The sequence below is a fragment of the Microcystis sp. M109S1 genome (assembly GCF_020247025.1).
Taxonomy (GTDB): domain Bacteria; phylum Cyanobacteriota; class Cyanobacteriia; order Cyanobacteriales; family Microcystaceae; genus Microcystis.
Map to the genome: position 1 here is coordinate 1 of NZ_JADBRW010000050.1, position 57,671 is coordinate 57,671.

Below are 57,671 nucleotides of genomic sequence, written 5' to 3' on the forward strand. Positions count from 1 at the left end.
AGCTATTAGTTTTCCCGTATCTAAATTTACTAAAACTGCACAGTAATTTTTTTGTCCTTTGACTAGAGCGATTTCATCAATTCCTAGTCTTTTTAATTTCGATAAATCTGGCTCTGTAATTTCTTCGGCGATGTCCTCTAGCATTCTTTGAATCTCTTCTTCCGTTACGTCATTTCTTCGGCTAACATTTAAAATATCCCCTTCTTTTAATTGTTCGAGTATATTCTCGGCTAGTCTTTTCGTATAGGTTCGTTTCTTGGCGACAAAATCTAACTCTTCGCTAAAGGGTTTCTGACAATTACCGCACTTAAATTGACGACGATTAACTTGTAGGTACACTGGTTGACCTGAGAGCGGTAAATCTTTGACTAAATATCGATGATTTTGGTGGAGTTTATCGCTCTCTAACCGACAACGAGGACAGGTTGCTTTTTTATTTTTCGATTCGATTCGTCAAACTATACCGATATTTTCTAGGTGTCGATAGCCTTGAATACAGGTTCCTTCTAGGTTCAAAAATTTGTCAAGTATCATAAGTAAAATAATCTCGTTTTTGGCTATTATATCAAATCTTAACTCGATTGTCTATCTTTTGGTATTAACCCGTTTGTGCCTCAAGTCTCTCCCTGTATAGATTTCAGCTACTTTTGAGCGTAGGCGCTCTCATCGAATTTTATTTTAAGTTAATTATTTGCATGGCAATTACCGAAGAGCCAAAATAATTAAACCAGAGCGTGGTTCTATTCTATGAAAATCCAAGCAGATCAAAGATGTATTCTTCTTAAAATTATCTTGTATCTTCTCGACTTTGTGTGATAATTTTTGCCGATGAAATTCTTAAATGTTTACTGGAAAAGACTTTTGGGGCTATTTTGGTGAATAAATAAACTATCAGTATAGGCCTCGTTTCCACACAGAAACCAGAAAAGCCAAATCCTTGCCTAATCGAGATTTGCATGATATTATAAATAAATAATTAAAGCAGAAAATTTCAAGTAAGTTTGGGTAGATTTGAGTATATTTTAGGGGAGGCTAAGTATATTGGCAATCTCTGCTTTTAGTAAGTATAAATAAAATCAACCGGAAAAAGGGGATGGCCGAATGAAGAATAAGAAAGCGGAATTCAGAGAAGGAGGAAGGGAGTGAATTCAATGCCAAGGAGCGGCTCTAATAATCGAAAAGCCAAAATTATCCAATCATCGCCCAACCCGGCGAAACTGGTCAAAAAATATGGATAAAGTGCGGGTTATCGTTGTAGAAGATCACGATTTAACGCGCATGGGCTTAGTGGTGGCTCTCCAGCATCGGGAAGGTATTCAAGTGGTAGGGGAAGCGATCAGTGGATTACAGGGACTGAAACTGCTAGAGGAGACTAAACCCGATGTAGCGATCATCGATATAGGTTTACCCACGATCGATGGGATCGAGTTAGTGCGACGCTTCAAACAAAATCGGGGCGAAGACCCCCTGGCCACGAAAATCCTCATGCTAACCATGCACAAAAACCAAGAACAGGTTTTAGCGGCTTTTAGTGCTGGGGCTGATTCCTACTGTATGAAGGATATTAGCATTGATAAGTTAATCGAGGCGATTTATTCCACCCACGAAGGCAATCATTGGCTTGACCCTGCGATCGCCAATATTGTTCTGCAACAAGTACGCCAAAATGTTCCCGTCGGTCCGGCTGCCGAGACCAAAACAGTGATAATTCAAGGCGTTGACCGAGAATATCACCAATTGCTGGAAAATGCCCCCCTAACGGCACGAGAGCGAGAAATTCTCGCTCTGATTGTTGCGGGTTGTAGTAATGCTCAGATTGCCGAGCGACTCTATATCACCATCGGCACGGTGAAAACCCATGTCCGCAATGTCTTAAATAAACTCTCTGTGGATGATCGGACTCAAGCGGCAGTGCGGGCCCTGCGATCGGGATTAGTGGATTAAAAAAAACGGCATCCTACCCTGGTAGGATGCCGGCTCGGTCAAAACTAGAAACTAGACTTGGGCTGCCACTTTTGATTCAGCGGCCATTAGTTTTTCGTAGGTTTCACGCATTTTGAGACCGACTAACACTTGGAATAAACCCGTACCATTGGTAGAACCGGGATAATCCTTGTGTTTGAGCAGTAATTCCGTCATTTCACCGTAGTATTTAGTGCCGGTTTTGCTCAAATGGCTTTCGATGTAGATCATTTCTTCGAGGTTATCGAATTGACCATCTAGTTCCAGAATCGACACTTCATTCCCCAAGAAGCCATCTGGACCATAGTAGAGTTTAATGCCGGGATAAGCGCAGGTCAATTTACGACCACAGGGCCGCCAATCGATGGTGGAACCTTCATCAAACAGATAAGCGGGTTCAAAGTTTTCTACCCCTTCTTTCTGGATTAAACGGACCCGTAGTAACTTACTTTCGTGATCTTCAAGTAATTGGGTGGGCAGCACTTGAATCACCACGTCAGCGTACTGTCTTTGGGGATCGATATAGGCACTGAAATCCGGTTTTCTAGAATTAATAGCCGCCATCACATCATCATAGGTGTGACCGCGCTCGGCCATATCCCGTTGAATTTTCCAGTTAACTTTGACTTCATCGCTAATATCGAGATAAACGCTGAAATCTAATAGGGACCGGACTCGTTCATCATATAAGGGGTGCAGTCCCTCGATCACGATTACCTTATTCGGTTCGATGATTTCGGGGGGATCGATCATCCCCGTTTCATGATTATAAATAGGTTTATTAATGGCTTGACCTTCCTTGAGAGCTTTAATCTGCTCGTACATCAGGTCAAAGTTATTCGCTTTCGGATTGAGTGCGGTGACACCCACCTCTTTTCTCTGTTTGCGATCGAGACAATGGTAGTCATCTAAACAGATCACTGTCATAAACTCGGCCCCGAATAAATCCGTCAAACGACGTAAAAAAGTAGACTTCCCACAACCGGAGTCCCCAGCTACACCGATTAGAACCACGCGCTCTGGCTTATTGGCCATAGTTTCCCTCTAAATACACAACTAATTGTTAACCGATAGTATGTAATTAAACCAGACTCTGGATCCAGCAGTACCCCGCCGCCACAAATTTCTGCTGCTGACAGGTTCGGCAAGAGCCTCACGCTAGAATGAGTAGGTATTTGATACTAGATATTCTGTTCAGATCATACCGGAATCAGTGACCAAAATCAGTTATCAGTAATCAGTAATCAGTAATCAGTAAACAGTGAAAAGACAGCACTGTTAATGCTATTTCATCCTCCTCACTTAATACCCCTGACTAAAAACCCAGAGCTGATAACTGGTAACTGATCACTGATCACTGATTACTGACAGGCTGCGGTGGATGTGGAGAAATTTAGTCATTTCCTCCACTGCTAAAGGGCCACTGATGCGATTGCCTTGCATTCTCTCGCAACCTAATTCTTGCAGGATTTCTAATTGTTGTTGGGTTTCTACTCCCTTGGCGATCACTATTAAGTTAAAACTTTTCGCTATCGCCAACAATGACGAGATAAAACGGGTATCTTGGGGATTATTACTCAGGTTTTTCGTTAAAGATTGCTCTATTTTCAGTTTTTTCACGGAAAATTGACCTAGATAGGCGATCGACGCGTAACCGCTGCCAAAATCATCAAGGGTGATACTAATACCCAATTCCTGCAAATCCCCAAGAATTCGACCGGTTTCGCGGCTATTTTCTAGTAAACTTGTCTCGGTTATTTCCATCTCCAGAAAGAAAGGCCCGATTTTGCTTTCAGTCAAGACTTCTTTGAGGATGGTGAGCAACTGCGGATCCCGCAATTGGTGCGGGGACAGATTGATCGAGATGGGAGTGTATAATAATCCTCGCTGCTGCCATATTTGTGCTTGTTGACAGGCATTTTTCAGCACCCAACGATTAAGCTCAAGGATTAACTCGCTTTCTTGGATTAAGGGTAAGAAACGATTAGGAGCGATTAATCCGAATTGAGGGTGTAACCAGCGCAATAATACCTCTAACCCTTCCACTTGCCACTGAGTCATATTAACTTGCGGTTGATAGTAAAGAGCTAATTCATTATTTCTGATTGCCTGATAGAGAAAATATTCAACTTTAGAACTACGAGTATTTTTAGGGTGAACATTAACTGACTCTATCCTGGAGTTATTATTGATATTATTCTTGACCGCTACTAAATTTTCCTCCAGTTTCTGTAAAATTATTTTTCTGTCTGTGCCGACGGGGGGACAGATAACTGAACCTAAATTGAATCGCACGGCTAGGGAGTGATTTTCGATTTCGTAATTATTTTCTAGGGTTTCAATAATTCTTTGACTAACTTTTTCCAGATCATTAGCCTTATTAATTTCTGGCAGCAGGATAATAAATTCGTCCCCTCCCCAACGAGCGACTATATCCCCCGATCTCAAATTTTTTCTTAACCGTTCACTGACGATTTTTAATAGCTTATCTTCCAGTCGATAACCTAGTCGATTGTTGACATTTCTTAGCGGCTCTACATCCACTAATAACAGACCGAGCATTTGATTACTTTTCTGGGCATTATTAATAGCATTTGACAGATATTCATTAAAGATAGAACGGTTAGGCAAATTCGTGAGAGGATCTAGGAAAGATTCCTCTTGAGTCCCGTTATCAAAACTAATGGCCTGGGATGGGGAATTATGGAGAATTAGGGTACTTTTTGTGTGGAGGGTATCCCGGCTATAATTTGCTTCATTTTCCGTCAGATCCACTCGTAGCTGTCCTGAACTTTTAACCGGTGCTTGCTCTATTTTTTCTTGACTGGCTATTAAATGAAAACTGGCATTTATATCACAGCCAAAGTTAATTAAATCACCATCTTTTAATTCATGAACCAAGCATTTAGACCCATTGACATAAATACCATTATGACTTTTATTCCCCTCTAAATCACCATCAAGAATCCAATAGGAAAATTTTTGGCGATCAATACTCTTTTTAATTAAAGTCGCATGATAGCGAGACGCGTATTTGGAGCGAAGAACAATTTGATTATCGGACTTACGGCCGAGAGAATATTTCATGTCTTCTAGGGTAATTGTTCTTCTCCCTTGAGGATCTTCCACAATGAGGAGATAACGGGAATTGGATGAACCATTAATCATTTTTTCGGTACCTCGACAAAATATAAGTTGATATGCTCCCTCAAAAAGTCATGGCTTATTCGTCTTTGACTTAATTTATTTTCTCAATAAAGTGTTGGGTGTGATTCGGAACAGTTACTTAACGGCAATTGCGTCACATCTTCTGGTTTCAAGGCCTGAGTCAACCAAAATCCTTGTACTTCTTCAAATTCTGTTCTAGGCCGATTATAGTCGATAACATGGCTAAATGCTCGGTTTTTGATGGTAAAGATGGGATAAAGGTTCGATCTTCAAGCTGTCGAGGGGATATTTATCAATATAACTTAAGAAGGAATAGCCAGCATCAAAATTATCTAAAACTAACTGTACCCCTAATTCCTTGGCTTAAAGCTGACCCCGCTCCCACGCAGTTTTAACGAGTAATTCAGATAGTCAACAGCTTACCGACAATCAGCAATTATCAGTCATCCTTAAACTGGTACAAATGTATAAACAACCCCCTGTAAGCATCCCACTTGCAAAGCTAATGCTTTCCAGCGGTTGGGGGAGACAGTTCCTCCACGGACATCTGATAGCAAATCGGTTTTTAGTGGTACGATTAACTGCCAATCAAACTTTAAAAACCCGCTCCCTTCTCCCCACCTCCCACTTCCCACTCCCCAACGGAGGGTTTGGGGGGTAGAATCCCCCAAGAGTCAAAGATTAAGTGATAAAATCGGAAATAACAGCCAATTCTAGCCGAGAGTTTCCCTTTAAAAATCCCAACCTAGTAAATTGACAAAAATGAGATGCAACCGACAGGAGTTCTCCCTATGGATAGCAACCGATTAATCGAAGAATTAAAAAATCCCGACTTTTATCCTCATTCTGTCAAAATTCCCGTTGAAACTATCCAAACCCATGCTTCAATTATCTTCTTGACAGGAGATTATGCCTATAAAGTCAAAAAACCAGTTAATTATAATTTTTTAGATTTCTCCACTTTAGAAAAGAGAAAGTATTATCTAGAACAGGAACTAGAGTTAAATAAAAGAGTTGCGGCGAATATCTATCTGGAAGTTTTGTCAATTAATGAGGAACGGGGTAGCATAAGTTTAAATGGAGAAGGGAAAGCGATCGAATACATTTTAAAAATGAATCAGTTTCCCCAAGAATGTTTACTGAGTAAGGTTTTTGAACGGGGAGAACTAACGGAAAAAGCTATAAAATCTTTGGCTGAAAAAGTGGCAGGATTTCATCGACAAGCTGTGACTAATTCCTATATTACCCAATTTGGCAATTTAGAAGTTATTAAACAAGCTTTTGATGAAAACTACCAACAAACCGAGAAATATATTAATTTTGTCCAAACCCAAAAACAATACGATGAAACGAAAGCTTATACAGATAAATTCTTCGCAGAACACGGAGATTGGTTAGAAGAAAGACAAATAAAAGGGATGATTCGCGAATGTCACGGAGACTTACATTTAAATAATATCTGTCAGTGGCAGGGAGAAATACAATTATTTGATCGCATAGAATTTAATGAATCTTTTCGCTTTGTTGATGTCATGTATGATCTTGCTTTTACAGCCATGGATTTAACCGCTAGGGGGAGAGAAGATTTCGCTAATTTATTTGTGAATACTTATTTAGAACAAACCGCCGACTGGGAGGGTTTAAAAGTCTTGCCTCTCTACCTGACTAGACAAGCATATGTGAGGGCAAAAGTCAATAGTTTTTTGCTTGATGGTGACAGTTTTTCCGAGAAAATTAAAGCCAATGCACAGGATTATTATCAATTAGCTTGGCAGTACACACAACCGCAGAAACCGAGATTAATTCTGATGTCGGGATTTTCTGGCTCGGGTAAGAGTACCATAGCGAAAGTAATTGCTAAAAATCTTAATGCTATTCAGATTCGTTCCGATGCAGTTCGCAAACATTTGGCTGGAATTGACTTAAATCAAACAGGAAGTCTAGACATATATAGTCTGGAAATGAGTCAAAAAACCTTCGCTAGACTGGCCGAATTAGCCGAAATTTTAATAGCTTTAGGTTATCCGGTTATTCTCGATGCACGCTACGATAAATATGCTTGGAGAGAACCTTTATTAACCTATGCCCAAAATTTACAGATTCCTTTTCATATTGTCCATTGTTACGCACCTATAGAAGTTTTAAAACAACGGATTGCCGCTAGAAAAGGCGATATTTCTGACGCTACTATCGAGGTTTTAAATGCCCAAATTGAGAAAACAGAACCTTTTAATGAAAAAGAACAACCCTATCTAATTTCCCTAGACACTACTAATCCCGATTGGCCAGAATTTTTCGAGAGTCAATTAGATAAATAGGTTGAGATGAATCACCGATATAGCCATTCTTATAATTAAGTTATCTTGTATAAAGCAGCAAGAAGGAGAAGCGATGGAAACTGTAGTGTTAAATCTAGAGACAGTTAATCTGACCGATGAACAATTTTATCATCTCTGTCAGGCTAATCAAACATGGAATTTAGAACGTAATCAAAAAGGAGAATTATTAATTATGGCTCCCGTGGGTGGAAATAGTGGGGCTCTTCTCGACTTTGTGTGATAATTTTTGCTTATGGAATCGTGAAATGCTTATCGGGCAAGACTTTTAGGGCTATTTTGCGGATATTCTATCAGTATAGACCTCGTTTCCACACATAAACCAGAAGAGCCATAGTGGTAAACAGGAAGCTAATTTGATTGTTAAAGTTGGGGTATGGAACGAGCAAACTCAACTTGGTGAGGTGTTTAGTTCTTCGACAATTTTTCGTTTACAAAATGGAGGAGATCGTTCTCCTGATGTTGCTTGGATAAAACGGGAAAGATGGGAAGCTTTGAGCGCAGAAGAGCGAGAAAAGTTCCCACCTTTGTGTCCCGATTTTGTGATTGAATTACGTTATCGTACCGATTCTTTAACCTCTTTACAGGACAAGATGAGTGAATATTTAGCCAGTGGTTTACGTTTGGGTTGGTTGATTAATCCGCAACAGCAGCAGGTGGAAATCTATCGACTAAATAGCGATGTGGAAATTATTAATTTACCTGCTATTTTATCCGGGGAAGATGTGTTACCCGGGTTTGTTTTGAATTTAACTTAGGAAGGATTACAGGGAATAACAAAGGGAATGACACCGAATCAGGCTATCTCTATTTTGTCAAAACATTTCCAGAAAAGCGATCGATTGTCAGCTTGGCGGTGTATAATCTCTCAAAATCGCCCAAAAAAAAGAATCAGGATTTCAGGAACAGATTCTCTGGCTACTGCTTCAAAGAAAGAGGAAACTCTCAGTCACAACATTGATATTTGTCAATAATGTCACCTAAAATTTTCAATCATCACTTTACTCCCCTCAAATCCCTCTCTTTGGGGTTATTTCTCCTGCAAGCTTTCACTCCCCTCACCCTAGCAGCCCCCCCGCGAGAACCGGATCAAACCGTCGGCTGTGATATTCTGGTGGTGGGTGGTGGTTTAGCCGGTGCCGGTGCGGCCTACGAAGCTTTATTATTAGGAAAAACCGTCTGTTTAACCGAGATTACCGACTGGGTGGGGGGACAGATATCTTCTCAGGGAACCTCCGCATTAGATGAAAGACGAACACAAAGAGAAAAATTATTTTTCCCGAAAGGTTATCTAGAATTTAGGGAAAGAATTAGAAAGCATTACGGGAAACGCAACCCCGGAGAATGTTGGGTAAGCGGGTCTTGTTTTTTGCCTTTTGATGGACATAAATTATTATTTCAACAGTTAGAAGACGCTGCCAAAAAAGGCAAAGGAACCCTGAAATGGTTTCCCACCACGGTAGTCAAAGAATTAAATATTGAAACTTTACCCAATCGCGGTACTGGTCAACAGATTACCGGTGTAATTGCTATTCAACATAGTCCCGCAAAAGGTACTCCTCCCCTAAATACCGAGTTTTTATCGCAAAAAATGGAGGATATCTATCGCTACGAAAATTCTCCCCGTTTTGATAAGAAAATCCTCCGTTTTGTCCCCAAATCCTCCCAACCGAATCAATTAGCAGATTGGTATGTGATTGAAGCGACCGAAACCGGGGAAATAATCGGATTATCAGATATTCCCTACCGTTTAGGTGTCGATAAGCGCAGTTATCTCGAACCTTCTTCCTCTAGCGTCACTGGCGACCCCTACTGTACCCAAGGCTTTACCTATACCTTCGCCATGGAGGAAACAGAAAAACCACAAACCCACGAGAAACCCGTTTATTATGAACGCTATGCCCCCTATTTTAGCTATGAATTGCCCCGATTAGCCGATTTTGACCTCGTTTTCACCTATCGTCGTATTTGGAGTCCGCAACTGGGTAAAGAGAAAACCTTTGGGGGAATTACTTTCACTGAACCCGTACCGGGGGATATTTCCATGCAGAATTGGACCTGGGGAAATGATTATCGTCCGGGGACTGCTAAGGATAACTTTATCTACACCCGTGAACAGTTGCAACAGTTAGGACAGTTATCTCCGGGGGGATGGATGGGAGGATTACGCACAGAAACCCTCGCGAGGGGCGAAGAACACGCCATTTCCTACTATTATTGGTTAGTAGAAGGAACCACCGATTCCCAGTTAGGGGACGGGGTAAAAGTTCCCCATTTGAATAACCGTTATCTCTCCGGTTTTGATTCTCCCATGGGTACTGCCCACGGTTTGTCAAAATATCCCTATATTCGGGAAGCAAGACGGATTATCGGTCGTCCTTCCCTGACTTACCCCGATGGTTTTACCGTCACAGAAATCGATATTTCCCGACAAAATTTTCAAAGCGATTTCTATCGTCAAAATCTTTCTCCAGCAGAATATCGGCGCTTAATTGCCACCTTGGCAGGATTAGAGGGATTTTCCGTACTTGATGGCACATTATCCCCCGATCAGGCCGTTAAACGCAAGCGATCGACTATTTACCCCGATTCCGTCGGTATCGGTCACTATGCGATTGATTTTCATCCCTGCATGACGGAACATCCCCCCGAAAAACCGGGTAATACAGAAAAAGCAGGAGAAAGACAGGGACAAGGGCAAGCTTACCCCTTCGAGATCCCTTTAAGGGCTATAATTCCCCAAAAAATCGATAATTTACTGATAGCGGGCAAAAGTATCGCCCTCAGCCATATTGCCGCGGCCGCCTATCGTGTCCATTCCTTCGAGTGGTCCTCTGGGGTAGCTGCTGGCATCACGGCCGTGTATGCTTTAGATAATAATGTACTGCCCTATCAATTAGTAGAAAGTGACTTTCTCATTGGCAATAAACAACTGCGAGAATTACGACAAAAAATCGCTGCTAGTGGTAATCCAACTGTGTTCCCCGATGCCTCAATTTTCCGGTCGATGGATGATTGGTATTAATTAACCAAAATTGCAGGAGTCAGGAGTCTTTAAGCAGTCAGCAGTCAGCAACTCGGACTGTGATAATAACTAGAAAACGGTTACGACTGTTTTGGGTTGAGAATACTATTAATAATCAGAGCGTTTTTGGGAAGATAAGGAGGATCAATCATTTCACGATGAATACCAGTGGCATAATGATTGATTCTTTCTCCTTTTGTTGCTTGTATCCAATCATCTTGAGCTTCATAGTTTCCCTCAGCACGAATCAAATGAATAGTCCCTTGAATTTGTACATTTTTTAAGTCAGAATTCCAAAGAAAATTAAAGTATTCCCACACTTGATTATAAGTGCGATTGCGGAGTTTTTGATTCTCTAAAAAGTAACCTCTTAATTGCTGACGTTTGGGATTTAATAAGAAAGCATCAACCCCTTCTTGAATCTCTGACATATCAGCTTTTTTAGCCTCACGTCCTCCTCTGTAAGTATCCAGTAAAATGACATCAGAAACAACTCTCCCTCGACTTTCTAATTGTTGAGCCATTAACATCGCTAAAAATCCGCCGGCGGAATGTCCCATTAATTTTATATCTTGATTCTGAGCCAAATCCTCAATTAATTCAGCGTATTTTTCTAACATTAATTCATCGCTAATATACCGGAAAGTATAGAGAGCATAATCCGTTATATACTCTGCTAAATTGGCATAAGCAGCAGCGAAACCAAGAGCGGGAGGAAATAAAAAGACGGCTTTTTTTTGCTCCTTATTAAACACCACATACGGGCGTTCTTTCGGCTGAATATTCATCTCTTGAGCATAAATAATATAATCGCTTAATTCGGCGACTGTTGGCTTTTCATAAATCATTGATAAAGGAATTTCTATGGCCATTTTCTCATAAATTAAAGCCATAAGATTCATCGCTTGTAATGAATGACCCCCCAACTCAAAGAAGTTATCATTAACCCCTATCTTGCCAGCTTGTAGAAGTTGTTGCCAAAGACTTACTAAGATAGTTTCCGTTGAATTGCGGGGTGCTAAATAGGGTGATTCAACTAGAGAAGTCTCATCCGGTATAGGCAATTTATGAACGTCTATTTTTCCGTTAGGATTTAAGGGAAAATCCGACAACAGGACAAAAGCAGAAGGGATCATGTAAACGGGTAATTTCTGTTGTAAGAAACGGTGCAGCTCCTGAGAAGTTAATAAAGTATCTTTTCTCATTACATAAGCAACTAACCGTTGATTATGTAATGTGTCTTCCCGCATAATCACAACAGCTTGTTCGACGTTGGGATGAGTTTCTAAAACTGTCTGAATTTCTCCTAATTCAATACGGAAACCTCTCAGCTTGAGTTGATTATCAATTCGCCCTAAATATTCAATATTGCCATCGGGAAGATAGCGAGCTAAATCCCCCGTTTTATATAATTTCCCCTGAGCAAAAGGATGAGGAATAAATTTTTCAGCCGTTAATTCAGGTTGGTTGAGGTATCCACGCGCTAAACCCATTCCACCAATATGTAATTCTCCAGCAACACCAATAGGAACCGGTTGAAGATAGCTGTCGAGGATATAAACTTGAACATTAGCAAGGGGACATCCAATAGAAATTTGGGAATTTGGCTGACAGCACCAGCCAGTGGTATAAACGGCTGCTTCTGTCGGTCCATAAAAGTTATATAATTCACAGTTTAACTGCTGAAAAAATCGTTGATTGAGTTCATAAGATAAGGCTTCTCCCCCGACAATTACTCGTTTTAAACAGTGGCAATCTTTGCTCTTGGGATGTTGCAGAAAAACTCGCAATATTGAGGGAACACAAGTGAAATAAGTTACTTGTTCTTGCACAATTAAATCTATTAAATAATCTATATCTTTATACCCGTCAGGTTTCGTCACGACTAGGGTAGCACCAGATGTTAAAGATGAGAAAACTTCCCAAACTGAAACATCAAAACTAAAGGGAGTAATTTGGAGAATGCAATCTTCAGAGGTAAGATTATAATAATCAATAGTGTATTTCAGAGTATTAGAAATTCCTTGATGAATATTCATCACACCTTTAGGTTTTCCTGTTGAACCAGAAGTGTATATAACATAAGCTAAATTTTCTGGTTTAACTGGAGAGTTCAAATTCTCTTGACTATAATTAGCTATCTTTAACCAATCTGTATCTAAACACAGTATTTCGGGGCAATTTTCTGGTAGAGATTGAACTAAAGATTGCTGAGTTAACAACAGAGAGATAGCTGAATCAGATATCATATAATCCAAGCGCTCAGGGGGATAATTAGGATCCAAAGGAACATAAGCTCCCCCGGCTTTAATAATTCCCAATATTCCGATGATCATCTCAAAGGAACGCTCAATAAAAATCCCCACTAATACTTCTGAAGTTACGCCTTTTTCTTGTAAATAGTGACCGACTTGATTAGCTCGATTATTTAACTCTCGATAGGTCAATTTTTTGCCCTCAAAAATAAGAGCTATTGCCTCGGGATTATCTCTAACTTTTTCTTCAAATAACTGGTGCAGACACTTTTGAGAATAAGCGACTTCGGTTTGATTCCACTCTATTAGTAATTGATGCCGTTCTTCAGGGGTTAATAAATTAATCTCAGATAATTGACAATCTGGATTCTGAATTACACTTTCAATAATTTGTAAAAAGTGACCGCTCATTCTGGCGATAGTTTCAGGCAAAAATAAATCTGGCTCATATTCAATAGCTAATATAAGATTATGACTATCTTCAAAGAAGCTCCAAGTCATATCAAATTGAGCCATGCGTGGTTTTAAGGGATAAGGTTGATGTTCCAAACCTGGAATTTTTAAGACAGTTTTGCTTTCTTTACCCAGTAGAGAAAACATGACATCAAATAAGGGATTTCGGGACAGATCTCGTTCTAAATTGAGAGCAGATACTAATTTATCAAAAGGATAATCACGATATTCATAAGCATCAAGACAGGTGTTAGTTACTTCCCCTAAGACTTGCTTAAACGTTACTCCCTCTGGTAATAAAGATCTCAAAGCCAAGGTGTTAACATAAAACCCGATCTGGTTTTCTAAATCAGGATGATTTCGTGCTGAAATAGGGATACCAACTACTAAATCCCGTTGGCCGGTGTGGCGGTAGAGTAATATTTTAAAGAAAGTCAGTAGGGTAATAAATAGAGTCGTATTATTTTGAGTTGCAAAGGTTTGTAATTGTTGGCTAAGACTCTCACTAAATTCATAAGTGTAGGAAGCCGCTTGAGAAGATTTTACTTGAGGTCGAGGGAAGTCTATCGGTAAGTTTAAGATAGGGGGATGTTCGAAAAAAACCTCACACCAATACTCATGTTGTTCTCTAACTTCTTCACTTTCTAACCACTGATTTTGCCATGCCGCATAATCTTTATACTGTAGGGTAAGAGGGGGTAATTCAGCTTTTTTTTGTTGAGTATAAGCAGAGTATAATGTCAAGAACTCTTGAAAGATGACATCAAGTGATTGTGCATCTCCAATAATATGATGGACAGTCAAACCAAAGATAAATTCTTCTGACTTAATCTGCACCAATAAGACTCGAACAAGGGGCAACTTTTCTAGACTAAAAGGTAAATTTGCCGAATCTTGAATCAAATCATCTGCCAAGAGTTCAGCATCTTTTTCTTCTCTTAAATCTTTAAAAATGATTAACTGTTCTGTGGAGATTTGCTCATGAATAACTTGCTTAATATTGCCCCCAACACTGGTAAAAGTGGTTCTGAGAATTTCATGACGGTTCACCAGTTCTTGAAAAGCTGCTGTTAATATAGAAACATCTAACTTGCCATTAATTCTCATGGCAAGCCTAATATTATAAGCACTAGAAGATTCGCTGATATGCTGCAAAATCCAAAGCCTTCTTTGACCGTGAGAGACTTCGTAATATTTTTGTTTTTCCAGTGGGTTAATTGAGTCAGATTGTGGTAAGTTGATCATCGTTTTTGTCGGGATTGAATTAATACAGCTTGTTCTTTTAAAGTATTATGGGTAAAAATTTCCCGTAATCGGAGGGAAACCCCAAATTGATTACGGATTTGTGACACTAAGCGCATCGCCTTTAGACTGTTTCCTCCTAGTTCAAAAAATGACTGATTACTGTTACTCACTTCTGCTTCTAATAACTCACCCCAAAGGGAAGCTAATAAAGCTTCTTGTGGATTAAAATCTGGGACTTGGTTAGTTGAGTCAGTAATATTTTCTTCGGGTTTTGGCAAAGCTAGACGATGAATTTTTCCATTGGGTAACAAGGGAAAAGCTTCTAACCGCATTAAAAAGCTAGGCTGCATATAAATCGGTAAGAGTTGCTTTAATTTACCTCGAATATATTCCTGATGAACTGTATCCTCTGCTTGATAATAAGCAATTACGGTTACTAATTCCTCCTTTTTATTAGCTATAACTAAGGCTTTTTCTACTCCCTCAATCCCACTGAGGACATCTTCAATCTCTCCTAATTCAATCCGTACCCCATTTAATTTAATTTGGTTGTCACTGCGTCCTATTACTTCTAAAGTTAGATCAGGAAGCAGTCTGCCTAAGTCTCCAGTACGATAAACTATATCCCTCCCCCCATTCAAAGGATTAGGCACAAAAACTGAATGAGTTAAGCTTTCATCTTGATAATAACCTTTTGTTAAATAGGGGGATTTAACGAATACTTCTCCTACTTCTCCTATTGCCCTGGCGCGATTTCTATCAACCACTGCATAAGCGGCATCTGGCAAAGTTTGACCACCCGGAACCCGTTCATAGGGAATATTATTAGGGTTAGGAATTCGATAAAAATGCTTAACAAATGTAGTTTCACTTGCTCCATAAATATTCACAAATTCTGTCTGAGAGCCAAAAATTTGATGCCATTCAGCCAGTTCTTTCACAAATAAAGGCTCTCCTCCTAAGACAAAAATTCGCAAATTTTTCAGGAGATTATGAGCATTAATTAAACCACGCCCCATCTTTAAAAATAGACGCATTACCGAGGGGACAGTGTGTAGTAAGTTAATTTTCCATTCTCCTATTCGCAGTAATAAAAGCTCTAAGTCTTCTCGCTCTGTACTCTCTGGAATATACAGAGTTCCCCCTGAGCATAAAGTCACACAGGTTTCCCTCAAATAAGCATCAAAATTAATTTGAGCAATTTGTAAACAGCGCCAACTTTCATTAATGCCAAATTCCCGTTTTTCCCAATCAATGAAATGACGTAAGCTGCCGTGACTGCCTAAAATTGCTTTAGGTTCACCGGTTGAGCCAGAAGTAAACATAATATAATTAGAATCATCAGCATCCGGCATAGCTAGAACGGGTTGCAGTTTGCTTAATTGGCAAGGAAACTCTTGATAATCCATGCCATTCCACTGATGATATTGCTGAATTTTATGAGCCTTAACCACTAAGATATGAGGCAGTTTTTCTAATGCGGATAGTTGGGGTTTAATCCCCTCTAAATTCTCCGCCGCAACTAAGATAATTTCAGGGCTAGTTTTAATCATCATGCGTTGCCGACGCTCCTCTGGTTCATCTAAACGTAGAGGTAAATAGATTCCTCCGGCTTTAAATACTGCCAGCATGGCGATTAACTGACGATAATCTCCTTCTAGGAGAACACCACAAACCTTGTCTTTTTCCACGCCTAATTCTTTTAAGGCATAAGCCCAAAAGTTAGTTAGTTCATGTAATTCTTGATAGCTAAATTTACCCCCTGGATAAATAATCGATGTTTTCTCCGGTTTGGCTTCAACTTGGTCAATAAAATCATGGATAATGGTACGGGTTTCTAAGCGAGGAATAGGATTGATAAAATTGGCGATGAAAGCGGTTTCTGCTGCCGATAACAAAGAAATGTCTTTGACGGGTTGGGCAGGGTTAGATAGCATTTCATTCAAGAGTTTATCGAAGTGAATGAGACATTTTTTCATCCTCTCCTCTTGGAATAAGTCGGTGTTATAAATTAGCTCTAATCTGAGTTTTTCCTGAGCTTCACTAAACACAAAAGATAGATCAAACTTACTGGTCGGGGTCAGGGAATCTAGAGATTTTATTTGTATATTTTCTAAGCCTACAGGTTGATCAAAATTTTGCAGAAGGACTAATATATCAAACAAGGGAGTGCGGTTAATTTCTCTAGAAACAGCTAATTTTTCTACTAAAATATCAAAGGGATAATCGGAATGTTCTAAGGCTTCGGTAACGGTTTGACGAACCTTTGCGAGTAGATTTTTGTAGCCTTTTTCGGGTTCAATTTGGTCACGAATAACTAAGGTATTGAGAAATAAACCGATTAGAGATTGCAGTTGAGGATGGTTTCTAGTGGCGATTTCTGTACCAATAGTAATATCATGTTGACCACTGTAGCGATACAGTAATATTTTGACAGCCGCTACCAATGCCATGAATAGGGTTATTTCGTTTTCCTGACAAATTTTTCTTAATTTAGAAATCGTTTCTCGGTCAAATGTCCAGCTTAAATGAGAACCCTTAAACGTCTTTATTTGGGGACGTTTAAAGTCTGTCGGTAAGTGAACTCTGGTCAGTTGTCCATTGTCCAGTTTTTGCCGCCAGTAATCTAGGTTTTTTGAATTATTTTCGCTCCTTAAAAGATTATTTTGCCACCCTGCATAATCTTTATATTGTATCGGCAATGGCTCTATATTAGGCTGTAATCCTTTGGCTAAATCAGAGTAGTATTCTAAGCATTCTTTAGCTAACAAACTCATTGACCAACCATCACAGATAATATGATGAATTTCTAACTCCAAAATATATTCATTCGGAGACAGTTTATAAACCTTAGAGCGCACCAGGGGACTTTTTTCTAAGTCAAACGCTTTTCTCTCTTTTGCAATCGTTTCTAAGATTTCTTCATCAGGTTTATTTGTCCAGTCTTTAAATTCCCAATCAAAAGGACGATTTTGCAGGATTTTCTGTTGTGGTTCACCGTTAATTAAAATGAAAGATGTCCGCAGGGATTCATGACGGGAAATCAATAATTGTATGGCTTTTTCAAAGACATCTGGGCTAAAATTTCCTGCTATTTTGAGGGTGGAAACAATATGATAAGCTACATTATTGAGCTCCATCTGTTGCAAGACATAGAAACGTCTCTGAGCATGGGATGTTTCGTAGGTTTCTTGTGCAGATACAAGGGGAATAGTGGCTACCGTCAGAGGGGGAACAGTGCTTAATAATTCTGCTTGTTCAGCAATGGTAGGATGAGCAAATACTTGTTTGATGGGCAAAGATTGCCCTAACTTTTCTTGAATTTTACTCACTAGAGAAATAGCTTTTAAGCTATGTCCTCCTAACTCAAAGAAGTTGTCATTAACCCCTATTTGTGATAGCTGAAGAACATCTTGCCAAATCTGAGCTAAGAGGCTTTCTTTTTCATTTCTTGGAGCTATATAAGCAGATTCAATAATTGATGTCTCATCGGGGACAGGTAATTTTTTCCTGTCTATCTTGCCATTGTTATTTAAGGGAAAATCTGACAACATGACAAAGGCAGAAGGAACCATATAAGCGGGGAGTTGCTGCTGCAAGAAACGGCGCAATTCTCCGATACCTAATGAGGGGAATTTCCTGACTATATAAGCGACTAAGCGTTGATTTTCTGACGTATCTTCTCGCAAAATAACTACGGCTTTTTCCACTTGAGAATGGGTCTCTAAAACTGCTTCTATTTCCCCTAATTCAATCCGTAATCCCCTCAGCTTAACCTGATTATCAATGCGCCCTAAAAATTCAATATTGCCCTCTGGAAGATAGCGAACTAAATCCCCCGTTTTATATAATATACCCGAATTAAAAGGGTTAGAAATAAATTTTTCTTTAGTTAATTCCAGACGATTGAGATAACCCCGCGCTAACCCCACACTGCTAATATGTAACTCTCCAGGAACCCCAATCGGAAGCGGTTGTAAATTCTGATCTAAAATATAAACTTTTGTGTTAGAAATTGGCTTGCCAATAGACGGGGATGAGGAGTTTCCTTCCTCATAATCGGGAACTATTCCTGAAGTGGTTACTACTGTATTCTCTGTGGGACCATAATTATTAATAAGCTTAAAAGGCCTTGATACTGAAGGATAATGATGGAGTTTATCCCCACCCGTTAAGATAATTCTGAGGGCTATATTTTCATCCCATTCTAAAGATAAAATCTTCTCAACTAGGGGAGTTGGTAAAAAGCTGACGGTGATTTCTTGGGCAATTAACCAGTCTCGCAACTCCGGGGGAGATTGCATGATTTCAGGTTTAACTAAGACAAGACTCGCACCGGCTGTTAAACAGGGCCATAACTCCCAAACCGCAGCATCAAAAGCGCTTCTTGCTAGTTGAGTAGTTTTGTCTAAAGGCGTAATTTCAAAAGCGTCTTGATGCCAACAAATTAAATTCATTAACCCCCGATGGCTAATTAATACTCCTTTGGGTTTTCCCGTTGAACCTGATGTATAAATAACATAGGCTAAATTCTCAGGAGTCGTTAGATTGAAGGGATTTTCTGGGCTATAGGTAGCTATCTTTTCCCAATCCCTATCTAAACACAGTAATTCGGCACCAGTTTGGGGAAGAAAATCCCCTAAAGATTCCTGAGTTAACACCAAAGAAACACCCGAATCTGAGAGGATATCCCCCAAGCGCTCGGTAGGATAATCTGGCTCTAAAGGTACATAAGCTCCCCCAGCTTTTAATATCCCTAATAAACCGATGACCATCTCTAGGGAACGCTCCATAAAAATACCGACCAAACTTTCTGGATTCACCCCCTTATCTCGTAAACAGTGAGCTAACTGATTTCCCCGGTTATTTAACTGTTGATAGGTCAATTTTTGGTCTTCAAAAATAACCGCTATTCCCTCGGGATTCTGGGCAACTTGTTCCTCAAATAATTGATGTAAAGACTTATCTAAAGGATAATCAGCCTCAGTATTGTTCCACTCTACTAATAACTGATGTTGCTCTTCTGTTGTCAATATAGGTAATTGTGTTACTCGTTGCAGAGGTTCAGTAACAATTCCTGTTAAAATAGTCTGTAAATGTCCTGCCATCCGTTCAATCGTATCCTGAGTAAAACGGCCAGTATCATAGATTAACTGAATCAGTAACTCCTGTTTAGGAATAGCAACCACCGTCAAAGGATAATTAGTTTCCTCAAAATTCTCCACATCCTTAACCCTTAAGGATTGACGAGAATCTCTCGATAACGCTTCTCTGGGATAATTCTCAAAAACGACCAAACTCTCAAACAGGGGAACCCCCGGTGGAATATCACTTAATCTCTGTATTTCAGCCAGAGAAACATAAGCATAATCCTGAATTTCTGCTTGCTTTTGCTGTAATTCCTGTAACCAAGATAGCAATAAATCTGATTCTCTGATGGAGACTCGCAGCGGCAATGTATTAATAAATAATCCTACCCTATGTTCTACCCCTGATAAATCATGGGGGCGACCAGAAACCGTAACCCCAAATAAAACTTCTGACTCCCCACTATAGCGACTGAGAAGAATCGCCCAAGCGGCCTGTACTAGAGTAGATAAGGTCAGATTATGCTTTTGTGCCAAAGATTGCAGGTCTTTCGAGTGAGAAGCCGATAAATGACAGTTATACTCTTTATAAGTCGGCTTACCTTCAGATTTCATTAACTGGAGTCTGTCCACCCTCAGGGGGGTGGGAGTCATAAACCCTTCAAGAGTTCGCTGCCAAAAACTCTCAGCAACAGATGGGTTTTGCTGCTGTAACCAAACAATATAATCTTGATAAGGACGGGGCAAAGGAAGATGATAACTTTCCCCTTGAATACCCGCCTCATAAAACCCTAAAACTTCTTGATAAATAATAGGCATACTCCAACCATCTAGAATAATATGATGATGATTGCAGAGGAATTTATAAGTTTGGTCTGATAGTTGAATCATCAAGCAGCGCATTAAAGGAGCAACTTTGAGTTCAAACCCTTGTTGACGCTCTGTTTGTAACAATAAATCTAAACGTTGTTGTTGTTCTCTGGGGGAAAGATTGCGCCAATCTTGATAATCCCAAGGCAAATCAACCTTTTTTCGCACAATTTGCAGAGGTTTTTCCCGTTTTTCCCAAAGAAATAGAGTCCTTAATACCGAGTGACGCTCGACAACTTTTTCCCACGCTTGCCTAAAAACTGTAAGGTTAATTTCTCCCTCCAGAGTAATTAGAGTTTGGCTACAATAAATCCCTGAATCAGGAGTATAAAGACTATGAAAGAGCATCCCTTCCTGCATGGGGGAAAGAGGATAAATAGACTCCACATTTTTGGCGGGTTGATTTTTTGTGTCTGCCATGAAAGATTCTCCTTATTAGTCAATTTCTGCCAGAATATCGTCTAATTCCTGTTGATTCAATTGCGCTACCGGAAAATCCGAGGGAGTGTAACCCCCAGCATCAGGAGATAAACAATGCTCAATCAATTTCAGCAAAGCTTCTTTATAGCCGCGCCCTAAATATTCTACCGTCGAACGTTCATAGATGAGATCGCTATACGTCCAGTTTACTTGTAACTGTCCCTCTATAACTCTGGCCGTAATCTCTAATAAATGACTACGATGTCCCTTAAGACTGTGATTAGGCCCCTTAGACTCATCCGCTAATTTCCAATCCCCTTTTTGCAATTGTCCTTGCTCAAATTGACCTAAATAATTAAACAAAACTTCTCTGGCAGGAATTTCAGCTAATTGAGACTTAATATCAGCCTCATCACTCAAATATCGCAAAATTCCATAGTCAATTCCCTTGTGAGGAATAGCTCGTAACTGTTCCTTAATAGATTTGAGTCGCTCACCGGGGTGATTTTCGGGGGGGAGTCGCAAAACAACCGGAAAAAGACTGGTAAACCAACCTACCGTCCTCGATAAGTCAACCTCACTGAACAAATCTTCTCGTCCGTGTCCTTCTAAATCAAGAGATATGGTCAAATTTTCTGTCCATTGTGTCAAAGTTTCTGCTAAAGCGGTTAACAGAACCTCGTTAATTTGAGTGTTATAGGCAGCGGGAACCTTTTGCAAGAGGGTGCGGGTTTGTTCTTCATCTAGAGTCACCGTGACATCATTTGCCGTCGCTACTGTATTGTATGGTTTTCCACTCTCGTTATCTACAGGTAAATTTCTCGCTTCTAACCAAGGTTGAGTTAACCAATAGTCTAATAGCGCTTTCGCTTTTTCCCCTTGTCCATAATCCCTCAAGAGAAGCGCCCAATCCTGAAAAGCTATGGTTTTTGGAGGAAGTTCTACATTCTCCCCCCTTTCCAACTGTTGATAGGTCATCAATAAATCTTCTAGCAAAATTCGCCAAGATACACCATCAACTCCCAAGTGATGAATAATAATCAGTAACCGACTGGGTTGATAGGGGGCCAATTCAAATAGTACGGCCTTGATTAATAGTCCAGTAGAGAGGTTTAAACTTGCTTGTTGAACTGTTGCCATTGCTAAGAGAGTTTCCCCTTGCTGAGATTGAGGAATAGAAGACAAATCAATCACCTCAAAAGGTACTTCATCCGACATTCCTTCATTGACTTGTTGCCATTGTCCTTCCTCCACAGTAAACTGTAACCGCAAAGCGTCATGATGTTCAATTAATTTTCTCAGAGATTGAGCTAACAAATCAGCTTTCAGGTGATGGGGAACTTCTAAGAGGACAGACTGATTAAAGTGGTGCATTTCAGCGCGATTTTGCTCAAAAAACCACAGTTGAATGGGAGTGAGAGGCACAATACCCGTCACTAAACCCTGTTTAGCTAATTCGGCTGTGGAATAATCGGCAACTGTAGCCAGTTCAGCAAGAGTAGGATATTCAAATATCTGTTTAGGAGTAATTTTCAACCCGGCTTGACGAGCGCGAGCGACAACCTGAATACTGACAATAGAATCGCCCCCAACTTCAAAAAAGCGGTCATAACGACTCACTTGTTTAATGCTGAGAACATCTTGCCAAATACTAGCCAAAATCTTTTCTTTCTGAGTATGAGGGGGAACAAAATCCTGCTCAGATGTGCAAGGTATCTCAGGGATGGGTAATCTTGAACGGTCAATTTTTCCATTAGGAGTCAGAGGGAGAGCTTCTAAGGAGACAAAAAGAGCCGGAATCATATACTCTGGCAACTTCTGTCCCAAGAAACGACGCAAATCCTCAGTATTTATCGGGCCATTTTCTCCTACTAGATAAGCGACTAACCTCTTATTCCGATAGGAGTCCTCCCAAACCTTCACCACCGTTTGCTTAACTTGGGGATAAGTCCCTAGAGTTGCCTCAATTTCTCCTAATTCAATGCGGAAACCCCGCAATTTTACCTGATTATCACCCCGCCCCAAAAAATCAATATTTCCCTCGGGTAAATATCGGGCTAAATCTCCTGTTTTATAGAGTTTTGCATTGGGTTCATTGCTAAACGGATTGGAGATAAATTTCTCGGCGGTTAATTCAGGTTGATTAAGATAACATCGAGCTAACCCTTCACCCCCGATATATAAATCACCAATAGTTCCTAGAGGAACCGGTTGCTTAAAAGAGTCCAGAATATAAACTTCAGTATTGGCAATAGGCCGGCCGATACTCGGTTGTCCATGGTGTCCTTTAGGCACTAAGCTAAAAGTGGAATAAGTGGTATCTTCTGAAGGACCATAGAGATTATAAACTTTCTTAATGTTTTCCTGCTGGTAAAGCTTCTGGACTAATTGATTAGACAAAGCTTCTCCTGCGAGGTTTACCGTTCGCACAGTCTCAGGTATCGCCTCAATTTCCAGAAGTTGGGCGATCGCTGTAGGTACGGTATTAATTAATGTTACCTCTTTGGCTGCACTTAAACTAGGCAAATCTAGAACATTCTGGGCCAGAATAATCTTACCCCCCACAGCCAAGGGCAAAAATAGTTCAAATACTGACAAATCAAAACAAATAGACGTAGAACCCAAAACCCCCGCTAATTCCTCACTGCTAAAGACTTCCTTGGACCAATTCAGTAAGGTTGTGGTGCTTTGATGCTCAATGACAACCCCTTTCGGTTTCCCCGTTGAACCGGAGGTATAAATCACATAAGCGGTATTACTGGAACTTACGGGTAAAGAGAGGTTTTCGGGACTTTCTAGGGCTATATTTCTTTGTTCTGCCTCTAATATCACCAGATTCCCTGGATAATTCCCTAATTTCTCGACTAATTTTTCTTGTGTTAGCAACAAGGAAACTTGGGCATCCCCTAAAATGACATTGAGGCGTTCAGTTGGATAAGCTGCATCTAAAGGTACATAAGCTCCCCCTGCTTTGAGAATGGCTAATAACCCTATAACCATCTCAGTTGTCCGTTCTAGGCAAATTCCCACCAAAGACTCCTGTTTCACCCCTTTTTTGCCTAAATAATGCCCTAATTGATTCGCTTTTTCGTTTAATTGACGGTAGGTTAATTGTTCATTTTCTGCAATAATAGCGATCGCATCAGGACTGCGCTTAACTTGCTCCTCAAACAATTGATGAATACAGTCATCTGGATAGTGAACCTCAGTATCATTCCATTCTTTCAATAATTGATGTTGTTCTTGCTCAGAAAGTAAACAACAAGTCTCATAACGTTCTAACCCTTCCGTTGCCATAGCGATGAGAGTTTTCTCGTAGTATCCTCCGATTAACTCCATCTGCTTTTCCCCTAGATAATTCCCATCATATTTAAGGGTAAGTTCTACTTCAGATGAAAGGGGATGAAGACTAAAATTAGCTAACAATGTAAAATTAGTTTGATTAAAAAACTTCCCTCCCAAGACCTCTAAATCTTGCACCCCGATGATACCTTGATAAACATGAAAATGAATAAAATTAAAAGCCGTATCAAACAAAGGTTGACCCGCAAAAGTTTTTTGTAACTCAGCCAGGGGATATCTTCGCCAAGATAAGCATTCTCTTTCAACATCAAAAGCTTGCTTAACTAAATCGCTCCAAGAACCTCCAGATAACTCTAAACGTAGGGGCAAAGTATTCAAAAATAAACCTAATATCTTTTCTCCATCGGCTACTTCTAACCGTCCATTAGAGACTAAACCTGTAACAATATCCCTCTGATTATTCAGTAAACTTAATACCCGAAAATGAGCCGCCAATAAAACACTTTTTAGGGGGACTCCAACTTGTTTACCGAGTTGTTTTAATCCCTGAGATACCTGACTAGATATGGGAACTAACCAATCCCAATCTTGATTAACTTGATTAGATTTCGACCACTGAGGAAGTTTGGTCAGCGTGACATCTCTGAGTTTTTCTTGCCAATAATTCTGGCATTCTGTCGATTGAATAGTTTTCTTTTCTAAGGCGACAAAATCCCTAAAACTGATATCTGGAGGGGGAGAAAGAGGTAAAACTTTTTTGTCGAGAAGATAGAGATACTGTTGTAACAATTCTGTGAGCAATGAGGCGACACTCCAACCATCTAAAATAGAGTGATGAAAACTGAAAGTTAGGTTAAAGTTATCCTGATTGCGGCGATGGAGATGAAAGCGAAATAAAGGAGGACTATTCCAGTCAAAAGTGCGGATTTTTTCCCGCTCAATCCAATCATCAATAGCCGTGTCTTGTTCAGAAGGAGATAAATGGGTTAGGTCATCTAATCCTAAAGGAACATCGATTTGTCGATGAACTAATTGTAGGGGTTCCTGATATTCAAAGAGTGCGAAACTGGTTCGTAATACCGGATGCCGCTGGACAATCTCCTTAATAGCACTATGTAAAGCGGGAAAATTAAAAGTAGCACGAATATGATAGGTAAACACATCATGGTACACCGAGAGATTCCCCTGATATTCACTATGAAATATCATCCCCAATTGTAGAGCAGTTAGAGGATAAGCATCCTCCACTTCCTCCGGTAAATCCCAGCGAACTTCTTGAGGAATTAAACTAAAAACTTCCGTTTTTTCAGTCCCCAAAGTATCAATTTCATAGCTAACGCAATTGGCCAATTCTTGAATGGTTTGATGTTGCAATAATTGGGGTAAGGAAAAATGAAAACCCATTTGTCGCGCCTTAGCGATCACTTGTATTGCCCGAATCGAATCCCCCCCAAGTTCAAAAAAATTATCGTGAATACCAACCTCTTCGATGCCCAAAACTTCAGCCCAAATCAGTGCTAAAATTTCCTCAAGAGGGGTACAAGGTGCTACAAAATTCTCCGAATTCCTTAAACTGTTATAGCTTGGAGAGGGTAGGGCGCGACGGTCAATTTTTCCATTATTTGTCAGAGGAATAGAATCCAATTGCACAAAGGCATGGGGTATCATGTATTCTGGGAGTTGCTTTTGCAGATAACTCCGCAGTTGGGGAATCAGTTTACTGTTTAACTTAGACCTTAAAGGGTGATTTGCATAAAGTTGCCATTCAGGTTTTGCGGTGTGGGTGGGGGTAAAAGCGATGTAATTTCTACGGGAATTTTCTAGCGGAGCAAAAATCACATCGTAACAGTCCGGAGTATCAGACCTAGTTACCCAAACCGAAAGGGATAAATCCGCAGCTAAAGCCGAAAAATCTTCAGTTTCTACGGCATTTTCCGGTATAATGTCCGATTTAATCGCTTTAAATTCCTCGATTGTCCCAAAGTCTTGAGAATTGTTCAACAATTCCACAATTTTTAAAGGTCCAAACAAGCGCAAATTAGGGACACCTATCACCCTTAACCCCTCAGATGTCCCCAGTTGATTTCTCACCTCAGATAAAGTCAGCTGCTGTTCAGTCCAGTTTAATTCTGGAAAGTCGGTGCTAAAATCCACAATTGTTCCAATCCGCAGAACAACATTGTAACGAAATTGAGTCAATTCGTTGTGGTATCGACCTCTCTCTAGATGAATCTCGACTTCAGTAATCTGAGGAAAATAGGACTGAATTGCTCTAAAAAAATCAGGGTCAATGAATAACTCATTTTCTTGCTCAATTTTTCTCTGTACAAGCTGTTTAAAATCCCTAATCGAATCTTCAGGGTTAGCCTTATAAAGTTCTACATCAGCGTGAAAAGCTGCCATGAGTTGCAAGTTTCGCACATCTCCAAGGAAAATACACCCCCCCGGAGTTAGTACCTTGATAGCTCCCTCTAAAACCCGCAATAAGTAATCTATATGGGGGAAATACTGCACAACCGAGTTAAGGATAATTGTATCGAATCCTTCTGACTCCAAACCCTCAAAATTATCGGCTGTGCTATGCAATAGCCTGACTTGCTCTAGCTGAGGCCCTTCTTGATTAATTCGCTGAATATGGTCTAAGGCTACTGATGAAATATCTGTTCCCCAATAATGCTGACAATGGGGAGCAACTTGGAATAATATTAACCCAGTTCCACAACCTATTTCCAGAACTTTTTTAGGTTGTTGAGCGAGAATAACCTTAACTTTATCATCTAGCCATTCTCGCATCTGAGCAACTGGGATAGGTTCCCCCGTGTAACTACTATTCCAGCCAACAATATTAAATATACCCTCAGAATCTGCCGATGTTTGGCTGTAAATTTGGTTATAGAGGCTTTGCCATTGCTCGATTTGTTCATCGAATAATTGCCCTTTTTCTGAAGTCGCCAAGAGTTCCCCCTCTTGAGACTGACCCACAACATAAGCAATTAGTGTTTTACTGCCGGTTTCTGTCTCCGATGCAATGACTACCGCTTGCTCAACTGCTGGATGTTCACTGAGTATAGTTTCAATTTCCCCAAGCTCAATCCGGAAACCTCGAATCTTAACTTGATGGTCAATACGCCCCAAAAACTCAATATTTCCATCCGGTAAATACCGGGCTAAATCCCCCGTTTTATATAATTTTGCCCTAATTTCTCCCCCTATTGCTCCTGCGACCTTAGCAAAAGGATTAGGGATAAATTTCTGGTCTGTTAATTCGGGACGATTGAGATATCCACGAGCTAAACCTATACCACCAATATGTAATTCTCCCACAATCCCTATAGGAACTGGTTGTAAGTGCGGATTAAGAATATAAATCTGAGTATTGGCAATTGGTTGACCAATACTCACTATCGCTTTTTCACTCCCCGGTAAACAGGGCCAGTAAGTCACATCAATCGCCGCCTCAGTCGGCCCGTAGAGGTTGTGAAGTTCACAGTTAAAATGCTCAAAAAAGCGTTGTGTTAGGTCTAATGGCAGAGCTTCCCCACTACATAAAACCCGCTTGAGAGAACTACATTCTTTTAGCTCTGTTTCTTGCAGAAACACTCGCAGCATCGAGGGGACAAAATGAAGGGTAGTAATTTGCTGCTCTTGGATCAATTGTATTAAATAGATACTATCTTTATGACCTTCTGGTTTAGCTACCACTAGGGTTGCACCGGCTAATAATGGCCAGAAGAATTCCCACACTGAAACATCAAAACTAAAAGGGGTTTTTTGTAAAATGCGATCGCTGTTAGTTAACTGATAAGTATCCTGCATCCACAACAAACGATTCCTGATACCCTGATGAGTATTCATCGCACCTTTAGGCTTACCTGTGGATCCCGAAGTATAAATAACATAGGCTAAATTTTCCCCCGCTACGCCACTGTCACAATTGTTCTGACTTTCTTGAGAAATTGCTGGCCAATCTGTATCTAAAGCAACAACAATCCCCCGGTATTCCCCCAACAATCCCCGCAGCAATTCCGCAGTAATGATCACTTTTACCCCAGTATCTTCTAATAGATAACTTAGGCGTTCTTGAGGATAATTAGGATCTAAGGGGACGTAAGCTCCTCCGGCCTTCAAAACAGCCAATAAACCTACTACCATTTCTAAGGAACGCTCTAGATAAATTCCGACTAATTCCTCTGGTTTTACTCCTAATTTTTGTAGGTAATGACCAAGTTGATTGGCTTTTTCATTTAATTCTTGATAAGTTAATTCTTGATTTTCAAAAATGACCGCCACTCTCTCAGGGTAAAGTTTGGCTTGCTCTTCAAATAGCTGATGAATCCATTGCTTTTGAGGATATTGAATGGCCGTATCATTCCAATCTATCAGCAATTGTTCTCGTTCTTTTGCCGTTAATATATCAATTTCTGACAAATCTATATCGGGATTACTCGTCACTGTTTCTAAGATTTTACGGTAATGTCCTAGCATTCTCTCGACAAAATCTCTGGGAAATTTATCTTTAATAAAAGTGACAGAAACAACAGTATCATCCGCTGCTATGGCAAAAACTAATTGAAATTTATTTAAGGAAGAAATGTCGGCGCACAGGCCTTCTTTGATCACAGCAACGTCAAAAATATTCTCTAGATCTCCTCCTCTTGCTGCCAAGGTTTTGACCAAACTATCCAGAGCATAGTTTTGATGGCGATATCCTTCTTGTAAATCTTTACGAATGATTCTTAGTAAATCTTTAAATGAACTAAAATTATGTTGATTGAATCGGCAAAATATCAGGCTATCTAATTTTTCTGTATTCAAGGCTCCTGTAGCCGTAACAAACTCGACTTGAGCAGTATATTTAAACATTAAAACCTGGACAACAGCCAGATGAAATGCTAAATTATTAACAGAATTATTTGCCGTTAAACTGTTGATTTTTTTCTGTAAATCTGTAGAGATAACTTCAATAACGCTATCTTGCTCCCCAGTTTTATTCTGACTTACATTACCAAATAGAGTAGTTACTGGATCTATTTCTTGAAGTTGCCGAATTTGGTAATCTATTGAAACCAGATGTGCTTCCATTGCTGTTCTAACTTTGTCCCTAAATAGTAGTTGATGGCGGTATTCAGAGTCATGGGGTACAATGCTTACCCGTTCCCAGTTCCCTTAAAGCGATAATTCCCGTCTCTGACGAGTGGGATTATTGCTATACGAACTACAGGAAACCCGCCTAGGGCTAAGGTCGAGGTTTCTGTCGCTTCTTCAAAATTGTTCTGAGCCTCGACATCATAGCATATTAACCGACATTCCGCACATCTTCATAATATACAAAAGTATATTTTTACATTCCCCAAGATGTGTTGACGAAAAATCTTCATTGTAGAAACTACTGTGGGAGCAATAAATTAGTAAAAATTATTAATTGAATATTAAGAAGTGCGGAAAGTGTGACATTTAAAGATAGATTAGCGCAAGACTATCAGATCAGATCTGAGGATGCCACACCCCACACCAGGTTATTGGAGATGTCTGTTGACAATTACTACCTCGATCAGGTATGATTGGCTGTCTGGTCGTAATAGCTGAAGAAGTGACAACGAGGTGGAAATTTAAGTGAGGTGGGGGGAAATTTTCCTCACTGTAAGCCATCAAATTAATCGACTTAATCGACTTACCTGGTAAAAACCAAATTCCCTCGTTATCTTTCGGCGAAAGTCTCAAGCTTTTTCCCTACACCCTAACCCCGACAATCTACACCCTGTTTCACTTTCCATCTGCTTGTCACCCCGTCAGTCGCAATAATTATTCTTTTCCAAGTCGAGTCTAACACTATGGACTTTCAAGATAAAAAGAACTTATCCGAAAACGAGCAATCAATCCAAACTAGAGTTTTTAAAGCTCTTAGTGAAGCTAAAGAAAAATTAAAAGCTTTCGAGTCTCAACAAAGCGAACCCTTAGCTATCGTGGGTTTAGGTTGTCGTTTCGGTCATAATATTGCGACACCTGAATCCTTCTGGTCTTTCCTCAAAGCGGGTAAAAATAACCTCAGAGAAATACCTAATGAGCGCTGGAACCAGCAGGATTTTTATGATTCAGATCGGAATAAAGTGGGTAAAATCTATGTTTCTCAGGGGGGGTTTCTCGATGATGTCTCCCAGTTTGATGCCCATTTTTTCGGAATTGCTCCCAAGGAAGCCGTCGCTATGGATCCTCAGCAAAGGTTGCTTTTAGAGGTAGCCTATGAAGCTTTGGAAAATGCAGGAATGGCAACAACGACGGCTAGAAGGGGAAAAACAGGGGTTTTTATCGGGATTACTAACAATGACTATGCCCGTATTCTTACCTCAAATGAGGACTATAATGCCATCGGAGCCTATCATATTTCGGGTAATCATACTAATGCGGCAGCTGGGCGTATTTCTTACCTTTTAAATCTTAATGGTCCGAGTTTGGCAGTAGATACCGCTTGTTCTTCTTCCTTAGTCGCTGTTCATCTGGCTTGCCGTTCCTTACGTTCCCAAGAATGCAGACAAGCTTTAGTCGGAGGAGTGAACTTAGTTTTAACTCCAGAAGTCGTCATCGCCTTGTGCCGCAATCAGATGTTAGCCGCCGATGGCCAATGCAAAACCTTTGACGAAAGTGCCGATGGGTTTGGGATAGGGGAAGGTTGCGGAGTCATCGTCTTAAAAAGACTCAGTGACGCTCTTCAAGATGGCGATCACATTTGGGCAGTGATTCGGGGGACCGCAGTCAACAACGATGGGGCCAGTGGCGGCTTTACCGTTCCTAATGGGCCTGTGCAGAGAGAATTAATCAGAGAAGCTCTAGCTGATGCTCGTTTAGATGCCGAGGCTATCGATTATGTTGAAGCTCACGGTACAGGAACATCTTTGGGAGATCCCATCGAAATTAAAGCCATAGCCGAGGCATTATGCGTCAATCGTCGGAAATCTAACCCGTTATTAGTCGGTTCTCTCAAAACTAATTTAGGTCATCTGGCGGCGGCGGCCGGAATTTCAGGATTAATTAAAACCGCATTATCGCTACACTACCGTGAAATTCCGGCTCATCTAAATCTCAAAAAACCCAATCCTCATATTAATTGGGATGCCTTACCGATTAGTATCGTCACGCAAAATTGTCCTTGGAATGTTAACAATGGCAAGCTCAAAGCGGCTGGAGTCAGTTCTTTTGGAGCATCGGGAACCAACGCTCATGTTATTTTAAGCGAACCGCCTCAACCGCAACCCCAAAAACCGAAAATATCCCCCATTCTCGTTACTTTTTCGGCTAAAGAACCCGAACGTTTACGTCTTTTTACGACTCAATTTGTGGATTATCTTGAGCAGAAAAAAGCTCTCAACGTCAAGGACATTGCTCTATCTTTAAATACCGGTCGTTTTCCCCATAAACACCGCCTTGCTCTTTTAGTTTCTAATCAAGAGAATCTGCGCCAAGGAATTCAGGCTTTTCTCAAGAGCGATGGGGATGAAAAGCACTTTCAAAATAATAGCTTCGACATTATTTATGGAGAAGCGCAAAGCAATCCTAAAATTGCTTTTCTCTGCAATGACGAGCAAGAAATTAGTCCAGAAATCCCAGAAATCATTGAAACCCTGCTCAATAATGAGCCAGTATTTCATGATGCTTTTAGGCAGTGCGATCATCTGTTTAAAAAATATTTAGAATTTTCTCTTCAGGAATTATTGTCATCTAAAAAAGCCTTAGAGACTCTGATTCCTTTGTCTGTACAACCGTTATTATTTGCCTATCAATATGCTCTTTGTGAACTCTGGAAATCGTGGGGAATTTCTCCTTCTGCGATTTTAGGTTCTGGATTAGGGGAATATCTCGCCGCTCAACAAGCGGGAGTTTTTTCTCTTGAAGATACCGTCAAGCTGGTGGCGAAACGCGCTCAAATTAGCCCACAAAACCCCAACTCAGAAGACCTTTTATCCTTGCTCAAAAGCACCCCAGAAGTCGATTCTAACTCTCCCGATATTACCCTAATTTATCAGGGTGAAGTTGTGAAAAAATCTCTCACAAATTCAGTTAATAGAGGGGAAAGGATTAGGCAGAAATCCGACGAAATCGCCCAGGGAATTTCTACTTTGCATCAAATGGGATATCAAATCTTCCTAGAAATGGGAATTAGTGCCAATCTCATTAATATAGGTCGTCAAAAGTTAGGGGTAAATTCAATTCTATGGTTATCTAGTTTAGGGGAAGATTGTCACAGTGATCAGCATGAGCAAAGGGTGCTAGGTCAACTCTATGTACGAGGATTTAATATTAACTGGGAAGCCTTTCATCGCTCACATCCGGGGCAAAAAATTAGTTTACCTAATTCGCCTTTTGTCCGCAAACGCTACTGGATAAATTCTGGCAATAAATCAGAGTCTTCTAGCTATAAAAACCCTAATTATTACTCTGGACATCCCTTACTAGGCGATCATTTTCCTTCTCCCTTAGCTCTCCTTCAATATCGAGGCAATATTAGTCAACATAAACCTGCATTTTTAGGAGAACATCAGGTTTTTGATCAGGCCATATTGCCAGCATCTGCCTTGATAGAAATGGCTTTAGCTGCCGGGGAGAATCAAAAAGTTATTTTAGAAAATGTTGAATTTAAGAAGGCATTAATTTTAAAAGATACGGAAGACACATTACAGTTAATCATTGAGCAAAAAAGCTTTAAAATTTACCATGCACTTGAGCCAAATTGGGAAATATTAGTTAGTGGAAAAATTGATGAATTGAAATCAACTAATTTAACCCATTGTCATCTAGAAGAAATCGCCAAAAATTGTTCTGAAGAAGTCGATATCAACTCCTTTTATGAAACTTATCAAAAATCAGGGATAAATTACGGGAGTAACTTTCGGCTCATTCATCAACTGAAGCGGGGGGAAAATACAGCTTTTGCTCAAATCAAATTAACCGATAGGTTAGAGCGGGAAAAATATCATTTTCATCCGGCTATGTTAGACGCTTGTTTTCAAGGGATTGCTGCCATTTTATTTAAAGAAGAATCCTCAGTAACTTATGTTCCTGTTCGCCTTGGGCAATTGGCATTTTTCCACCCTCCTGATGAGCAGGTAATCAGCGCGGTTCGACTGAAAAACTCCTCCCCTAACCCTAACATTATTATCGCTGATATTGATATCTATTCCCCCCAAGGTCAACCCTTGGCATCCCTCATCAACTTAGAACTAAAAGCCGTTCAATCTCAAGAGATTATCCCCCAAGAAATACCCCCTCAAATCTATCTAGAAGAATGGATGCCTTGCGAGGAATTATTAGGGAATGGTAGAGACACTTTAGTAGCTCCCCAGGTGATTAAAAATCAAATTCACCCCGCACAGTTAGAACAACAACTAGGGGAAAAATTGGGGCAATATGAGAGCTTAATGGAGGCCTTGGAAAAGTTAAGCGTAACCTATATCTGGGAAGCCTTAACAAAACTTAATGGGCAGCCAAAATTAGGTCAAACTTATTCCGAAGCACAGATAGCAAATCAAGGTCAAATTGTTGATTTTTACCGACCTTTATTATCTCGATGTTTAAGTATTTTAGCTGAAGAAAAAATCGTTAATCAGACAAAAGATGGCTGGTTATTCGTCAAAGAATTAGAAGCACCTTCATCGCCATCGCAAATTAAAATTCTCCGCCAAGAATTTGCCGATTATCCAGCAGAAATTAGTCTCATGGAGCGTTGTGGCTCTGCTTTGGCAGCAGTCATGAGTCGTCAAGTTGAGCCATTAGAATTACTCTTTCCTCAAGGGGATTTAGAAGCGATCGCGGCAATTTATTCGGAAGCTGCCGGAGCTAAATTGATGAATCAGTTAGTCGCCACCACAATCAGCCGTGCTATTGAGAATTTACCCCCCTATTATCCCCTAAGAATTCTCGAAATTGGGGGAGGAACAGGAGCCGTTACTGCTGGCATTTTACCTCACTTACCGACAGAACATATCGAATATGTATTCACCGATATTTCCTCTAGTTTCTTAACAAGAGCCAAGGAAAATTTTAGAAACTATCCCTTTATTAAATATCAAACTTTAGACATTGAAAAAAATCCCTTTACTCAAGATTTTCTCCCCGGCAGTTTTGACATAATCATCGCCGCTAATGTTCTTCATGCCACAGCCAACCTTCAAAAAACCCTTGAAAATGTGCGCTCTCTCATCGCTCCTAAGGGACGACTAATCCTCTTAGAAAGTACCGGGGCAAGACGTTGGGTAGATTTAACCTTTGGCTTGACAGAAGGATGGTGGTTATGTAGTCAAGATCTGCGGCGGAATGGTTATCCGTTAATCAGCACAAAAGATTGGCAAAATTTACTGATTGAGAATCAATTTGAAGACATTAATATTATCGAACCAAGCCAAGCAAAAACCCGAAATTTATTAAAACAAAGTGTCATCATTAGTCGAAGCAGTGAGCAATTACCTTCTCTTCCGGCAAAATCTTACTATCATCAAATAATCTGGGCAGATAGTCAAGGAATTGCTAACGGTTTAATCCCTCTATTCCAACAGAGAGGAATAAGTTGTTCTTGCGTCTTTTCCAAAGATATTAACCCGGAGATGGCTGAAGATTACCTATCAATATTGAGAAACTCGATAACTTCAGAAACTCGTCAAATACTGTACTTCTGGGGCTTAGAAAAAATCCCTGGAGAAATGGATCAACAAGTCGAGATTCATTGTCAAAGATTTCTCTTTTTCTTACAAGCCTTATTGCAGCAAGAAAATCCGCCGGCTCTGATTTTAGTTACTCAAGGAGCAGTACCAGCAAAAGCCATTAAAACCCTGACCTCTCCCTCTCAAGCATCCTTATTAGGAATAGCCTTCAGCCTAGTCTTAGAACATCCTGAACTTAATTTCAAGGCAATTGACCTAGATCCAGATGAAGTAAACTCAGCCGACAAACTGCTGCAAGAAATCTACAGTAATCCCCAAGAAAACCGGGTTGCTTTGCGGGGGGAACAGCGTTTTTATCCCCGTTTAGTGCAGAGAAAACTTGAAGATGGAAATATCAATTTTAGTCCTGATGGCTATTATTTAATCACAGGAGGCACAGGGGGGTTAGGATTAGCAACAACCCGATGGATGATTGAAAAAGGGGCGCGGAATCTAGTTTTGTGTAGTCGTCGAGGGGCAGAAGGAATTAGCCCTGAAATATTAGCCAATCTCTCCTCTAGTGGGGCAGAAATTACCATCAAAAAACTTGATATTACTGATGCTGAAAAACTGCACACTGTCTTAGAAGAATGCCGTTCTAAATATCCTGTGCGGGGCGTTTTTCACATTGCTGGAACCTTAGACGATACAACCTTATTAAGACTAACACCAGAGCGCTTTAATTATGTTTTAGCTCCCAAAGTTAAAGGAACTTGGTTGCTTCATCAACTCACCCTAAATGACCCATTAGAATTCTTTGTCTGTTATACTTCTGCTGTATCTTTAATTGGCTCAGCTGGACAAGCCAATGCCGCGGCAGCTAATGCCTTTGAAGACGCTTTTATCTATTATCGTCAGGCGCATCATTTACCCGGAACGGTCATAAATTGGGGTCCTTGGAGCGAAATAGGTGCAGCAGTAGATCGCAATGTTTTGGAGAGATTAGCCGCTAAAGGATATGCGGCTATGAAACCAGATTTAGCCCTTAATGCTCTCGAAAAAATTCTCCTAAATCAGATTATTCGCGCTGGTGTAATTAAGATTGACTGGCAACAATTTCCTTATATTCATCAAAACTTTTATAAAAACTTTCTGCCTCAAGGAAAAACCCAAGCTGCCCCCTCATCTGAGTTTTTAAAACAATGGCAAAATTTAACCTTAAAAGAGCGTCCTAATTGGCTAACTAATCATATCATTATGCGTGTTTCTAATGTCTTAGGACACTCAAATGATGAAACTTTTTCCCCTCAACAAGGATTTTTTGATTTGGGGATGGACTCTCTCACTTCTACAGAGTTACGAAATCTGTTACAAACTGACTTTAATTGTTCTCTCCCTTCGACGATTACTTTTCGTTTTCCGAATGTTGAAGCCTTAGCTAATTATTTACAGCGAGAAGTTCTGGATAATTGTCAACCGGTATTTACCCCTCAAATAAAAGCAGAAATTTCTCAAAAACAGCCAGAAAAATCACAACTCGATGATGATCCTATTGTTATTGTCGGCATGGCTTGTCGATTCCCCGGCGGTGCTAAGAATTTACAATCTTTCTGGGAACTTTTAGAACAGGGAAAAGATGCCATAACAGAAATTCCTCAAGATCGCTGGGATCAGGAAACATGGTATGATCCTAATCCCGATGTCCCTGGCAAAATATACGCTCCTTACGGTGCATTTCTAGAACAAATTGAGGAATTTGATGGAGAATTTTTTGGCATTATTCCTAGAGAATCTGTCGCTATGGATCCTCAGCAGCGTTTACTCTTGGAAACTACTTGGCAAGCTTTAGAATCTGCTGGACAAAATCCCCAAAAACTACGCAACAGTCAGACGGGAGTTTTTATCGGTTGCATGACGCAAGATTATGCCCAATTAAGTTATTCTCCTCAAGCCATTAATGCTTATACTGGTTCGGGAACTTCTGTTAGTATGGCGGCGGGTCGTCTTTCTTATGTCCTTGGTTTACAGGGTCCATCAATGACCATTGACACCGCTTGTTCCTCCTCATTAGTAGCGATTCATTTAGCTTATAATGCCTTACTTAATGGTGAGTGCGATCTGGCTTTAGCCGGAGGGGTTAATATTATTTTAACTCCCATTATTTCTTTAATCGAAAGTCGCGCCCATATGCTTGCCCCTGATGGACATTGCAAAACCTTTGATGAGAGCGCAAATGGCATGGTGCGAGGAGAAGGCTGTGGAATAGTTGTTCTGAAAAGATTGAGCCAAGCGGTTAAGAATGGAGACCAAATTTTGGCTAAAATTTATGGCACAGCCGTCAATCATGATGGTCCAAGTAGTGGGCTAACCGTTCCTAATGGTCAAGCTCAAGAAAAATTATTATATCAAGCCCTTAAACGTGCTAATCTCAAGCCTGAACAAATCGATTATATCGAAGCTCACGGCACTGGAACAGCCCTTGGTGATCCGATTGAATTAGAAAGTATGTCCGCCGTTTTTGGTCAACGCTCCCCTAATCGGCCTTTAATTATTGGTTCAGTAAAAACGAATTTAGGCCATTTAGAAGGTGCTGCCGGAATTGCCGGATTAATTAAAACCGTTCTAGCGTTACAACACCATAAAATACCTCCTCATCTTCACTTTAAAAATCCTAATCACCGCTTTGATTGGAGTTCTCATATTTTTGAAGTTCCTGTACAAGGAAAACCTTGGAATATCAGCGAACGTCCAAGGATTGCTGGAGTAAGTTCCTTTGGATTTAGTGGAACGAATGCTCATATCATTGTTGGGGAAATTGACGCTGATTTACCTCAACCTTCGGAGAATAATTTTTATCTATTACCCCTTTCGGCTCGTTCTGAAAAATCGCTGCAAGAGTTAGCGAGAAATTATCAAGATATTTTGACTGAGTCTATCAATTTAGCTGATGTTTGTTTTACCGCCAGTACAGGACGGGGGATTTTTCCGCAACGAATCTGTATTTTAGCAGACTCAATAACCACGGCACAACGAGCATTAATTGATTACCAAGATGGTGAAAATTCTGACTCATTAATCCGACCGATTTTATCAGAGACTCCGCCAAAGATAGCTTTCCTCTTTTCTGGACAAGGCTCTCAATATTCTGGCATGGGAGAAACCCTTTATAACCGAGAAGTTGTTTTCAAGGAAACATTAGATCTTTGTGCTCAAATTCTAGAACCCCTTTTAGAAAAATCTCTCTTAGATTTAATCTTTCAAGAGCAAAATAGCGAGTTATTAGAGGAAACCCAAATCACTCAGCCGGTGATTTTTTCCCTTGAATATGCACTTGCCAAATTATGGCAATCTTGGGGAATACAACCTTCAGCCCTTTTAGGACATAGTATCGGGGAATATGTGGCGGCTTGTTGGGCAGGAGTCTTTTCTTTAGAAGATGCCTTAAAATTAGTGACTCAACGGGGTAAATTAATGGGAAAATTGCCCCATAATGGCAGTATGTCCGCTATTTATGCTGATTATGAGACGGTAGCAAACGCTCTAACTTCTTATGAAAATCAAGTTAATATTGCTTCAGCCAATGGCTCAATTACCGTCATTTCTGGATTTAAAGAGATTGTTGAGCAACTGGAAAAAAACTTTATTGATCAAGGGCATAAAACTAAACGTTTAGCGGTATCTCATGCTTTTCATTCTCCTTTAATGCAGCCCATTCTTGATGATTTTTCCCAGGTCTTAAAAACAATTTCTTTTCATGAACCTAGCTTAACGATTATTAGTAATCTGACAGGGAAAGCTGTAGGTTCAGAAATTACAACTCCTGATTATTGGGTAGATCATCTGCGTAGTACTGTACAGTTTAGTCAAGGATTTCAGTCTTTAATTGATCAGGGTTATCGTTGTTTTCTAGAAGTCGGTTCTAAGCCTGTATTACTGAGTATGGCTCGCCTTATTTCTGCCAACCAGGATCTATTATGGTTGCCTAGTATTGTACCCGGGCAGGATGAACAGGCACAAATGTATAGAAGTTTAGCGACACTTTTTGTTAATGGTTATTCTGTAGACTGGACTACAGTATTTAAACAAGGTAAGCGGATTATTTTACCGACTTATCCCTTTCAAAGAGAACGGTATTGGCTATCTAATTCGGAATTTTCTCTAGGGCAAATCAAGACTCAGTTACATCCTTTTATTAAAGATTTTAAAAAGTTAGCAACGGGAGACATGATCTTTGAAGGTGAGGTGAGTTATCTTAACCCTAGTTATTTAGAAGAACATCAGGTATTTGATAACATTGTATTTCCAGCTACTGGTTTTATTGAAGCTATTTTAGCCGCAAGTCAGAAAATATTTAATGGGCATTTTGTCACCCTTCAAAATGTCTCTATTCATCAGGGATTACTCTTATCTCCAACTCCCTTAATAGTCCAAATAATTTTTAGACCTAAAAAATCATCTCAACTGATTTATACTTTTGAGATATTTAGCAGTGATTCTGCACAAGAAAAATGGGTTCTTCATGTTACAGGTGAAGTCAAACCTAAGGATATACAAAGCTTGGCTGCCTCAGAATTAACCCAAACTAAATTAGAAAGAGAAACCCCTAAAAAATCGATTTCTATTCGTGAATTCTATGAACTTTATCAGCAGATGGGGATCAGGTATGGGGAGCAGTTCCAAGCGATTCAAGAGTTATATTCTTTCAAAAAAGGCTCTCAAGCTAAAATTAGTATTAACCCTAGTTTAGCGGATCGGCGTTATCATTTTCATCCAGTTCTTTTGGATGCTTGCTTACAAAGTATTGGGGCAGCTTTCCCCGAAATTCATGGTCAAGAATTGCATCTACCTTATGGATTCTCTTCCTTGGAAATATTCCTAAATCCAACTTCGCAAGTTTGGACGGAAGTTCAGGTCATCTCAGATACTAATGGTGAAATGAGAGTAAATGTTAATATTTATGATGAACAAGGACAGCTTTGCGCTCGCTTTACTGACTTAACAGCACGGCGCATAAATCCGGCTATTTTACAGAGTTTATGGCAAGAAAAGTCGAACGATTGCTTTTATAAAGTGGAATGGAAAAAACTTCCATCAATGCCAACTGTTGCCGTCAATTCTCAAAATTCTTGGTTAGTCTTGGTTCGTCCAGAAACAGACTTAAATTCCCTAATTAATTTATATAAAAGGGCAGGAGAAAAAGTAATTACTGTAGAAATGGGACAGAATTATCAATGTAATTCTCAAGATTCTTTTGTCATCAATCCGGCTCAGAAATCTGATTTTCAGCGTCTCTATCAAGAAGCTTATCCATCGGGAGAATTTCCGACTGGCGTTGTTTTTTCTTGGGAATCTTCAGAAGCTGAAGACGTGCTTGATACAGTATATCAGAGTTCTCATGCCGTCTTAAATTTAGTGCAAACCCTCACTAATAACTGGGAGAAATTACCTCATTTATGGCTGATTACTCGTGGGGCTAATAAAATTATCAATGATACGGCTTTATATCCTCAACAGTCCCATTTATGGGGATTAGGAGCAGTCATTAATCAAGAGTATCCTAAAATGGGTTGTGTTTGTTTAGATTTACCAATCCATAAAGAAGCTGATGAAGCTGAACTTTTATTCAATGAATTAAAGTGTTTCCCCCATGAATTCCGTTTGGCTTTACGTCAAGGAAACCGCTACGCAGCCAGGTTAGTTTCTGCATCTCTTCCTAGCTCAGAAAAACGACATTTTATTAATCAGTCAGGGGTTTATTTAATCACGGGAGGGGGAGGAAAACTGGGCGGATTAGTGGCTCAATGGTTATCAGAAATGGGAGCAAGTCACTTAGTTTTGTGTAGTCGCCATGTTAAATCTTCAACAGAATTGATAGCCCCATTAGTGGAGAAAGGAACAAAAGTAACCTTGATTGAAGCTGATATTACTTCCCCCACAGATATGAAAAATTTATTCTCTCGTTTTGGGGCAGACTTGCCCGTCTTACGAGGAATAATTCACGCAGCAGCGGTCTTAGAAGATGGGCTGATCAGTAATCAAAGTTGGCAAAAATATCAAAAGGTAATGATTCCAAAAGTAGCAGGAACTTTATTATTAGATCGTTATACTCGCTCTCTATCTTTAGACTTTTTTGTGAGCTTTTCTTCTGCGGCTGTCATCCTTGGTTCACCGGGTCAAAGTAATTATGCTGCGGCTAATGCTTTCATGGATGCTCTAATGCAGCAACGGCAAAGTTTAGGATTACCTGGTATTAGTATTAATTGGGGAGCTTGGGAGACGGGCAACCAAATTGATCAACAACGTTTCGCTAATTGGGGTTTGCAGATGATGCCTTCTGAGCAAGCGTTTCAATATCTCAATCAGGTAATTTTAGATGATATTACCCAAGGGATAGTTCTCGATATTAATTGGTCGATTTTTAACCAAACTTTCAATATTAATCAACCCTTCTTTAGCGAGGTATTAACCCTAAAAAATCAAAAACAAACAAGTCCAGCAAAACTATTAGAACGATTAAAATCTGTCTCTATAGACGAACGAATAAACGCTTTAGTAGAAGGACTGGAGAAAATATTAAGAGAAGTGACTGGGTTAAATGGGAACAAAGTTATTCCTCAACAAACATCATTCTTAGACTTAGGTTTAAACTCTCTAATGGTCATAGAATTTAAAAATCGCTTAGAAACAGATTTAGGGTGTAAATTGCCATCTTCGATCATTTTCGATTATCCTAATCTTCTCAGCTTAAGTACCTACTTACGGGAACAAATTCTAGCCAATCATCTCGATTTTGAGATTAAAATAAATCCAATTCCTGACAATCATAGTCCCTATGACAGCCTCAGTGAAGACGAACTGGCAAGATTACTTAATCAAAAATTAACGGAGCTTGATCAATATGGAGGTTAAATTTTAAAAATAATGTTTCAAAAGGCATGAGATGTGGTAGGCTAAGTAGATGAACATGAGTAAGCTTAACTCTGTGGGGTTAAACTTTTGTTTATATTCACTGATAGCAGCATCTTAATTTATGTTTAACGGCGGATAAACTTAGAAATTATCGAGAATGGGGCATGGTTGAGAGTATAGATTACAAAAAATTAATGGCAACGACCTTAAGCAAAATGGAGGTAATGCAGGCTCGTATCCATGAATTAGAGACGAGACAAAGTGAATCCATTGCGGTGGTCGGAATGGCTTGTCGTTTTCCTGGAGGTATTAATTCCCCAGAAAAGTATTGGAGTTTTTGTCAAGCTGGACTTGATGCGATAGTAGAAGTTCCTAAAAGCCGTTGGGATATATCAAAACTGTATTCTCAAGAACCAACTTTAGGAAAAATGAACACCGCTTATGGGGGATTTCTTCAAGAGAATATCACAGAATTTGATGCCCGTTTCTTTTCGATCTCAGCAAGAGAAGCCGCCTCCATGGATCCTCAACAAAGGTTACTCTTAGAAGTTGCTTGGGAAGCCTTAGAAAATGCCAATTTACCTCTGAAAAATTTAGCCGATAATAAGGTAGGGGTATTTGTGGGGATTACTAGCATTGACCATGCCCTGAAGGTTTACGGCACAAACTATGATCAAATTGACTCTTTTTTTGGCACCGGCAATGCTCTAAGCGCAGCCGCTGGCAGGCTATCTTATTTTCTCAATCTTCACGGTCCTTGTCTCTCGATTGATGCAGCCTGTGCCTCCTCATTAGTAGCCGTCCATCAGGGGATTCGTAGCCTGAGAAATCGTGAATGTGAACTCGCTTTAGTGGGTGGGGTAAACCTCATTTTAGAACCCGCAATTACGATTACTCTTTCTCAGTCGGGAATGATGTCCCCCGATGGGCGTTGCAAGACTTTCGATGCCTCTGCCAATGGATATGTGCGAGGGGAAGGCTGTGGGGTTTTAATTTTAAAAACTTTATCAGAAGCCCAGAAAAACGGGGATCAAATTCTTGCCCTGTTGCGAGGTTCGGCGGTGAATCATAATGGCGCTGCTGCAGGTTTAACCGTACCCAGTGGACCCGCCCAGCAAGAATTGCTCCGTCAAGCTCTAGCTGATGCCAGAATAGTCCCTGAAGATGTCAGCTACATAGAAGCTCATGGCACAGGTACTTCTTTAGGAGATCCCATCGAATTGAATGCCATTGCCTCAGTTTATGGAAAGCGCTCCGACCCTCTTTATGTCGCCTCAGTGAAAACCAATATCGGCCACCTTGAAGCCGCTGCTGGCATGGCGGGAATAATTAAAACGATTCTGATTCTTCAACAGGGTAAAATCCCTCCCCATCTTCATTTCCAAAGCCCTAATCCTCTGGTTGATTGGGAAGACCATCCTATTAAAATTCCTACTCAAAATATACCTTGGCCGAATAACAATAAAGTACCCATAGCTGGGGTAAGTTCTTTCGGGTTTTCTGGCACAAATGCCCATGTCATTGTTCAACAAGCACCCGTCAGCAAAATCTCAGAAATTCAACAACAAATTCCTAGTCATCTCTTAACTCTTTCAGCCCACAACAAAACCGCTTTAAAAGAATTAGCTAAACGTTTTCATACCCTCCTAGAATCTCATCCTGAAATTGGAGATATTTGTTATAGTGCAGCTGTCGGAAGGATAGATTTACCTGAACGTTTAGCCATTGTTGGCGATACTTGTCCAGAATTACAACAAAGATTAGCCGCTTTTGCTGAAGAAAACCCACTTGATGATTTGACTTTTTATCAACGTTTTACATCAGAAAAATCCCCTAAAATTGTTTTTCTTTTTACAGGGCAAGGGGCTTGTTATCCCGGCATGGGGCATCAACTCTATCAAACTCAGCCAACATTTCGTCAATATATTGATCAATGTGCCGAAATATTAGCGAAGTATTTAGACCATCCTTTAACTGAAATATTATTTGGTGAACAGACCGATTTACTCAATCAAACCGCTTACGCTCAACCGGCTATATTCGCCCTAGAATATTCCCTAACAATGCTATGGAAATCTTGGGGAATTACCCCCAGTTTACTGATTGGCCATAGTGTGGGAGAATATGTAGCAGCTTGTATCGCAGGAGTATTTAGCTTAGAAGCTGGACTCGCCTTAATTGTCAAACGGGGGCAATTAATGCAAACCACAACCTCCGGGAAAATGGCTTCAATTTTTGCTGATGAAGAGACAGTAAGTTCCCTAATTAAAAATTATAATGAAACGGTTTCAATAGCTGCCATTAATCACCCTCAACAGATTGTTATTGCTGGAGAAAGTGCCAGCCTTGAGGAAGTTATTAGCACCTGCAAAAAGCAAAAAATTCCCGCTCAATATCTCCCCGTTACTCAGGCTTTTCATTCCCCTTTAATGGAGCCAATTTTAAAAGAATTTGAAAAAGAGGCTCGTCAAATTTCTTATCAACGACCCCAAATTCTCTTACTTTCAGGACTTGATGGAGAGGTTTTAGAAAATGCACCAGATGCCACTTATTGGAGCAAACAATGCCGAGAACCAGTAAGATTTTTGTCGAGTTTGATAACCGCTTTCAACAAGGGATATAACCTATTTTTAGAAGTGGGACCAAGACCAATACTGGCAGAACAAGGTCGTCGTTATAAAGATGAGGTCATCTGGTTAAGTTCTCTCAATCGTGGCTTAGATAACTGGCATACAATTCTTTCAGCCTTGGGACAACTCTACCTCAATGGCCTGCCTTTCAACCCAGAACAATTCAATCAGAATTATGGCTATAAAAAAGTCAGATTGCCGAACTATCCCTTTCAAAGAAAACCTTTCCAATTTCAGCCTAATCCTCGAACAGAAAATCAGAGCATTGACAAAATATTCCTAGACTCACAAACTTCTAACCTTACCGAAACCACAGTTTTTAATATGCAAAAGCATCAACAGGAAATCCGTAATCAATTAAAATCAATTCTGGCTTTACTTCTGAAAGAAGATGAGAACGATCTGCCGGAGGATGAGACATTACTAAACTTAGGAGCAGACTCAATTATCTTGACTGACTTTTCTCGCAAAATTGAAGAAAAATTTCAAGTCAAAGTGAAAATAGATCAACTCTTTACCGATTTACAAACTCTTGTTGATATCTCCGAATACCTCGGCCAATTTGTAAAAGAAAAACCCTTAGAAAATACTTCAAAAATAACAACTAAAGTTATCGATGACGAGACAGAATTAAGCAATTATCTGCAAGTCATTAATCAATTGCAACCCATCGCTACAGCCTATATCATCAAGGCTTTAGAGTCCTTAGGGAAAAAACTTAATCAGGGAGAACAATGGACAATAGAAACCCTAAGACAAACCTTACCTATTGCTCCTAAATATCACATTTTGCTCAATCGTTATTTGCAGGATTTAGAGCAAGCTAATATTCTTCAAAATCAAGGGAATGTTTGGACTGTCAAAAACTTGCCTGAGTATTTTTCCTTACCCCAAGCCCTACAAAAGCTAGAAAAAATTTGTCCGTCTGCAAAACCTGAATTAGAAATGTTGCAACGCTGCGGCGAAAATTTAGCAGAAGTTCTTAAGGGAAATACAGATCCCTTGACATTAATTTTCCCAGAAGGTTCCGTTGCTCATGCAGAAAGTATCTATGGCAACTCTCCCGTATCTCGATTGATGAATCAACGAGTTGCCCAAGCTATTAACCAGATTTTAAAGAACTTTTCTAATAGTGATCGCCCCTATCGAATTCTCGAAATAGGAGGAGGAACTGGTGCCACTTCAGAAGCAATTCTTAACCACTTAAACCTCGATCATGTCACTTATTCTTTTAGCGAAGTTTCTCCCTTCTTACTGCATCAAGCTAGGCAAAAATTTCAGAAAAAATATAACCTAAACTTTCATCAACTAGACATTGAAAAGTCCCCCATTTCTCAGGGGATACCTGCCCATACTTATCATATTGTTGTGGCCGCTAACGTCCTTCATGCAACCCGAAATATTACAGAAACTCTAACCCATATTCGGGAACTTCTGCGCCCCGGCGGTTACTTAGTTCTCCTCGAAACCGTAGAAAATAACTCATGGCTGAATTTAACCTTTGGATTAACCCCCGGATGGTGGCGCTTTCAGGATCAACAATTACGCTCAGATACTCCCTTATTAAGGGGTGAAAATTGGTGTTCCGTTTTAAAAAGTTGTGGGTTTGCTACGGCGAATAGTTTCTCTAAACAAAACAATATTCCCATTAACAATGGACAAGAATTAATTCTTGCTTGTGTGCCAGATGAACCCCTCTCAATTCCTGCAATGCCTAAGCTCACTGTCTCTGGTGAAAGCTCTGGTAAAGAAGCCTTAATGATGGCTCAATTACAATCTTTAAAAGACCTAAAAGACCTCCATGAAAAAACCATTATCAAGCAATTAGAAGTTCTTCAAACTGCCCCCGTCTCCCCCAGTATAGCCCCCGAAATATTAACGAATCAGACTCAAATCATTCCTGCCCAAAGCTCTAAAATAGAAACTTACCCGCCGGTTTCTCAAGAGAAGCCCAAATCTCCTGAGAAACCTAGTTCTCCCAATTTAAACCCCTTAGCCTTAAAGCTGACTGAGAACAAATCCTTAACCGAACAACAACAAGCCTTTATTCAAAATTTACAGGGTATTTATAACCAGAAAACCGCCAAATCAAAAGCCTATTCACAAAATAGCCGTAAGACAATGGTAGATGTTAAACCGACCATTGACTTCCGCATGGCCTTAAAAGAATTTCAATATCCCATTGTTTCAGAATCCGCTCAAGGGGCTTATTTTAAGGACATTGATGGCAATAATTACATTGACTTAGCCATGGGGTTTGGGGTTAACTTTTTTGGGCATAGTCCTGATTTTGTCATTGAAGCGGTTCAAGAACAAATAAATCGAGGAATAGGTTTAGGAATGCAGTCAAATCTGGCCGCCGAAACCGCCGCTTTAATTAGTGAAATGGGCCGAGTCGAAAGAGTCGCTTTTAGTAATACGGGAACCGAGGCGATTATGGCGGCTGTTCGCATTGCTCGCTCCCGTACAAAACGTCAAAAAATCGTTATGTTTGCCGGCTCCTATCATGGAACTTTTGACGGCATCTTAGCACGAGTAGGAGAAGATAAAACCACTGCTCAACCTTTAAGTCTAGGCACCCCTTTAGGAATGGTTGAAGACGTAATAGTCTTGAGTTATGGAGTTGAAGAAAGCCTCGATATTATTGCTACTCATGCTGATGATTTAGCCGCCGTATTAGTCGAACCAGTTCAAAGTCGCAAACCCGATTTACAGCCTCAAGAATTTCTGCAAAAACTACGACAAATAACCCATAAAAAAGGAATCACACTCATTTTTGATGAAATTATTACCGGCTTTCGGATTGCTCCGGGAGGAGCGCAAGAATGGTTCAATGTTGAAGCCGATATAGTCATTTATGGTAAGGCCATTGGAGGAGGTTTACCAATTAGTATGATCTGCGGTAAAGCAGATTTCTTAGATACCGTTGACGGCGGTTTCTGGCAGTACGGAGATGACTCTCATCCCCAAACCGAGTTAACCGCTTTTGGGGGAACTTTTTGTCGTCATCCTTTAGCCCTTGCTGCTTGTCGTGCTGTGCTGTTACATCTTCGGGAAAACAGTCCAACGATTCAAGAAAAAGTGAATCAATTAACTCATCGATTAGCCACCGAAGTCAATCAGTTTTTTCAAGAAATAGGCATTCCGATTCGGGTTGTTAATTTTGGCTCTTTATTCCGCTTTGAACCTTTTGGAGCTTATAGTATCTTCTTACAACCCATCGAATTACCCCTCTTTTATTATCTATTAAATCTCAAAGGGATCTACACATGGGAAAAACGAGTTTGTTTTCTCTCCACCTGCCATACTAATGAAGATATAGACAAAGTTATAGTAGCTGTCAAAGAAGCGATTACGGAATTGCAGCAAGCCGGTTTTTTTGCTAATGCTAAACGCCCCCAAGTCAAGAAAGAAGAAAAAAAGCCGCTCTCTGAAGATGAAGATGGTAGGGGACATTTACCATCTTTAAATCAATCCTTTCCCACCAGTGAAGCTCAACGTCAGCTTTGGTTATTAGCTGAATTAGACCGTAATGCTTCAGCATCCTATAACGTCACAACATCCCTAGAATTACGAGGTTCTTTAGATGTTTACATTTTAGAAAAAACGATTAATCAAGTTATTAATCGCCATGAAGCTTTGCGAACCCAAATTATAGAACAAGGAGAATTACAGGAAGTTGTCAATGAAGTTAACATTAAATTAAAACTAATTGATTTGAAGGATGAAGATAATCCCGAAGCGACGGCCTTAGCGTTACGATCTCAGTTTTCCCAAAAACCCTTTGACTTGTCGATTGCCCCCTTATTTGCTGTGATTTTAATGCGCTTAAAACCTGACCATTATCTGCTATCTTTAAAAACTCATCATATTGTGGCAGATGGTTGGTCACTAGGATTAATTTTGCAGGAAATTGGTCAATTTTATTCATCCTCAAATAACACAACTAAAGAGGTTCTCAAACCACCGATGCAGTTTCGGCAATATTTAACTTTGCGAGCGCAAGAGACGCAAAGTCCACAAATGTTAGAGCATCGGGATTTTTGGTTGAAAACCTATCAGGAAGATCTGCCAACCTTTGAGCTTCCCACCGACTTTCCCCGTCCCGCCGTTAAAACCTACACTGGTGGACAAGAAAGTCAAGTCATTCCTTCTGAAGTTGGGCAAAATTTGCAGAAAGTAGGACGCAAAAATAAAGCTACATTATTTATGACGATGTTCGCCGCTTATACTGCTTTTTTGCGTCGAATTTCTGGCCATAAAGATTTAGTCATTGGTATTCCTATTTCTGGGCGACAAATAGAAGGCAGTGACAACTTAGTAGGCTTTTGTTCTCAATTTTTACCCCTGCGGATACAAGTCGATGCTACCACCTCTTTTATTGAACATTTACAACATACTAAACAAACCCTGATAGACGCTTTTCGCCATCAGAGTTATACTTTAGAGGATTTATTAGCAGCTTTACAATTACCTAGAGATTTTTCTCGTTCCCCTCTCATTTCGGTATCTTTTAACATGGATCCTAGTTTAACTCTGCCTGAGTTTAAAGACTTAAAAGTATCCTTGCCACCGGAACCGATTGGTTACACCCCTTTTGATCTAGGATTTAACTTAATTGAACTTAATGATAACCTCATTATTTACTGCAATTACAATACAGAACTCTTTAAAAAAGAGACAATTAAACAATTTATTGAAAGCTTTGAAATTTTGCTGAGGGGAATCATTGACGATGCTAATAATCTTCTTTATCAGTTACCTTTATTAACCTCGGTCCAACAAGAGCAGTTACTCAGACAATTAACGGGAAAAACTCGCAAACTCCCTGAAAAATCCACCATCATTGATGACTTTGTAGCTCAAGTTAAATTAACCCCTAATGCTCCCGCCTTAATTGCGGTAAAAATTAGCCTTAGCTATCAAGAATTAAATGAAAAAGTCAATCGTCTTACTCATTATTTACAGCAGGAATATCAGCTAGGTGTAGGAAAAGTGATTGGGGTGATGCTCCAGCGTGATCACAACTTAATCATCGGGATTCTGGCTACCTTTAAAACTGGAGCGACTTACGTTCCTATAGACTCTCAATATCCTAACAGTCGCATTGAGTTTATTTTAAAAGATAGTGGCTGTCATGTTTGCCTAACGGAGAGTAATTTTATCTCTAAGTTACCTGAAAAAATAGAGAAAATTTGCTTAGATAAAATCGATCCTATTGTTGAAAAATATGACAAAAATGAGCCTAAAATATTCCGCAACTCTAGCCAAACCGCCTATATTTTCTACACTTCAGGCTCAACTGGTAATCCTAAAGGAGTCATGGGCCGTCACATCTCAATTTTGAATGTTATTCAAAGCTTACGACTTACCTTTGATTTAGATAAACATCCTGAATGGCGCTATATTTTCACAGCTGCTGTTACTCATGATCCATCTATTCGTAATATTTTTCTCCCCTTAACCATAGGTGCATCCCTATATATGTACGAAATAAAATATATAGGACATTTGGTTTCTTTCTTACAGGAAAATCAAATTAATGCCCTACACACCACCCCATCTATCTATCGAGAAATCTTCGGGCTACTTGAACCAGAAGAAACCATTTCCAGCTTAAAATATATCTCGGTAGGAGGGGAAAAATTAGATCGGGAAACTGCCTTAGCTTTACGGAAACGTTTTCCAGCAGAAATTGTTAGCAATGTCTACGGATCTACAGAAACTTGTGTAGGAGTATCCCAGTATGAAATCACGGAAAACTTAGACAGCGAAATCCCCCTCGGTCAAGTTTTCCATAACAATCGCTTAGGGGTTCTTGATGAATTTAATAATCCCGTTCCCCTCCATGTAATCGGCGAAATTTGTGTAGAAGGTGCCGCCCTAGCATCGGGTTATCATAACCAACCCGAAATGACTCAAGAAAAATTTAAACCTAGCTTTCTTGATGAGACAAAAACTCTCTTTAGAACCGGCGATTTAGGCAAGCAAACTGCTCCCGGTATCATTGAGTTTATGGGACGAAAAGATAATCAAGTTAAGGTCAATGGTTATCGAATTGATCCCGGAGAAATTGAATATCAATTGACTCGTTATGCTCCCATTGAAAGAGCGATTGTTTTACCCGTTCAAGTTAATAATCAAACTCAATTATCTGCTTACTGTCAAACAGACAAAACTCTGGAAATTGCTGAGATTCGAGAATTTCTTGCCAAATTTTTACCAGTTTATATGATTCCGAGTTACTTTATTTTTTTAAAGCAATTCCCCTTAACTCGACATGGGAAACTTGACCTGCACTCCCTGAGAGAACTCAGAGAAACCGGTAAATCTCTGGTTAATTCTAATTATGTTGCACCCCGGAATTATTTAGAATCCAATCTCGTTAGCATCTGGGAAAAAATTCTCTCTAAATATCCTATCGGTATTTTTGATAACTTCTTTGAAATTGGCGGTCATTCTCTACTCTTATCAAGGGTTGTAACCCGGGTTCATAAAGAACTAAATGTATCCGTAAAATTGGCTGACTTCTTTAAAGTTCCAACCATTGCTGGATTGGCGACTTTAATCTCCCAGACTCAATACAATTATCAAGAACCCATTGCGGCAATTCCCCCCCAAAAATCCTATCCGATGTCTCATGGTCAGCGTCGTCTTTGGGCTTTAGAATTTCTAGATCACAATCATAATGCTTACGGAATGCCCAGTGCTTATCAATTCAAGGGCAATCTTAATATTGATGCTTTTGAAAATGCCTTTCAACAGTTAATTCAACGCCATGAAATTTTGCGGACAACCTTTACTTTAATCAATAATCAACCCCGTCAAGTTGTCCATAATCAAATGAACTTTGTCATTAAACAAATAGACCTGACAGCTTATGTTAGGACAGAACAAGAAAACTTGATCGAAGAAGCGATTGCCCATAATGCCAAAACGACTTTTGATTTAGAAGTCGGACCGTTACTTAAAGTTAACTTACTTAAACTAAGCCAAGAGAATTACATCGTCTTGTTTAATATGCACCATATCATTTCTGATGGTTGGTCAGCAGGGGTTTTAATTAAAGATTTCCTCACCCATTATCACGCCTATGGACAAGAAAATTACCAATTAATGCCCCCTCTCAGAATTCATTATAAAGACTATACTTCTTGGCAAGAAAGTCAATTAGAAACCTCGAAACTTCAAGGTCAACGGGATTACTGGTTAGCTAAATTAACTCCTGTCCCTGTGCGTCTTAACTTACCTGTTGATTATCCGCGCCCACCTGTTAAAAGTTTTCAAGGAAATACAATTACATGGCAACCTGAACCCGAATTGATCGATACTTTTGAGAAGTTAATTAAAGCACAAGAAGCCAGTTTATTTATGGGTTTAGTTAGTTTGGTTAAGAGTTTTCTATTCCGTTATACTGAGCAAAATGAAATTACAATAGGCTCTGCTATCGCCGGCAGAAATCATCCTGATTTAGAAGAGCAAATCGGATTTTATGTTAACACTCTAGTCCTGCGGGATCAGATAGCAGATCACGACAGTTTTACGGATGTCCTTAGCAAAGTAAAAACAACCACTTTAGAGGCTTATGATAATCAAGACTATCCCTTTGATCAGATCGTATCTGATTTGAATTTACAACGAGATCCTAGCCGGAATGCTCTCTTTGATGTTGCAATTGTCCTGCAAAATAATCAAAATGTAGATCTCGCCTTGAACGGAATTACAGTTAACTCCATTGACCCAAAAATGATTACCGCTAAATTTGATTTAGAATTTATCTTTGTTGAGGAAGAAGAACTTTATCTCAAGCTAATCTACAACACAGATATATTTATCCATGAGCGAATTTTATTGATCATAGATTTGTTAAAAAATTGGCTAGAGCAAGTTTTAAAATTTGCCCATGAACCTTTGATAAACTTATCCTTAGCTTCCTCAGAAAATCTGATTCAAGAGGAGCAGTATCTGTTCGCAGAAGACTTTAATTTTTAGTCAACAGCAATTATACGAGCAGGAGATTTTAATGAAGACAAAACTACCGATTCTTGGCATTTTAGGGGGTATGGGACCAGTGGTTACCGCCGAATTTCTTAAGTCGATTTATGAATATAACCCTTTTATTGATAAGGAACAAGAAGCCCCTAATGTCATCGTTTTTTCTTTTCCCTCTGCACCTGATCGCACAGGTTCTATTGATAGTGGAAAAGAAAGAGAATTTATTGATTTTATCCAAGTCAATTTGGAACATCTCAATAAACTGGCTGATTGCATAGTCATTGGCTGTTGTACGGCTCATTATGCTCTACCTCAGATTCCCGAAAATCTAACGGATAAACTTATTTCCTTAATTAAAATAGCGGATCAAGAACTCCAAGAATATAATGAACCTACCCTTTTACTTGCTAGTACAGGGACTTACCAGAAAAAATTATTTCATGAAGGCTGCACCACCGCAGATCTGATTATTTCTCTCTCAGAAAGTGATCAAAAGTTGATTCATGAAATGATCTATAAAGTGCTAAAAAGAGGACACGATCCGTTAAGTATTCTTAGGGATATAGAAGCATTATTAGAGAAATATAACACTCGCTCCTATATTTCTGGGTGTACCGAATTTCATCTCTTAACAAAATCTCTCAAACTCAAAGGAATTGACTCCATTAAAGCGATCGATCCTTTAAGTACCATCGCTCAAAACTTTTCTCAGTTAATCATCAAACAAGCTCAGGTAGATCTAGTGACCGACTGCCATCAACCTTCAAACCCAAAAAGCCCTTGACCATCGCACCCCTAGGAGGTACAATTCAAACTTGAATTGGCCACTTCTGACTTTTAACTTGCGCGTAGCGATATACTGATTCATAGGGTTTTGGAAATTGGTTCTATTTTTGATCAAGAGGTGTAAAAAAAGTGTCTAAGCATTCAATCAGTTTTGGAGGACAATTGGAAGATAATTGGCGGACTCTGTCAGAAGTCTTAGAAAGTGCCACTCAACATAATAATCATGGAATTACTTATATTAAAAATGACGCAACTGAATATTTTCAGAGTTATCAAGACTTATATCAAGATGCTCTGGTTATTTTAAATGGACTGGAACAAAAAGGAATAAAATTAGGGCATAAAGTTATCCTACAAATTGCCAAAAATCAAGACTTTATTCCCGCACTCTGGGCTTGTTTTTTAGGGGGAATTATTCCAGTTCCTTTGACCGTTGCTCCTAGCTATGATCTGGAAAATTCTGCCGTCAAAAAACTAGAGAATGTTTGGAAAATTTTAGACAATCCTTTGATATTATCCGACAGTGAACTAATTACTGAAATTGAAAAATTAGGAACTTACTCTCATCTAGAAGGGTGGCAAGTTATCTCAGTTAATGAACTCAGAAAAGCCACCTCTAAAGTCCATCAATTGCCGATTCTTGATGCACAATATCCAGCCTTATTACTCTTTACTTCGGGTAGTACAGGTATGCCCAAGGGAGTAATATTAACTCATCATAATATTCTGTCCATGACTGCTGGTACAGTGGCAATGAACCACTTTACCCAACAAGAAGTTACCCTTAATTGGATGCCCTTAGATCATGTAGGAGCTATCGTATTTTTAGGAATTATGGCGGTAGATTTGGCTTGTCATCAAATTCATGTTCCGATGGAATTAGTCCTACGCCAACCTCTCCAATGGTTAGACCTCATTCAAAAGCATCAAGTAAGCATTTCTTGGTCCCCTAACTTTGCATTTTCTTTAATTAATCAACAGGCCGAAGAACTTAAGCACGCCTCTTATAACCTCTCCTCAATGAAATTTTTAGTGAATGCTGGCGAGCAAGTTTCAGTAAAAACGATTCGCCTATTCTTAGAAATTCTTGAAAAACATCAACTACGGGAGAGAGCGATTAAACCAGCTTTTGGCATGACTGAATCCTGTTCTGGGATTACTTGGTCAGCCGGTTTAAGTAAAAATGAACTCACCGAAGAAAATAGTTTTGTCTCTCTAGGAAAGCCGATTCCTGGAGCAACTATCCGGATAGTCGATCAGGAAAATAATCCTTTACCTGAAAGAGAAATTGGAAAGCTTCAAATTCAAGGTAATTCTGTTACTAAAGGATATTACAATAATACTGAACTCAACCTGGAAGTTTTTCAAGAAGGGTGGTTTACTACAGGAGATTTGGGGTATTTATTTAATGGGGAACTCTTTATTACTGGGCGAGAAAAACAAGAAATTATAATTAATGGTGTTAATTACTTTGCCCATGAACTTGAAACAACAATCGAAGAATTAGAAGGGGTTAAAGTATCTTATACAGCCGCCTTTGCCGTCTTTGATCAAAGTCGAGAAACTGACTTATTAATTATTACTTTTAGCCCAGAATCTGATCAATTTGAACACTGGATAAAAGTTGTTAGAAAAATTCGCAGTCATTTGACCCAAAAGTTCGGGATTGCTCCAGCTTATGTCATTCCCTTAGAAAGGAATTTAGTTCCTAAAACCTCTATTGGCAAGGTTCAAAAATCTAAATTAAAAAAGGATTTTGAACAGGGATTATTTACCAGCCTTATCCAAGGAATAGATCAATATTTAGCAAAAGAGCGCCAGAAAAATCAAACCTTACCTCAATCAGAAAATGAACGTCAAATAGCAGCAGTTTGGAGTGAAGTTTTACAGTTAACCTCAGTTGGTTTAGAGGATAACTTCTTTGAACTAGGGGGACATTCTATACACTTAATCCGAGTTCAAAATGAACTTGAAAAACTTTTTAACCGTCAGCTATCCCTTGCTGAAATGTTTAAAAATCCTACCGTTGCCACCCTAGCCCGTTTCTTAAGCGAAGAATCAAATACCACTCAAGTTATAGCACAAAAAAGCCGTCAACGTGCCGAAAATCGGATCCGTCGCCATAATGAAACCCATGACATTGCAATTATTGGTATGGCGGGGCAATTCCCAGGGGCTAAAAATTTAACAACCTTCTGGGAAAATTTAAAAAATGGAATCGAAACTATCTCTTTCTTTTCGGAAGAAGAATTACAAGATTCGGGAGTGTCTCCGGAACTCTTTAATCAGCCTAATTATGTTAGAGCTAGACCAATTCTCGATCAAGTTGAATACTTTGACAGCGAATTTTTTGGCTATACAGATAGAGAGGCAGAATTACTAGACCCTCAGCAACGTTTACTTCTTGAATGTAGTTGGGAATGTTTAGAAAACGCTGGTTATAATCCTAGTACTTATCAAGGATCAATTGGTATATTTGCTGGCGCAAGTATGAACACCTATTTGATAAATAATTGTTATCCTAATCGGGGTCAATTAGATAGTAATGACGAGTTACAACCCTTCACACTAGATTCAACGGGAGGGTTTCAAACAATGGTAGCTAATGACAAAGACTATTTAACAACGCGAATTTCTTATAAACTAAACTTACAGGGCCCAAGCGTTAATGTTCAAACTGCTTGCTCTACTGGATTAGTTGTAGTTCATCTCGCTTGTCAGAGTCTAATTAGTGGAGAAAGTGACATGGCTCTAGCTGGAGCTGCTTCAATTAATTCTCCTCAAAAAATTGGTTACTTATATCAAGAAGGACTGATCTTGTCTCCTGATGGTCATTGTCGCGCCTTTGATGCTGAAGCAAAAGGGACTATTTTTGGCAGTGGAGTAGGAGTGATTCTGCTCAAAAGATTGTCAGATGCTTTAGCCGATCATGACCATATTTATGCAGTTATTAAAGGCTCTGCTATTAATAATGATGGTGGACAAAAATTAGGATTTACTGCGCCTGGTGGAGAGGGTCAAATTGCTGCCGCTACGGAAGCCCTAGCCTTTGCCGGTGTTGATGCTAATACAATTAGTTTTGTGGAAGCTCATGGCACAGGAACCCCCCTTGGAGATCCCATTGAAGTTGATGCTTTAGCTAAAGTTTATCAGGGTGCAAATGAGGGAGAATGTGCTTTAGGTTCAGTAAAAACTAATATCGGACATATGCAGATTGCTTCCGGTATTGCTGGTTTAATTAAAGCGACTTTGTCCCTTAAACATAGAGTTATTCCACCTACATTACATTTCCAAAATCCTAACCCTCAAATTAATTTTTCTCAGACTCCTTTTTATATTAATAATGAAGCTATTTCTTGGACTACTAAGCAAGACAAGGACGAAAAATTACCCCGACGGGCAGGGGTAAACTCTTTAGGTATTGGCGGGGTTAATGCTCATGTTATTCTAGAAGAAGCTCCTCCCATTATTCCTCAAGACAATCAGAGCAAACGTCCCTATCATTTGCTCACCCTTTCCGCTCGAACCGAACCGGCTTTAACAGATTTAGTAAGTCGCTACATAGACTTTTTAGAAAGTCAACCTGAAAAGGATATGTCTGATGTAGTATTTACGGCAAATACAGGCCGAGTTCATTTCTCGAATCGTTTAGCCTTAACTGGCTATAAAAACAGTGATTTTATTGAACAATTACGTCAGTTCAAGCAACTAGATTATCAGTCAACTATTCCTGATATAGCTGATGAAAAAAGACCGCCTAAAATTGCCTTTTTATTTACAGGACAAGGTTCTCAATATGCAGGGATGGCTCATCAACTCTATCAGACTCAACCCACCTTTAGAAAAACTTTAGACGCAGGGGAAAACTACTATCAAAAACTAACGGGTAAATCCCTGCTAAACGTCGTATTTGCTGATACAGATGACCCCTTAAACCAAACCGCTTATACCCAACCGGCACTATTTCTGATTGAAGTTGCTCTCGCTCAATTATGGCATTCTTGGGGAATTCAACCAGCCGCCATTTTAGGGCATAGTTTAGGAGAATATTCTGCTGCTTGTTTTGCTGGCGTTTTTGATCTTGAAAGTGGCTTAAAACTGGTCACCCATCGAGGCAATTTGATGGGGCAGTTACCCCAAAATCAAGGGGAAATGGCCGCTATTTTTCTCGATAAGAACTCAGTTATTGAGCAGTGCCAAAGCCAAGGCATAAAAATCGCTATTGCTGCCATTAATGCGGAACAACATACCGTTATTTCTGGAGAAAAAAGCATAATTCAAGAACTCTGTAACCATTTCACTAATGCCGGGGTGAAAGTTCGTCAACTCAAAGTTTCCCATGCTTTTCACTCCCCTTTAGTAGAGCCAATGGTTGCAGAATTTAAAACGATTCTTCAAGAGACTTCTTTCAGTCAACCTCAAATTTCTCTGGTCTCTAACCTAACAGGAGAAATTGCTGATGACAGCATTATGACTCCTGAGTATTGGCTTCAACATTTACTAAATACGGTACAATTTCATCAAGGGGCTTTATTCCTACAATCTCTCGGATGTGATACCTTTATTGAAATTGGACCTCAACCTATTCTCTCAGGAATT

General features: G+C 39.7%; 12 protein-coding genes and 2 pseudogenes (1 of these 14 running past the window's edge). 8 read left to right on the forward strand and 6 right to left on the reverse strand.

The genetic code is table 11. From position 1 onward, the window contains the following. Nucleotides 1-534, reverse strand: a pseudogene (locus tag IM322_RS02080) (transposase family protein); the annotation flags it as partial. Nucleotides 535-1,230: 696 nt separating this feature from the next. Between IM322_RS02080 and IM322_RS02085 the strand changes: the two are divergent. Continuing rightward, nucleotides 1,231-1,944: a response regulator gene (locus IM322_RS02085; RefSeq protein WP_287672590.1), complete on the forward strand. Its 714-nt coding sequence runs from the start codon at nucleotides 1,231-1,233 to the stop codon at nucleotides 1,942-1,944. A gap of 51 nt (nucleotides 1,945-1,995) precedes the next feature. Here IM322_RS02085 and IM322_RS02090 read toward each other — a convergent pair whose 3' ends face one another. Both IM322_RS02090 and IM322_RS02095 read right to left on the reverse strand, forming a co-directional pair. Then, nucleotides 1,996-2,997: a phosphoribulokinase gene (locus IM322_RS02090; protein ID WP_287672588.1), complete on the reverse strand. Its 1,002-nt coding sequence runs from the start codon at nucleotides 2,995-2,997 to the stop codon at nucleotides 1,996-1,998. 312 nt (nucleotides 2,998-3,309) lie between these two features. Beyond that, nucleotides 3,310-5,130, reverse strand: a complete 1,821-nt coding sequence (locus IM322_RS02095) for an EAL domain-containing protein (protein WP_287672585.1) — start codon at nucleotides 5,128-5,130, stop codon at nucleotides 3,310-3,312. A 791-nt stretch (nucleotides 5,131-5,921) separates the two neighbouring features. Between IM322_RS02095 and IM322_RS02100 the strand changes: the two genes are divergently transcribed. The 3 genes and pseudogenes from IM322_RS02100 to IM322_RS02115 all read left to right on the forward strand — a co-directional run bounded on the left by IM322_RS02100 (nucleotide 5,922) and on the right by IM322_RS02115 (nucleotide 10,491). Then, entirely contained in the window at nucleotides 5,922-7,448 is a 1,527-nt protein-coding gene (locus tag IM322_RS02100; RefSeq protein ID WP_287672583.1) for a bifunctional aminoglycoside phosphotransferase/ATP-binding protein, read from the forward strand. Between the two features lie 73 nt (nucleotides 7,449-7,521). Beyond that, nucleotides 7,522-8,224: pseudogene (locus IM322_RS23635) on the forward strand (Uma2 family endonuclease). A gap of 215 nt (nucleotides 8,225-8,439) precedes the next feature. Then, nucleotides 8,440-10,491, forward strand: coding sequence for an FAD-dependent oxidoreductase (locus tag IM322_RS02115; protein WP_287672582.1), 2,052 nt, complete (start codon nucleotides 8,440-8,442; stop codon nucleotides 10,489-10,491). 80 nt (nucleotides 10,492-10,571) lie between these two features. On the opposite strand, the gene IM322_RS02120 is transcribed toward IM322_RS02115, so the two are convergent. Genes IM322_RS02120 through IM322_RS02130 form a run of 3 tightly spaced genes read right to left on the reverse strand, consistent with a single transcriptional unit; the run spans nucleotide 10,572 to nucleotide 29,206 of the window. After that, complete coding sequence (locus tag IM322_RS02120) at nucleotides 10,572-14,444, reverse strand: non-ribosomal peptide synthetase (protein WP_287672581.1); 3,873 nt, start codon at nucleotides 14,442-14,444, stop codon at nucleotides 10,572-10,574. After that, nucleotides 14,441-20,821: a non-ribosomal peptide synthetase gene (locus tag IM322_RS02125; RefSeq protein WP_287672580.1), complete on the reverse strand. Its 6,381-nt coding sequence runs from the start codon at nucleotides 20,819-20,821 to the stop codon at nucleotides 14,441-14,443. Before IM322_RS02125 ends, IM322_RS02120 begins: the two co-directional genes overlap by 4 nt. Nucleotides 20,822-20,836: 15 nt before the next feature. Further along, nucleotides 20,837-29,206: a non-ribosomal peptide synthetase gene (locus tag IM322_RS02130; protein ID WP_287672578.1), complete on the reverse strand. Its 8,370-nt coding sequence runs from the start codon at nucleotides 29,204-29,206 to the stop codon at nucleotides 20,837-20,839. Between the two features lie 749 nt (nucleotides 29,207-29,955). On the opposite strand from IM322_RS02130, the gene IM322_RS02135 reads away from it, so the two are divergent. From IM322_RS02135 to IM322_RS02150, 4 genes are all read left to right on the forward strand, one after another. Beyond that, nucleotides 29,956-41,661 (forward strand): type I polyketide synthase, encoded by an 11,706-nt coding sequence (locus tag IM322_RS02135; protein ID WP_287672576.1) that lies wholly within the window; start codon nucleotides 29,956-29,958, stop codon nucleotides 41,659-41,661. A gap of 194 nt (nucleotides 41,662-41,855) precedes the next feature. Next, a complete protein-coding gene (locus IM322_RS02140; RefSeq protein ID WP_287672575.1) occupies nucleotides 41,856-52,283 on the forward strand; it encodes a non-ribosomal peptide synthetase/type I polyketide synthase in 10,428 nt (3,475 codons plus the stop codon). A 31-nt stretch (nucleotides 52,284-52,314) separates the two neighbouring features. After that, nucleotides 52,315-53,070: an aspartate/glutamate racemase family protein gene (locus IM322_RS02145; protein WP_287672572.1), complete on the forward strand. Its 756-nt coding sequence runs from the start codon at nucleotides 52,315-52,317 to the stop codon at nucleotides 53,068-53,070. A 131-nt stretch (nucleotides 53,071-53,201) separates the two neighbouring features. Then, nucleotides 53,202-57,671, forward strand: partial view of a type I polyketide synthase gene (locus IM322_RS02150; RefSeq protein WP_287672571.1) — the 5' portion only. Its footprint extends 3,426 nt past the window's final position; the window shows 4,470 of its 7,896 coding nt (coding positions 1-4,470); the start codon lies at nucleotides 53,202-53,204; its stop codon lies beyond the right edge, outside the window.

Coding starts and splice junctions, on each gene's coding strand:
- IM322_RS02085 (WP_287672590.1), top strand. CDS start 1,231: ATGGATAAAGTGCGGGTTATCGTTGTAGAAGATCACGATTTAACGCGC.
- IM322_RS02090 (WP_287672588.1), bottom strand. CDS start 2,997: ATGGCCAATAAGCCAGAGCGCGTGGTTCTAATCGGTGTAGCTGGGGAC.
- IM322_RS02095 (WP_287672585.1), bottom strand. CDS start 5,130: ATGATTAATGGTTCATCCAATTCCCGTTATCTCCTCATTGTGGAAGAT.
- IM322_RS02100 (WP_287672583.1), top strand. CDS start 5,922: ATGGATAGCAACCGATTAATCGAAGAATTAAAAAATCCCGACTTTTAT.
- IM322_RS02115 (WP_287672582.1), top strand. CDS start 8,440: ATGTCACCTAAAATTTTCAATCATCACTTTACTCCCCTCAAATCCCTC.
- IM322_RS02120 (WP_287672581.1), bottom strand. CDS start 14,444: ATGATCAACTTACCACAATCTGACTCAATTAACCCACTGGAAAAACAA.
- IM322_RS02125 (WP_287672580.1), bottom strand. CDS start 20,821: ATGGCAGACACAAAAAATCAACCCGCCAAAAATGTGGAGTCTATTTAT.
- IM322_RS02130 (WP_287672578.1), bottom strand. CDS start 29,206: ATGGAAGCACATCTGGTTTCAATAGATTACCAAATTCGGCAACTTCAA.
- IM322_RS02135 (WP_287672576.1), top strand. CDS start 29,956: ATGGACTTTCAAGATAAAAAGAACTTATCCGAAAACGAGCAATCAATC.
- IM322_RS02140 (WP_287672575.1), top strand. CDS start 41,856: ATGGCAACGACCTTAAGCAAAATGGAGGTAATGCAGGCTCGTATCCAT.
- IM322_RS02145 (WP_287672572.1), top strand. CDS start 52,315: ATGAAGACAAAACTACCGATTCTTGGCATTTTAGGGGGTATGGGACCA.